We start from the raw sequence: 57,671 nt of genomic DNA on the forward strand, positions 1-57,671 counted from the left end.
CATGAAGCCGCAGCATAATATGGACTAAATCCAACAAACCAAATATCCGCCTGATCTGTTGTTGTACCTGTTTTACCGCCCACTGCCATATTGGACAGCTTGGCTCTTCCAGCAATACCATTTGATACAGTAGTTCTCAAGATATCTGACATTATATATGCTACTTGAGGAGATACTACTATGGTTTCTTTTGGAGTATTATCAATTAATATATTACCATTCTTATCTTCTATTTTAGTGAAAGCTCTAGGCTCTATATATATACCACTATTTGCTATAGCACCATATGCAGCAGTTAATTCTAGAGGTGTTATACCTTTTGTCATACCACCTAGTCCAAGTGCTGATAAGTTTTCATCATTGCTAGTCTTATTTTCTTTAGCTGTAACAAAGCTATCGTTTTCAGGGTCAGTTTTGCTGATAATTCCTAACTTTTCTAAGTATGACATAGATGTTTGAATTCCAATGGATTCTACAACTTTAACAGCATTTACGTTGACAGATTGTTCCACTGAGCGTCTTAGAGTATGAATCCCTCTATATCTGTCTCTATACCAGTTTTTTGGCCATAGTTGTCCATTTACATAAAATGGAATATCGTCTATTGGCGTGGCAGCTGTATATCCATTATCCAATGCTGGTAAATAAGCAGCTATAGGTTTCATAGCGGAACCAGGTTGCCTTCGAGATGCAGTTGCTCTATTTAATATCCTAGCACCTTCAATATCTCTACCTCCGACTAAAGCTTTAATCTGACCTGTTCTATAATCTAGTATGACTGTAGCCGATTGAGGTTGTACAACACCGTCCTTAGATCTAAAGAAATATTTTTCGTTGACTAATAGATTTCCCTTTTCGTCAACTCTATAAAAATCTTTATTATTATTTAGATAACCACTATCTATTTTAATTTCTTTATTATCAGAGACATTATAATTTTCTTCTGGTATTACTATTGAACCAACACTATGACCTACTAAATTTTTTCTATCATCTATTGTATAATAGTCTCCCACATCTATATGCTTTTTATATGGTATGAGTTTTTTGTTTTTAATAAATAAATTACTATCTTTAAATTCATAAGTTCCTTTTTCCAATATTAACTCAAAATTATCATTAAATAAATTATTTTGATTATAATAAATAATATTTCCTTTTTCGTCAATAACATCTTTGGATTTATTTAATCTCCAGTCTACTAATATAGGTCCTTTTATCTTTGACGAATTACCCACTAGTATTTCAGTAAAATTACTATATACATTTTCCAATTCTCTTTGAAGTTTTACATCCATAGTAGAGTAGATTTTCAACCCGCCTGTGAATAACTCGTCTTGTGCTTGCTCCTTTGTATAACCAAGTCTTTCCATCAATGCCTTAACTGATTGGGTTTTAACATAGTCTGTGAAATAAGAGGAGATACCTTCTAGTTTCTTTTGTCCAGGTTTTAGATTTTCTTTAATATCTTCATTAATTGCTTCTTGATATTGCGACTTTGTTATTTTGCCTAATTCTAACATCTTTTTTAATATGATCTTTTGTCTTTTTACAGCCTCTTCATTATATACTGCTATATATTTTTCACCTAAAATTTCTAAACGTCCAACCTCATAATGTTTTTCAGCATTGAAATTCTCAGGGCTTACAGTATGATAAGGTGCGTATTTAGTAGGTGATTTGACTATACCTGCAAACAATGCAGATTCTGCAAGAGTAAGGTCTTCTACATTTTTTGAAAAATAAGTTTGTGCTGCTTCTTGTACACCATATGCACCTTGACCTAGATTAACCCTATTTAAATAAGCCTCTAGTACTTGATCCTTTGTAAGGGTTTTTTCTATTTGGATGGCCAAATAAGCCTCTTTAATCTTTCTATCCCAACTCTTTTCTCTGTTTAAATAGACATTTCTTGCTAATTGCTGGGTTATTGTACTGGCACCTCTGACAGCAGAGCCAGCCTTTATATTGTCTATTGCAGCAGAAACTATACCCTTAGGGTCTACTCCAATATGTTTTTCAAATCTTTCATCTTCTATGGCAATATATGCATCTCTAAGATGCTTTGGCATTTGATTTAATTTTACCATAGTCCTAAACTCTGGTGCCTGAATTTTTTCAATAAGCTCTCCGTCAGCATCGTATATAGTTGACGTTAAATCTAGAGAAGAATTGACTTTTGAAGGATCTATATTAGGAACATCCTTTAAAATAGATAGAACTGCACCAATTAATATGCCTCCTGCTACAACAGATAACATTAAAAATATAACTAAAAATATCTTTACAGATTTAAATACGATATTTCCAGTGGAACCTTTCTTTTTTTTCTTTTTCTTATTATTATCATTGCTATTATCCATAAAACTACCTCCTTAATTGAGAAAAGGCTTAATTAGTTAATTATACCATAGAAATATTATAATGTTAATATTAGAAGATTAAATGATTATTACAATATAGTTACGAAAAAATAAATATAATTACAGTTTAATCAATGGTGTTTTGTGTATATTGTTAGATAAATTATTTAAATGGTGATATAATAAAAGAAGGATATAAATTTAATGATTCTTTGGGAGTTGATAAATTGAACCAAGAAATGAAAGGTATGGAAAGGGTTCTTATAATTGGTGTAGAACTTGATACAGATACAATAGATATTGAAAATTCCTTAGATGAATTGGAAGAATTGGTAAAAGCAGCAGGTGGCATGGTAATTTCTAGGGTAATACAAAAAAAAGAAAGTATAAACCCAGCATACTTTATAGGCAAGGGAAAAGCAGAGGAGATAAAAAATTATTGTGAGGAGCTAGATATTACAACTGTAGTATTTAATGACGAATTGTCTGGAGCACAATTGAGAAATTTAGAAAAGATTATTGATAAAAAAATAGTTGATAGAACGAATCTAATTTTAGATATTTTTGCTAATAGGGCAAATTCAAAAGAAGGAAAATTACAAGTAAAGTTGGCTCAGCTTAAATATCGACTTCCAAGGTTAATTGGATTTAGAGATTATTTGTCTAGAACGGGTGGTGGTATAGGAACAAGGGGACCAGGAGAGCAAAAGTTAGAAACTGACAGAAGACATATATTGAGAGAAGTAGATAATATAGAAAAACAATTAAAAGAAGTAGAACAAAATAGAGATGTGAAAAGAAAGAAAAGAGAGGATTCAAATTTACCTATTGTAGCATTAGTAGGTTATACTAATGCTGGTAAATCAACATTATTAAATAAAATAATTGAATTAAATGATGAATATGAAGAGTCAAAACAAGTTTTTGTAAAGGATATGTTATTTGCAACATTAGATACATCATTAAGGCGGGCTAAACTTCATAATGGTCAAGCATTTTTATTAACTGATACAGTAGGATTTGTATCTAAACTTCCTACAAAGTTAATAGAAGCATTTAAAGGAACTTTAGAAGAAGTGAAATATGCAGATTTGTTACTTCATATTGTAGATGCCTCTAATAAAGATTTAGATATACAAATTCAAACTACCTATAATATATTAAAAGATTTAGATGTCTTAGACAAGCCCATACTTACAGTTTTTAATAAGATGGATAAAGTAGATATTCATAATTTGTTTTATGACAATAGATATGTAGATAATAAACTGTTTATATCGGCTAAAAATGGGGAAAATATAGAAAGATTATTGGAAAGTATTGAAGATTTATTACCTCAGCAATATAGAATGGTTACTATAAAAATACCTTATCAAAAGCAGAATATAGTAAATTATTTTTGTGATAACTATCAAGTTAATAATTTGGAATATCTAGAAGATGGTACGATGCTAAAACTAACTATTAATAAAGTGGATTTAGAGAGATATAAAGAATATATAATTTAAGATTAAAGAAATATATTGAAAAATCATTAAGAAATTAATATCATATAAATAAAAAAGGAGTTGGAGCCAATGATAATAAGAAATTGTGCTGGTGGAGTTGTATTTAGAGATAATAAGGTTTTTATTTTAAAAAATGATAAAAATGAATGGGTATTACCAAAGGGAAAGATAAGAGGAGAACAATTACCACCAGAAATAGCTATTAATAGAGTAGAATATGAAACAGGGGTTAATGCTCCTAAAATTGTATCATCTGCTGGAGAAACTGCATATGAATTTTATTCGTTTTCAAGAAATCAGGCAGTTTGCAATAAAATCATATGGTATATAATGGAATCACAAGATGAAGAGTATAAAGTTAATCTTGAAGAAGGTTTTAAAGAGGGAGGATTTTATCCAGTAGAGGAAGCTGTTGACATGATTACCTACAGTCAAGATAAATCACTTGTAAGTTTAGCTTATAAAAGATATCTAGAGTTTAAAGATTATCAAGAAAAGTTAAACTATGCTTAAAAAGTAGGAGATTATATCTCCTTATTTTTTTGGTGAGAGGAAGATTTTATGGATAAGAGCTATAGAACTATATATTCTTATGGTGAAGCAGAAATCATTATAAATAAATCTCGATTTATCGGCTATGCTATGCCTATAGAAACAGAGAAAGATGCCTTAGAGTTTATAGATAAGATAAAGACTAAACATAGAGATGCTACACATAATGTTCATGCCTATGTCCTTGGTAAAGATAGTAATATTCAAAGATTTAGCGATGATGGGGAGCCTTCAGGTACTGCTGGTATTCCAATGTTGGAAGTTATTAAAAAAGAAAATCTGAGAAATGCAGTAGTTGTTGTAACTAGATATTTTGGTGGCATTAAGCTAGGGGCAGGCGGACTTATTAGAGCATATACAAAAGGTGCAAAGATTGGATTGGATGCAGGTATAATTGTGGATATGGTTCTGCATATTAAAATAAAAATTAGAATTGATTATACTTTATATGGGAAAATAGAAAATTATCTTATGAATGAAGAATATATAGTAATTGAGTCTATATTTGATGATGCTGTCAATATATTTGTTTATGTGGAAAATGAAAAGATAGATGATTTTCATAATATAATAACAGATTTAACTAATGGGAGTGCTATAATTGAGCATTTAGATGAAGAATATATTCCTATAAAAGATGGTAAAAGATTAACTTAGTTAGGTTAACAAAAGATAAACAGGGTATAATTTTATACGAGGTGATGAGATGGAAGATATGGTAAAGATAAAGGAAGAAATGCTTAATAAAAAGATATGGGTAGTGGCAGGTGTAACAGCAAATAAAGATAAATTTGGTTATAAAATATGGAAAACATTAAAGGAATATAATTATGAAGCCTATGGTGTAAATCCAAACTATGATGATATTGAAGGAGATAAAATTTATCATTCGGTTAAAGAACTACCAATGAAAGTTGATGTTCTTGATATGGTTGTACCACCAAGAATTGCAATTAATACTTTAGATGAAGCCAAGGAAGCAGGAATAGAATATATATGGTTTCAACCAGGCACATATAATGATGAAGTTTTAGCAAAGGCAAAAGATCTAGATTTTAAGATACTATATGATGACTGTGTCTATGCTACTTTAAGAAAGAGCCACTAGGAAAGAAAGAATAGGCCTTAAAAGCCCTATTCTTTCTTTTTAAATAGCTCAATACCTCCTACTATCAGCAAAAAAAATCCAAAGTATTTTTTTAGTTTTAAAGGATCAATTTTAAGAGCTAAAATAGAGCCGATAATAGCACCGCCAATGCCTCCCAGTATAATTAATTTAGCGAAGGAAAAGTCAATATTACCTTTTTTATAATGGGTGATTAAAGCTATGGTTGCTACAGGGATAAATACTATTAGATTCACCCCTTGAGCATGTTGTTGTTTTATGTTGTTGAATATAACTAAGGATGGTATTAAAATTGTTCCCCCACCTATACCCATTCCACTAATTATCCCTGATAAAAATCCAATTAAAATTAAAATCATTTCCATATCATCCTTATAGCAGTATAAATAATTACACCACCAAATATTTTCCTCAATATAGTAATGGGAATTTTATTTAAAGTTTTTGCACCAATATAGGAGCCTACCATACCTCCTATTGTTACTGGGAGGACTACTTTAAAAGGTATGGAATTATTAGCAAAATATATTATAGTAGAAATAATGGATAGCGGCAGAATAATAGATATAGCAGTAGCGTGAGCTTTATAGTCATTAACGTTGAGTAAAAAAACTAATGCAGGCACTACAATAGTTCCGCCTCCAGAGCCAAATAAGCCATTAATTAGACCAGTTACTAAACCTATAGATAGTAATTTCATCTTTTTTTTGTCCATAAATTTCTCCTTTATGTTATAATCATTATGATTAACTTTACCAATTCTAGAGAAGATATACATAGGATAAAAATTTACTGATTATTTGGAGGATGGATATGGAGAATATAGATTTAACTATTGATAATTTAGTAAAATGGTTGCAAGAAAAGGTAGAAGAAGCTGGAGCAAAGGGATTAGTATTTGGATTAAGTGGAGGTATAGATTCTGCTGTTGTAGCTGGACTTGCCAAAAAGGCATTTCCAAATAATTCTTTAGGTATTATAATGCCTTGTCATAGTGACCCAATAGATGAAGAACATGGAATCTTAGTAGCTGAAAAGTTAAATTTAGAGGTTGCAAAAGTAAACTTATCTAATTCTTTTGATGTATTACTTGAATCTATGAAAGTAGAGAATAAGAATAAGATGGCTATATCTAATTTAAAACCAAGGCTTAGAATGACTACTTTATATTATTTTGCTCAGAATAACAACTATCTAGTAGCAGGCTCAAGTAATAAATCTGAATTTACTGTAGGATATTTTACTAAACATGGTGATAGTGGAGTTGACTTATTACCTTTGGCTTCCTTTGTAAAATCTGAAATTAGGGAATTAGCAAGATATTTAAATATACCTAATATTATAATAGAGAAGCCACCTACAGCAGGGCTATGGGCTAATCAAACAGATGAAAAGGAAATGGGCTTTTCATATGATGTATTAGATAATTACATTAAAACTGGGGATGGATCAGAAGAATTAGTAAATAAAATAAAGAGGATGAACTTAGTTAGCCAACATAAGAGAGTTTATCCTCCAATTTTTGAAGAATAAAAATTTAATAAATCTAATGCAATAAGCATAATATTATGCTAGAATAGAAAAGGCAATATTATAAAGGGAGTGAAATTTTATGGCAGGACATTCCAAATGGAATAACATTAAGAATAAAAAAGGTAAAGAAGATGCCAAGAAAGCTAAGGTCTTTACAAAACTAGGTAGATATATTATGGTGGCAGCAAAGGAAGGCGGAGCGGATCCAGATTATAACCCAGCACTAAAGGCAGCTATAGATAAAGCAAAGGCAGAAAATATGCCAAATGATAATATAGACAGAGCAATCAAAAAAGGGTCAGGAGAATTAGGTGCGGATAATTTCGAAGAAATTATCTATGAAGGTTATGGACCAGCAGGAATAGCTGTGTTTGTACAATGTTTAACAGATAATAGAAATAGAACGGCTCCAGATGTTAGACACGCTTTTGATAAATGTGGAGGCAATATGGGGCAATCAGGCTGTGTTACTTTTATGTTTGATAAAAAGGGTATGTTGGCAATAGAAAGAACTGATTCCATAGATGAAGATGAATTAACTATGCTAGCAATTGACTTAGGTGCTGAAGATTTTGTAGCAGAGGATGAAGGTTTTGAAATAATCACCTCTGTAGAAGATTTCAACTCAGTTAAGGATGGTCTAGCTGCAGCGAGTTATGAATTTGCCATGGCAGAACTTACTTATATTCCACAAAATACAGTAGAATTAACTAATCCAGATGATATTAAAAATATGGAGAAACTAATAGATATGCTTGAAGATAATGACGATGTTCAAGAAGTATACCATAACTGGGAGATGGATGAAATGGATTAATATCAACACTTGTGGGTTGGAAAAGTCGGAAAAATGGCTTGAACGATGATATACATCCGACATTAATAATCCTGTAATAGTGATAATCACAAACACTCCTATTCTATATGAAAAATAAACATATAGAATAGGAGTGTTTTTTATGTTATTAGAAGATGTATTAAAAGAATTTATTTATGATTGTGAAACTAGGAGTTTATCTCCTAGAACCATCAAAGGTTATAGAAACAATAATCTAAGATTTTTTAAGTTTCTTAAAGATGAATTAGATATTACTGAATTAGAAAAAGTTAATTCTAAGCAAATTAAAATGTATTTATCTTTATTAAGGGAGCAAAAATTAACTGAAACATATGCGAATAGTATATTGAAGAATGTTAGAAGCTTCTTTAATTATTGTGTAGATGAAGAATATATTACAGATAATCCTGCTAAAAAAGTTTCTTGGGTTAAAGAGCCAAAGGTTCTGATTAATGCTTTTACTGATGATGAAGTTGTTAAAATGTTAAATATACGACCAACTACCACTTATCTAACGGCTAGAGATAAATGTATATTAGCAATGTTTTTAGACACAGGTATCAGAAACTTAGAATTGTGTTCCATTAGTGACTATGATATTAAAGGAAGATATATATTAATAAGGGGCAAAGGAAATAAAGAAAGGCAAGTTCCTGTTACACCTTTCTTGAAAAAATACATGATTAAATATGAAAGGATGAAAGAGGGTTATTTTAAATATAAATTTAATGTTGAAGATTACTATTTTTTGAGTAGGACAGGTAGACAATTAACAGTAGAAGCAACACTAAACATAATGAAAAAGATAGGCAAAGAATCAGGGGTTGATAGAGAAGGGTTAAGGGTATCGCCTCATACTTGTAGACATTACTATGCACAAAGTCAATTAAAAAATGGTTTAGATGTTTATTCATTATCCCGATTACTTGGGCATGAAGATATTACAATTACTAAGAGGTATTTGCAATCAATTAAAGATGATGAAATATTAGATATTGCTATATCATCAAGTCCGTTGATGAATCTGAGAGGAGTGAGGGGATAATGTACGAGGTTAAAGTTCCATATGAAATATTAGAAAAATTAGATATAAAAGAAATAGGTGTGTATGTTGCATTAAAAAAATATATGGACTGGAATAAATATACTTGTTATCCATCCATCTCAACACTTGCAGAAGATTTGAATTGTAGTCAAAATACAGTTAGAAAATATTTAAGACAGTTGGAAAAAAGAGGGGTTATTAGCATTGAATATAGAATATTAAAAAAGCAAGATAAAAAAGGAAAAGAAAAAACATGGAATAATACAAATTTATATACTTTTATTTTAGAAAAGGTTTTTAAGAATAAGGGGGTACTTCAAGATAAAAAAAGGATAGTTCACAGGTTGAAGACGAACAAGAATTAAAGAACTATATTGGTATGAATGACTCACAAGAGCCTCAAATAATTAAAGTAGAATTAGAAGAAAAGTTTGGACAAGCTATTGTATATAAAGCATTGCAACAATTAAATGTAGTTATGAATAAAGGAACAGTAGTAAATAACTTAAAAAACTATTTGGAAGCCATATGCACTCGTTTAAAGGCACAAATAGATATGATTAATGGAATAAGTCAAGTAATAGACAATAAGCCCCAAAAAACCAAAAACAACGGGGTACGATCCGTTGCGAATGGTTGGAAATCTTCCAATATAACTTTTGATGGTCGCTCCTCTAATTACTCAAATGAAGAATTAGAAGAAATAATGCTTAGAAAACGAAATAATTACATCGTTTCTAAATAATTTGTATCAACTTAATAAACAGTTTTAGCCATGTGATTATTAATTTTTTAAAATTAGTAGTTAGATGGCTATTAGTGTTTGTATTACTATTATATACATTAAAATTAAAAATGACAAGGATAAGTTGCTTGTCATTTATTTTTATTATTATTCTTTATTTTTTTCAATCCATTCGATATTATAACCACAAATATCGGCTATTTCTAAAACTTCATTATATCTTATCGTTCCTCTAGTTAATTTATTAGATAGATTCTGAACTGTATCAGTTTTATTATATTTCTTGTTCACCATCTCAATTATTTCTGTCATAGTATATCCACTTTTTACAATGTAAGATTTAATTTCATTTTTAATATCCATTTGTACACCTCCACTACTTATATTATACTATATAGTTATAAATATTCAATAAGTAAAATATAAAACCTCATGGTGTAAAATTATTTAATAAAATTAATAAATATACTTGACGGTTTAAAATATGTGTGATATTCTATATGCAGAAGGTGAGAAAAGGGAGGCAATAAAAATGTTTATAGATGAATTTTTACACATCATGAAAAAAGTTAAAAGGTTTCAAGAAAGGCTTAGTGAAGAAGGCATCAGCGGACAACAAGTTGAAGTTATTTTAAAAGTTTACATTCAAGATTTGACAGATCGTATCAATACAAACTTTCTAAAAAAGGTGGTGTAGATATGTTATACAGTATAAAAATAAAAGGTGAATATGATAAGAAGCAGATTGAAAGAATACAAAGGGAACATTATGAAAATGCAAGTGGAATATATGAACTCTATAACAGTTTATATATGAATGGATATTGTAGAAGCTACAACCAAGATAGAATACTTTATGTAGGATATACACTTGCAAAAGAGAGAATAGAAATTAGATATGATGAAATAGAGGGATAAATTTTAACAGAACGTTCCCCAGTCTGGGGAATTAAAAAAATAAAAAAATTAAGGGGGAAGTATTGATGAAAAACTTTAATGAAAAATGGATTAATTTATTAACTGATGGTAGAGTGGACAAGCAAAGGGAATTTGAGGAAATATTGGCAAACAGTAAATGTGAAACATTAGCAATTATGAAAATGAGAAGGTTACAGATGCAAGAAGGAAGGGGACAAGATATTACTGTAACAGAACTGCTAGATGGTAATATAAGAGAAGTAGAGTATTTACAAGAAGTATTACAAGAATTATTCTTAGAACCAATTTCACTTTCACATATAGAATATTTTTATAAAACTGCATCTAAGAAATATGATAATATAATAGATGCTTTAGAAGAATTATATTTGAGACATAGAAAAGATACTAGAACAAGATTTTTATCAATTGCTTTAACAATATAAAAAGTAAATAAAAGGCTAGTTTTATTGGGCTATGGTATTTAAAAATTAAAGAAAAATGAAGGAAAACAGAAGAGATAAAAGATGTTAATATTCAAGCAATATAGATTTACCCCTAAAAAATATAGAGTATTGTATTATTTGAAAGTTATCCACAGTACATATATTGAAAGCAGCTAAAATATATGATACTCTATTAATAGGGGATAGATAAAAAACACTAAAGTTTCATTCAATTAGTGCCAATAATATTAATATAGAGATAAATATATAGATACAACAAAAACACTTGACAAGCTTTGTGAAGTGTGATATTCTATAAGAGTAGGGGTAATAGCGGGATTTTTATGCCCATTTTTAAAACCATCTTATATTTCCATAACTTTTTAAGTTCTGGTTTATTTAATTATTGTTTTTTTGCATTTATGCATATTTCTACATTTCTATCTATGAGTATTATATCAAATAATAGGTATATGTCAAGTAGTATTATGTGAAGTATTCCAAAAACAAATGGCTATTTTAAGCCGTTTCAAAAATTGGCAAAAATATTATATGCAGTATTTTTGAATTAAATATAGAACCTATATGGTTTTGTAAATATAAATAAAAAATATCAAGGAGGAATTGTTTATGGCGAGAAAAAGAAAACAGTATCAGATTAACACTTATAAATTAGGTGATTTTGATAAGTATGGATCACTTAAATTATTCAAAGAAGGAACACAAACTGGATTAGCAGAAAATCAAGTAACAGAGTTGATTCAAGCAATAAAGAGAAGAAAATATATAAAAAATGACTTCAACTACATACCAGAATTAATATTTTTAAATGTAAAGAAGGTAAAAACGGATGAGCAGAAGGTAAAGTTATCGAGCTTAATATCAAGTGGTCTACAGATAAATGGTAGAAAGTATCAAAGATTTGTAAGGTCTACATCTATGGCAAGAACAGGTAAGATTGCATTTATAGATGAAGAAGTAATTGAACAACTAGAATTATTAATTAGCTTAGGTCAATTTAATAAGTTTGAAGATGTTATAGTTAGTAAATTTGAGGGGTATATGGGACTGTCATTTTCAACTACATTGTTTGTAGATGCGGTACCTAAGAATATTTGTATAGTGGATGATAGTATGTTTAATGTAATTATTAACGATAAAGTAAAAGGAATTAGAGATGGTGAGTTAATAGAAGGTAATTATGATGTTGCGGTTAATCTATTTGATGGAATGGGTTTACATAGCCTTGAATACGGGAAACAAGTTGCAGAAGCATTAGGGTTAAAAGATATCCCACCTGCATACCAAGTAAGATTACTGCCGGGATTCAAAGGAATGTCTTATGAGATAGATTTTAAACAATTTTATAAGGAAAAAGGAATTACACATATAAAAGATAAATGGAATAAAGATTGGGACATTGAAAAATTAGATTGCATTTGGTCAACTTCAATGTTTAAACTACATAATTATTTTAAGAACTGGAAAGAGTACATTGATTTAAGAGATAAATATTATACCCCATTAGGTCAAAATGTAATTGGTATTAGCAGCTATTCAGATTTGGAAGTCAATCCTAATGAAAAAACTAAAATGACATATCAGTATTTGCAAGTATTAAGCCTTTCAAGGGATGAAATTATTGAGTTAAGTAATTACACTAAGGAAACCATCGAAAGAGTGTATAAGGGCGATACAAAGGTTACAATGGTATATCTTAATCTAATAGCTAAACAAGATTACATAGACGACGAATTTGAGGAGATGGAAGATGAAATATTAGAAAAAAATATGATGGCTACTAAGGTTTCAACTGCAATATCATGCAATCCTGATATGATAAATGACCCCTATGTTACTCAATTCTTAGAGAGACAATTGAAAAAATCAATTGACGACGCAAAATTAGGGCGTATTTGGGTTGATGGTAGATATAGTTATATAGCACAAGACCCAATAATGATGTTGGAAATGATAGCAGGATTAGAGCCTAAAGGTTGTTTAGATAAAGGAGAATTTCATTCAACTGGAGAAATTGGACTAAGAGCCTTTTTTAGAAGCCCACTTACTCATTCAAGCGAAGTACATAAAGCCAATTTAATAGAAAATGATTTAACTAATAAATGGCTAAGTAGATATAAAAACATAATTGTAATGAATGGTAAGGATATTACTGCACAAAAAATATCGGGATCTGATTTTGATGGTGATAAATATTTTATTACCAAGAATCCATTAATAATTGATAGAGTTATAACTCATTTAAAAATTGTAGACGAGGACTTAAATGTCACTTATAAAGAAAATCTTCCAGTAATTGATATTGATGAACAAAGAAACAGAGATTTAGTAAAGAAAGAAAAGAGAAATATTGAAAGTTTAATACAATTTGACTTGAGAAGTTTAGATAATCTAATAGGAAGAATAACTAATATATCTACATATTTAACTACAAATGCAATGACACATAATAAATTGGCTAAATTAGATTATGAATTGGTATATCTAAGATTACTTCAAGGGCAAGAGATAGATTATAGCAAACATGGTGTAAGAACTTTAGAAATACCTTCAAAGTATGATTATATGAAACAATACAAGCCTTATTTTTTACAGAAATATAAGTATGGCAGAAATGACTTCTTTCAAAATAATGTTAATACTGCACCTATGAATATGTTGTGTAAGCATATAGAAAGTTGGGAAAACAAAACCTTTAAATGGGAAGATTGGACTAAAAGAACCATTGATACTTCAGATTTCTTAATGGATGCAGATGTATTAAATGCAGATAAAGAAGAAACAAAGAGAGTTAAAGCTGAACTGGAAAAGGTATATGCAGATTATAGAACTGATTTCGCAGAGTTAAAGATGACAAGCTTTGCAAGTGATGATGATATTAAAAATGCTTATGGTCAATTTTATGATAAGTATTATTATCTCACTAATCAAATTACTGATGATCAAGTTTTATTATCAAGCATGGCGGTATATTTAGCTTATATCGAATACAAGAGGGACAAGCAAACAAAATCCTATCAGTTCCCATGGGTGGCAACATGGGAAGGACTGATAATTACGTTAGCAAAGAAACAAGAAGATGTGAAACAATTACCGACACTGGTTAATTTTGATTCGTTATTCCCTAAAGAAATATTAGATACATTTGAATTTCTAGGAAAGTATTATCGTATGCAGGGCGTATCGACCCAAGTTAATGCAAATAAATTCATAGAGGAAGAATATGAAAGAATCGTTGAAAGAGAATTGAAGAAGCAAGTTGAGGATTTTGAACTTGAATTGGTTTTAGTAGGATTTAATGAAAAGTCGGTTGAGGAAGTAGAGCATGGAATATTAAAGAAAAAATTAAAATTAGGTACAAAAGAATTTAAATGCGAAAATTATGCAACTATAGAAAATCAGGATGGATATTTAGCAAGTGTTAGAAAAAATGATAAAAAGCATTACAAGGATGGTTATATTGATTTGACGAATTACAAAGGTAGTAAGGTTAAGGTTAAGATACTTGATAAAACTAATAGGTCTATGACAATTAAATTAAAAATGGTTGGATAAGGAAGGATAGGGGTCTAGCGACCCCTTAGATGAAGGGTAGATAGCATTAATAAAATATAAATTAAAATTTTAGGAGGAATTGTTAATGAAAACTGAAAAAATGTCAAATGAAATCAGAGAGGTATTAGAAGCAAGAGGTTATAAAGTAGAGATAGCTTATTCAACGGACAATATGTTTATATCTATTTATCAAGATGATTACGATTATTCAGAGGTATCCTTAAAAGTTGTTGAAGGTGCAACGGCAGAAGAATATGTAAACACTGTATTATCTATAATTAGAGATGAAGAAAACAAGGAGAAGTATGTAAGAGAATACAAAGCGTCTCCAACAAAGAGATTTTTAATAGATTTAATTAAGCATTATAATTGTGAAGATTTTATATTTGTACATAGTGATAGTTTGCATTGTGATGTTGAAAATGGCTATATACAAATAGATGATATAGTAGATTTTAATTATAGTCCATTTAGTGATGTACTAAAACTACAAGAAGATCAGGGCGGAGATGAATATTTTTATACTATAGATTTTGAACATAAAACAATAGAAACTAGGGTAGAGTTGTTGGAAGATATGGATTTCTCCAATGAAAGTGAGGTCGGTTGCTAATGTATGATGTAATATTACATGAATTTGACAGTGAGCCAACACGATTAGCGTGGTTTGAAACATTAGAAGAAGCTATTAACAAATACATTAAAAATAGAATGAATTTAATAGCAGATGTTGAGTATGAAATATATGTTGAAAAGAATTAAAGGGTCTGGGGTTTTAAGCCCCACCCTTGTTATAAACCTAGACGGAACAATTTTGTACCGACTTAGAGAGTTAGTGTCCCCAAAATTGGGGAGTGATTTGAAAATCTCGTTTTGTCCAAATGGGCAGAACGATAGTAGCATTATCAAAAATCATCGAAGGGGGTAATCGTATGTATTGGGGAAAAAGTAAAGGTAAAAGTTTCTATGTAATCAGGGGTATAGGGATGGTTAATTATTTAGTAAGACAAGGTTTTGACTTAATCAAGGTCGAAGATGACAAGGACAAGCCAGAATTCAAAGTATTTCTATTTAATAATACACCAGAGTTAAGGGAAGCGATGGGAGGATATAAAAGTAGATAAGCGAAAACAATAATCGAAAGGGGTTTTATTATATGAATCAAACGCAAGAAAAAGTTTATAATCTTACACTAGATTATTTCAAGGAAGTTATACCAAATTATACAGATGAGCAATTAGAGTTTGCCAAAGATATAACTGAAAGATTAATATTAGATAAAGATACAAGTAAAGTAAATGCAGTTCCTGCACCCTGCGGTTTTGGTAAAAGCGTAATAATAAGATGTTATTTAAAAGCAAATATAATATCAAGAACAGTAGGAGGATTTGGCGCATCTCTAACTACATATGAAGGAAGTGGATTTGTTGTAATTACAGATTTATTGGAAAGGTTTAATGAATTTGAGGAAGAAAAAGAACTAGAGGGATATTATTATCAGATGGATCATAAGAATAACCCCGATGATTTTCCAACTCAAATAGTGAAACAAGATAACTATCCAATATTACTTATGACAACTCAAAAATATTTCAAACTAAAAGAAAATGAAAGAGGATTTATATTCAAATGGAAACATGGAGAAAGAAAAACAATTATATTTGATGAGCAGCCTTTGTTTTATTCAATAACCGATATAGATAAAGAATTTATCAATGATATAGATGAAAACATTGACAGGATGCTTGAAACTGAAGATAAGGATTTTCTTACAAATGAAGTAAAATATCTAAGAGATTACCTTGATAATGAGAGAAATAGATTATCTAGCTTATCAGAAAAAGATATTTATTGTTATTGGAAAGGCAGTAGATTAAATATTAGCACTGATAACGAAAGATTTTTAAAACTAACTGATGAATACTTGACAATAGAAAATAAAGATAGGATTAAAATACTACAAGATATATTAAAAAATGGTGCTATATTTGTAAATAAAAAGGGTAAAATGGCTTCAGATAGTAGAAGGTTTTTCTTTACAATTAAGGATAATAAAGATGAGTTTTATCTAAGCAAGGATAGGGCTAAATTTTGGATATTTGATGCAACGGCAGATATAGATGTTGAATATAAAAGGGATTACATAGATATAATTAAAGTAGTAAATACAAAAAAACATAATATTAAATTAAGAAATTTTGACATAGGAACAAGTAGGGGAAATATGAAGAAGAAAGCATTTGTAAATATGTTGAACAATTATCTTCTTGAAAATTATAGTGAAAATACATTAATTGTAAGCTATATGAATAATATTAAAAATGATTTTAATAGATTTAAATTTAAAAATTATCCTGGAGGAATGAAGGGTTTAAATGATTATTCAAAACTTACAAATTATGTACAAGTTGGATTAAATAGGTTCAGTGATATAGTATACTTACAAATATTTTTATCGTTGCATCCAGAAGTTTTAGACTACATAAAGAAAAATCCTAACAAATCAGAAGAGGAGTTTAATGATTTATTAGAATTAGAAGGTGGTAACTTTGTTAACGATAAAATGAATGAGATTATGTATTCTAAAATATTAGTTGATACTGAACAGAATATATTTAGGGTGAAATTAAGAGATTACTCTAACACTGATACTATATTTATTGATTTAATATATAATGCTACTACATATGAAAAATTAAATGAACTTCTTGAAGAGAGATTAGGTGAAAAGGCATTTGTGGGATTACCAGAACAAATATTAGAATATAACATATTAAGCAGGGAAAATGAAACTGAAAGTATAGCACAGAAAATTGTCAGATGGTTTAGTGAAAATAGAGGCTATGGAGAGATTAGAACAAGAGATTTATTAAAAGTAAATAATATATCAGATGAACAATTTAAAAATGCAAAGAAAGATAGTAAGAGCTTAGTGCAATTCATGGACTCTAAAAGAATTAAAAAGGGTATATATTCAGTTTAATTTATGTCATGGGGTGGGGTTTCCTAAATAGTATCTATTAGAGAATACCCCCCCATCATTACTATATATTATATATTGTATATGTAAAAGTTTTAAAAATAAATATAAATAAATTTCATTGGACTTGCGTAGCAAGGACAATGCCCCTCGGGAGAGACCGTCGGTAGACATATCAACAGTTAAATAAATATATTAAACAAATTAGGACTAGGAAATTAACTCTTAGTCCTTTTTATATGTAAAAAATAATAAATAAGGAAGGTGAAAAGATATTGAAGTTGAATACAGAATAATCCCTTGCAAAACTTTTCAATTTGTAGGGGGCAATCAAAAATAATATATAGATTTACTTGCGATAGATAGAGAGAGTGCAAGAGTAGTAAAATATTTTATACATAAAGGGAATTAGAGTATTAGTAGTAGACATCATAAGTTATGAGAAAAGATTATTTAGAAAGAATTAGAAAAGAAAATGGTTGGTTTTGGGACAGTGATAAGAAATATTATTTAGCAATAACGGATGATTTAGATTCGTTATTATCTGCATTGCTAATATTAAAATATAGACCTAATTGGGAAATTGGATTTTACGTGGATTTCCGTGAGGGAATATATAAGAAATTATCACTAGATGAGGACATATCTATCCATGATGATAATGTTATTGGTGTAGATTGGTCAGTACCTAAATCTAGATTCAAGTGTATAAGCAATCATTTAACGCAAGTAAAAACTGAAAATATTAATAGTAGCGATATAAATCTTAATATTATTGATGGTGTGAATATGTCTAATAGTAGATTTGATTATCACAAAAAGTATAATCTGTCTACTATTTTATTAGTTGCATCGTTACTAAATCATAAATTTACATCTGATGAAGCTAGAGTTTTATCCTTGTTGCCAGATAGTTCATTTTTAGGTTATTTTGCTAATAGAAATTATCAAGATTATGATATTCAAAAGAAATATCTTTGTAATGTATTAGAGTATAACGATATTTGGGAATGTCAAAGTCAATATTCATTGGATGAATTTAGAAGATTTCAATTAGAATGGAGCATGGCTAGTAAGGTAACTGTTGGAGATGAAGGTATTACAACAGTTCAAGATGTAGATTTAGAATTGATATGTAAAGTATTAGACATAGATGTGGAGTTGTCAGTGTTAGAAGGATTTTATGGGCTTATAATTAGAACGGCTAGTAATGGCAATAACACTTATAAACCGATTGATAAACAGAGTTGTTGGAGCTTTGCAGTAACTAGCAAAGATTGGTATGTATATAGTGTAGAAGTTGATTAATAGAAGTTAATATTTGTTAATTGTTAGAGTTAAGAAAAGATATAGACGCCCCCGATTGGGGGCTTAAATGATAGGAGTAGAAAGAAATTTCTATACCTATTAATTGACTTTTCTGCAAGAATTAAGTCACAGAGTTGGGGTTTAGCCGACCCCTTCTCACCTTCGGATATATCGCCAGAAGTGGCTTTATATAAAACGTCTTTGATGCTAAGTTTTACAATATCAAGGTTTTAGCTATCATTGGTAGACCCAGGGTGCAGTTCGAATCTGCCTTCCTCCAAAACAAATGACACTGGGTATCCGCATCAGGTGAAATTCCTGCCCCGCAACTTCTCGGAGAAATAATAAGATGTTGCATAGATATTGTGTGACTTTTACAGTTGCATAACTATCTGTCCTTTCCTCATGAGTTTAAGGGATTACTTAATGTAGTCCTTTTTATTTGTGAGGTCAATAGTTAAAAAGAAAATTAAATTTAGGGGGTTAAGTAATATGAGTTTAGAGAAATTAGAAAAGAAAGTAGAGGAAAGAGTAGTTAAGATTGATTTAAAAGATTATGTTAAAACGGCAACCATTGATACAGATAAAATTATAGAAGAAATACAGAGAAATTATCGGCTTATAAGCAATACAAATAAGAGAATTGAAAAGCAAAATCAATATATCGAAGATAAGATTAATATTATTTTGAATTTATTAAAGTATAAAGAAGTAGATACAGATGAATTAAAACGATTACAAGAGATAGAAGAACTAGAAAATAGACTAAAACAATTGAAAAGAGAGGTGTAAAAGGTGGCACAACAAGATAATATGCAAGTGTATCAAGATATTATGAATGACATTGTTTCAAGAACTGGCGGAAACTATGAAGATATGTCTTATTTAGATAAAGTCATGACAATAACGATAATGAAAGAAATAAAGCAACAGATGGATAGATTTATGTGTGAGAAATATCCTGCCGTAAAAGCGTGGGCGAGTTTGGATATATCTGATATAGCTTTAAATGAAACAGAGCCAGACTTGACAAGATTTAAAGAAGATAGTTTTCAAGAACAATTTGAAAAATTAATGAGGGGGAATTTATAATGATAAAAACATTTGAGGAAGCACTTGATATTTGTGACTATGACATAAAAGAAAGGTTTTATTATTTAGATGATTTACTATGTGAATTAGATGATGAAATCATGGAAACAAGTGCAGAGGTTATATATGCAGATGTCGATGAAGAAATCTGTAAGAGATTAATAGAGTCCGATTTTGAAGATGAAAGAGAAAGATTATTTAAAACCAATCAAAGACAAAGGAAGTTAGCGGAAGAGTTAGACTATCTTCAGGTCAAATATGATATTACAGAAGATTTATATGAAGAAATGTTATTTAATATATTGAAAAATATAGACTAGGGGGCTGAAGCATGGAAGAAAAGAGAGAAAAGGCAGAATTATACTTTGTTACAAGTTTATATTTAAATGCGTGGTTGCTTAGCCAAGGTTTTGAGATGATTAAAACGGCTAAATTGGATAATAACAAGGTAGCACTATTTTATGTGAATACTGATGAATTAAATAATGCAATTAAAGAGTATAGACAAAATAATGAATTAAAGGAATTTGTATCACAATTGAAAAATGTACAGGAAATTGTCAGGATGCATATACAGAGAGAAAAGGTTAGTGAAACATTAGAAATACCATTTGATTAGGAGTTGATGATATTGAGTAATGAAGAATTATTTGAGGGTTTGAGAGATGTGTTTGAAGTTGTAATAGAAAATATTGATGAGAATAATAAAAAGCAGCTACATCGCCTAGAAGATAAGATAGATAAAACTAATAAAAATTTGGACAAGTTAATTGATTTGTTAGAGAAATTATTATAAAAAAAAGGGGCTGGAGTTTATGAAAGATAAATTAAATGTATTTATATCTGTAAAGTTAGAAGAGATTAAAGCTACTGTTAAAGATAATAGCAGAAATATTGCAGATGTAAATTTAAGATTAATGAAATTAGATGAAGATGTTGCAGATGTAAAAGAATTGTTAAAATCTTTAATTAATGCAGGTGAAAAGTAATGATAGTCTATGAATTTGTAGAAGATGATTTATATTATATAAGATATTATGCATTAGGTCGGGAATATAAAGGTACAAACTTAAAGTTGAGAAAAAATGAATATGAAGAATTTAAAAATAGTAATGTGGAAATTTAAAACATAATATTGGAGGGATTGATTTGTTGAAATTATATAATATTATATCTGTTTTAGGTGTTGCTACTATATTATTTATTATATTGAAATTCATATATTCTTATATTATTAAAGATTGGACTATTACTCTATATATGTTTACTGTAGATACTGATGAAAAATATAGAGTAATAGTATCGAAAGAGGGAAGGAAAATGACTAAAGTTAAGAAGGTAGGATGGGAGTAAATATATATTGGAGGTATAGGTTCATGAATAATATTATTAATAATAAAGAGTTGATGAGAGCAGTAAGAGAAGTTAATTGGGAAGATGTAGTAAATAAGGCTAATGCAAGACCTGTTGTTAATGTTAAGTCAGTTGATTTAAGTAATTATGTGACTAAAATAAATGATAGCACTATACATAAGAAATTAGATGATTTAAGTAATTTAAAAAAGATTCAAGGTTCAATATGTACAATTGACAAAGGCGATTATATGTTAGGTTTGTATAATGGGTTGGAATTGGCTTTGAGTGTAATGGAAGATAGAGAACCAGAATATAAAGATATATAATAGGGGGAATAGTTGATGATGGAAAATAATCAAATGGAAATAAATAATTCTTTACAATTGGTTGATAGATTGATATACATATTTGAGAATTTAGATAATACAAACGATGCAAAAGCAGTATATGTTGATACTTTAGTTCTAACTTTGCTAAATATAAAAAGGTTGTTGCCTCTAGATGGGTATGAAGGAAATGTTAAGGCAGATATACAAGAATTAAAAAGAAGATGGGGTTTATAATTAATATTTAGAGATATTCCCCTTTTATCGAAGGTATGGTATGATTTGGTAAAGGGGGAATGAGAGATGGTAAACTATAAGCAAAAAGATTATTTCATTACCTGTAAAGATAATGAATATTTTCAAGTATTAGATACTATTGATTATTTATTGGAAAAGGCAATTACTGAGGGAAGGTATGGTATGTGGGAAGAAACATTAGAAATGTTAAAAAATCAATTACTTGATAATAAAGGGGAAAACATTACCCCGTGGCAATTTAATATGATAATAACAATACTTTTAGATTTTGTTCCAGATAACATAAAATATAAACCTTAATTGAGCCGATAATGGCTCTTTTTTGTTGGATAAAATGTAGCTAATTTGATACACATTTTGTATAATGTAGAGTAATAAAATAAGGTAGGTGAAAGCAATGATTGATGAAAGACAAAGGAAAGCAATCGAATTGATAGTGTCGGGAGAGTACCAAATTACACAGGTTGCAGAGTTGGTTGGAGTACATAGAACGACTATATATAATTGGATGGATAATGATGAATTTAAGGCAGAAATGGACAAGCGACTACAGGACATTAAAACCAGAGCAGAGAAAGAATTAAACAGTAAACTACTAAAGGCAATCGATTTATATTGGGAATTAGCCGTTGATCCAAAAACAGATAAGCGTACTAAGCAGATTGCATTAAGTTATATAATAGATAGAAACTTAGGAAAGCCAACATCTAAGATGGAGATGGCAGATAATCGAACTGATACCAACGTATCAGAAGAGGATATACTTGCAGATATAGATGCATTAGAAGATGAAGGCAACGATAATGTAATAAGATTAGCTAAATAAGATAATAGAATAATCATTTTAATATTATATAATTTCACATAATGATATATTATATGAAGTTATTATTAAGTCCTAATTGATAATGCAATATTATGTAAACTAATTACAGTTGAATTGTGTGTAAATATATTGCGTGATTATTATAAGCATTGAAATTACTACAAAGAATTGTCAGAATTGTACATTAGTCACAAAATTATAGTTTTATTACTAAAACGAGGTGTAATGTGCGAGGTATTAAATAGAACGGATTGATTGAAATTAGGGAGAGTGAGCAGGGTAGGGGGGGTATTCTAAATAGGATTAGGCAATATCCCCGTTAGTAACCTCTATAAATTTTTTACCAATTTTTCAACCCTTTTTTAAGTATAAAATATTTTTTGTAAAATTTTTTATAACCTAATATTGTCGAAACTTGCGATAAATAATTAAAGGGTTTTAGTCCTCTTTTGTCTAATGTTATATATAGAAGTAAAATATTAGATGAAGGGGTGGAGGGTGTTATGGATTGGAAAAGAAATTATATAATGGGGGTTACATTTGGTAAATTTGAGGAAAAGACTATAGTTGATAATATTTCTAAGATAGTAGAAGAATTAAATGCTATTGGTAAGGAATTCAATTTAAGCGAAAGTATAACACATAGTAATAATAGAATATTTTTACCAGATCGTGATATTGAATATAGTGTTAGTGATAATAGGATAGATTTTGTAAGATACAAAAAAGATTCTAGCAGTATGGAAGAAAGTGCAAATATAATTAATAATGGAAGGCATATAACAATTAGTACAGAAAAAAACAAGATGGGAAGAGAAATCAAATTTATTGATTTTAATTTAAACCAAGTTATAGATGAAGTATTAGAGTATTTGGTAGTTAAATAGAAAGAATCCTTTCTGAACCTATTTTATAGGTTCTTTTTTTATCCATATATATTATAATTAATCTTATCATAAATGATAATAATGAGGTGATGAATTGAAAATATTTCTAACAATAATATTTAGTTTATTTGCATTTATTTCTCTGGGTGGCTCTCTTAATCAAGAAGAGTGTACCGACACTAGAAGTCATTACATAATGGCAACGTGCGTGTTTTGCGTGTTGCTATTTTTAATGCATTTTAAAAATTTTTAATGAGGTGAAAAATTGAATACAGTTGAAAAAATAAACAGTCTACTTGAAATAGATGATTCTTATAAAGCTCCTAATAAGCTAATGAAAATTTTATTTGATAAGGAAAAAAGAGAAGAATTATTTAGAAAGTTTTTAGATGAGTTTGATTATGATGTTGCCTATGATTGGTTTAATGAATATTTTCAAGAAGAACATGCAGATAGAAAGAAATTAAAACAAGACTTTACACCTGCAAGTGTAGGAAAATTAATGAGTAAATTAATTGAAGATGATGGTTTTGATTATTATGAGGTTTGTTGTGGGACAGGTTCAATACTGATTCAACATTGGAATAATCAAAGACTAAAAACTAATTCGTTTGATTATTTACCTTCTGATTATTTTCATACTGTTGAAGAATTAAGTGATAGAGCAATTCCATTTTTAATATTTAATATAGCAATTCGTGGAATGAATGGTGTTGTTGTTCATTGTGATAGTTTAAGTAGAAAATCTAAGGGTGCTTTTTTCATACAGAATTTTAATGATAATCATTTAGGTTTTTCTGATATTAATGTATTACCTTATTATGAATATGTTGAAAGAGAATTATCAGTTAAATTTACAGAAAAGAAGTATCCTGAACACATTGAAAGGGCAAGAACACCTGAAGAAATAATAGAAACTAGAAATAAAATGCGAAGTTAAGCGTTTAGCGTGAAAGCAGGTGATATATGAGATGAGCGAATTAACAGATATACAATTATTATATACATATTTAGCAGAGATGTATGGCGATGAACAAGCCAAAGAATTAATGTTAAAACATAAAAATAACCTTTGGGGTTATCATGGCTTAGCATGGGCAACTGGTAAGAGAAGTTTGGAATATTTTTCTTTGCACTTCTTATCTAATGTTTATCTTGCAGAAGGAAATGCAGATATAGCCCCTATACATTTTGAAATGTGGAATGAAGTCAATGATATGATTTTAGATAAATTTCACGATAAGCAAGTTTATATATTACCTAGAGGTACAGGAAAATCTGTATTTGGCTCAATGGCAACTGCAATATGGGTAAGTTTATATAAACATAAAACATATACAGTTATTGCCAGTGCTATTGGAGATACGGCGGAAACGTTTATAAGAAATATTAAAATGGCAGTAGATGGTAACAAACGTATAGAAGAAGCGTTTGGTGAAATGTATGATACTAGAAAATATATAAACAATAGTGAAAAGGTCGAGTTTGCTAATAGAACAATGATACAAAGTATAAGTGCAGCTTCAACATTAAGGGGTAAGTCATATAATAACAAAAGAATTGAGTTATTGCTATTGGATGATTATCAGAAGGATGATGAAGTTATGACAGATGAGCAGAGAGAAAAGAAATGGAAAAGATTTAGTGATGATGTCAACTATGCAATGCAGAAAGATAATAGCACTATGATTGCGGTTGGTACAATCCAACATAAAGAATGTTTCTATAGTAGATTAACTAAATCTCCAACATGGAAAACTAGACAGGAAAAAGGAATATTAGTTGATGATGTAGATGAATTATTTAATAGTGGTCACTGGGAAGAATTTAAAAGGCTATTAACTGATAAAGATAATGAAAATAGGCTTGATTATGCTAAAGAGTATTATCTACAGAACAAAGAAGAAATGCAATATCCTTTGTTATGGCAATCTTATTGGGATTGTTTAGATATTGCCCTACAATATTATGAAAATCCTATTTCATTTAAACAAGAGATGCAAGGCGATGTAGATAGTATAGGGGAAAAGAGATTTAAAACTATTATTACAGAGTCGGCAGAAGTAATTGAAAGCCATAATTTCAAGAAAACTATGCTAGTGGTAGACCCTGCAGGAAGTGGAACGAAAGGTAAAAGGGATTATTATGCCTTTGTGGTTGGATCAATTGCAGATAATAAAGTTAAGTACATAAGAAAAGGTGAAATATATAGATTTGATTTTGATGAGTATCTGAATAAGATATTTTTTTATTTGCGTACATATAAAGATATTACTCATGTATTTATAGAGAAACAAACATATAGCGGTGGAGATGTCATTAGATTGAAAGAATTATTAAAAGAAGATAGTGAGTTAATGGCAAGAAATATAACAATAATCAATGACCATCAAAGGATGAATAAAGATGCAAAGATAAATTTAATAGTTCCAGATGTTAATATGGGAAGGATTATCTTTAATGAAGATGATACTGAAGCACTTGAACAATTAGCAGATTTTGCAGGTGTCGACTATTCATTACATGATGACTTTCCAGATGTTGTGGCTCAATTTAGTTTAGAGATAGACAAGCTTAATAAACAAGCGGGAAAAATACAATTCCTTAATGTACAATTTTAGAAAGTAGGTGTATATATTGAAAGTAGATAAAGAATTAATATTACGATGTTTGAAGGAATTAAGAAAAAATCAAGTTAAATATAAAGTTTATAAGAATTATTTTGATGGGAATATGGATATTTTAAGGAATTATGCCATGAATGAGAGTAGGAGTAATCAGAAAGTAGTTGTCAATTTCTTTAAGAAGTTTATCAATGATGAAATTGCTTATGCTATAGGTAATCCAATTAGTTATATTTCAACCGTTGGTGATAATGATTTAATTAGCACAATAGATTTAAATTTTGGTTATTGGTCTAAGGTGCATGACCAAGAATTACTAAAACAAGCTAATATTTTTGGCGAATCATATGAATTACACTACATATCAGAAAGTGGAGATTTTAAAGCAACAGTTTATAATCCTTTACAAATGTTTGTCTTAGAAAGTGGCAATGCAGAAAAAGAAGTTGAACTTGCGATTCAAATATACAAAGAAAACATCTTTTCTGAAAATGAAATGATAGATGTCTATTATGGAAATGTTATAGAACATTATCAGATAATAGATGATGAAACTATCAAATTAACAGGAAGAAATACCCATATATTTGATAAACCACCAATTGTGGTTTGTAGTGCTAATACTGAAAGAAAATCAATGTTAGATAATATAAAATCAGAGAATGATGCATTTAATACTGTTTTAAGTGATTATGTAAATGAAATATCAGATTTCAGAAATGCACTATTGAAGATTACTGGTGCAGAGTTATTAGATGAAAATGAATTAAAAGAAATGAAAAGAGTAGGGGCAATTCAAGTTCCTGCAAGTGCAGAAGTTTCATATTTAATTAAGAATATGGAAGATAGCTTCATTCAAAATTCATTAACTACATTAGAAGATAAAATATACAAGTTAGCATCTCATATAGATACTAATGAAAAGCTACAATCTAATCTTTCAGGTACTGCATTAAGGTCAAGAATGATAGCATTAGAAAATAAATGTCTATTAATGCAATCAATGATTGAGTTAGTAATCAAGAAGAGATTAAAGAATTTCTTTGAATATTTGAGAATTACAAAAGGACAAGAATATGACTATAGGACAATTAAATTAAAATTAACTATGAATATTCCAAGTGATGTTAATTTAATTGCAGATACAATATCTAAATTAAGAGGTCTTGCATCTGATGAAACTTTATTATCACTTCTTCCATTTGTTGAGAATCCTCAAATTGAATTAGAGAAGAGAAGAAAAGAAGAGTTAAAAATAGATTTAGATGATGTTGATTATATTGCTAATAAAAATAACTTAGGTGATTAAGATGCTAAAAGAATTAGAAAAAGAAATTCTTAAAATTAGAATTGAATTAGAAAAAACATCTAATAAGGAAGTAAGAAAGATATTAATAGAGCAAAAGAAATACCTTGAAAGATTAAGGCGTGAAATCGGTTCTATGTACATGGAATATGGTGAAGAATTACATATGTCTAGTATAGAAAAATTTAATACTAGAAGGAAATTTGAGAATGAATTAAAAGATATGTATAAAGGGCTATCGCCTTTGGAAGTTGGAATAGTAGGTTCTATTTTATATGGTGCATATAAAGAAAGTTATTATAAAACTTCATATACAATAGATAAAGGTCTTAGTATAGGTATTAATTATAAAATACTTAGAAAAGAATTTATTGATACAGTTGTCAATGCAGATTTTCAAGGTCAAAATTTCAGTTCTAGAATATGGAAGAATAAAGAATGGTTAGTAAATAAATTATATGGCACTATAGGTAAAGGTATCTATGAAGGTTATTCAGTAGATAAAATGAGTAAGGAAATTAAAGATATATTTGGGTCTAGTGCATATCAGAGTAAAAGATTGGTAAATTCAGAACTAGCTCGTGTGGTGACCAATGCAAGTGAAGAAATTTACAGAAATAGTGAAGTTGTACAAAAGGTAATTTGGATAGCAACACTTGATAAAAAGACTAATCCAGAGGATGGGGCATTGGATGGTGGTATATGGGATTTAGAAGATATATCAAGACCAAAACCACCTTTACATCCTAATTGTAGGTGTGCAATAGCTCCTTATTTACCAGATTGGAGTCCTACAACAAGACGAGATAATATTACAAAAGAAAATATACCTTATCAGAATTATTCTGATTGGGCTAAAAGTAAAGGAATAAGTTAATTAAGCTACTTCAACAATCTTTGTTAAAGTAGCTTAATTATATTAAAAAAAACAATACATTGCACTATATGGCTTAATTGACATAGAGGGCGAAAGGAGAGATTAGATAATGGATATTAATGAAGTAAAACAATTTATTGAAAGTAACAAAGATAATGAAGAGGTAAAGAACTATATCGGAGGTTTTATAACATCTGATAGAGTTGAATCATTTTTAGGTAATGATGATGGTAAGAAACTATTACAACCTAAGTTGGATAGTTATTTTACTAAAGGTCTTGAAACATGGAAATCAAATAATCTTGAAAAACTCATTGATGAGGAAATAAAGAAAAGATTTCCCGCGAAAGATGTGAAGGATATTGAACTAGAAAAGGTTAAAGCAGAATTAGAGAAAATTAAAGTCGATGCATTGAGAAAAGAACTTACAAATAAGGCTTTATTGGTTGCAGATGAAAAGAAACTTCCAAAAGATTTAGTTGAATATTTCATTGGAAACGATGAAGAAACAACAAATAAAAACCTTGAGGCACTTGAATCTGTATTCTCTAAGCATATTGAAGCTTTAGTTCAAGAAAGATTAAAAGGTAGTGGTTATACACCACCAAAAGGCGGAGAAGAAGGTAAAATTTCTATGGAAGATTTATCTAATATGAGCATAGATGAAATTAATAAATTGTGGGACAAGGTAGCAAAATAGACTTTCGGGCTAGTCTTTAAAGAAGTACTAAAATAAAAGAAAGAGAGTGATGTTATAATGGCAATTACAACATTTAGAAAAAATATATGGGAAGCAAGATTAATAGCGAATTTTCACAGTGTATCAATAGCGGATGTTATTACTACTAAACCAACAGATACACAAGGTGCAAAGATTATATTTAACAGAGTAGGTGCAGGTAGTGTTAAAGATTATACAGGTGAAATTGATTGGGCGGAAATAACAACTACTCCAGTAGAAATGTTAATGGCTCAAAAGAAATACTTTGCTTTTGCGGTTGAAGATGTAGACAAAATAGGGTTAGCAGGAGAATTAATTGATGCAACTGTTAAAGAACATTCAGATGTTTTAGCAGAAATAATTGACGGTTATGTATTAGGAAAGGCAGTTGCAGGAGTTAAGGCAGCTAATAAAATAGGTAATGCTACAACTAAGAAAACTATTGCTAAGGTAACTGAAGCATATGACTATATAGTTGATTTAGGTACTTTACTAGGAAAATCTAAAGTTCCTACAACTGATAGATTTGTTGTAATAAACAATGATTACTTAAACTTACTTCAAAAGGATGATAGATTTACTAGAAATCCAGAAGTTTTAGCAAATGGCATTGTTGCTAATGCTAAGATAAATGGATTTACTGTAATAGTATCTGAAGAAGTTGCAGCAGGTAAGGTTGTTGCATTACATAAATCTGCATTAGGATATGGTAAAGCAATAGATAATCTTGAAGCTATGAGATTACAAAATGCTTTCGCAGATGGAGTTAGAGGTCTTTGTGTATATGATAGTGTTGTATTAAGAGATGACGCTATTGCAGTGTTATTCTATGATGTAACATTAGCATAGTTAAATTAGAGGGGCTTTATGTCCCTCTTTTTACTACTAAAAAGTAGGTGATTAAATGTTAGAGTTATTAAAAAGTTTATTAAATATTACTGATGATAGTAAAGATACTGTATTAAATCATCATTTATCTAAAGCTAAAAAATCTATTCAATCTCATCTATGTTGGTCAGATGAAGAGTTTGCAAAAAGTGAAGCTAAATTTCAAACTCAAATTGTAGATTTGGCAGTTTACTATTATCAGAACAGAAACAATGCGGGAGTAATCCAACAGAGCCAAGGTAGCAGATCTCAAACTTTTGAGAGGGGTATTCCTAAAGAGATATTACAATCACTACCCTTGAGTCGTGTTAGGGCGGTGGGTTAAATGTTCTACGATAAAGAAATATCTATACTAAACGATACTGGTTATGTAGATGAAGGCGGTCTTTGGGTTGAAGGTGAAATAACTACAATTAAAACCATTCAATGTGATGTTCAACCACATACTCAAAAAATGAATTATAGGGACTTTAGTTATGATAAAGATGCTAAATATAAAGTATTTTGCGACCCTGATGAATTATTAAAGCTAGGTACTCAAGTCAGATACAAAGATAATATATACTATCTTGTTGAGATTAAAGATTGGGATGATTATCTAATTCTATTACTTGACGATAAGAAGGTGGCATAATGACTAAAGGAATAACAATCGAGGAAGCTAAAAAACAAATGCATGATAAAGTTTTAAGAGCTATGAAAGAAGTGGGCATGGAATTAGAAGCAGAAATTAAATTAGTAACTCCAGTTGATACTGGTGCGTTGCGTAGGTCAATCACCAATAAAACAGAGGATAAAGGTGACACAATAGAAACGGAAGTCGGTTCTTATGGAATTGAATATGCTTATATTGTAGACCAAAGAGTCCCATATCTTGAATCTACAGTTGATTCTAATTTAGAAAATATCCGTAGAAAAATGGGGGAGGTGTTGTCAAAATGATTAAACTATTAAGGCAACATCTATTTAAAAATGTAAATCTAATATCTATGTTAGATAAAAATGACAGTATATTTTATATAGATAAACCTGAAAAAAGAGATGATAAAACTTATATAGTTATAAAAGACAAACTATTATCAGGTCAATATATTGAAGAATATCAATTAACATTTCACATAGTAAGTCCTACTCCTCAAAAGGTTAAGGATACAGAAAGAGAAGTAATTGATTATTTGAATGACCCTAGAGGGGAAAAGATTATTAAAAATGATGATACATTTATAAGAAATATTCAGGTTCTAAATGGTGGCGGTACAATAAGAACACCAGAAAATGACTATCTTAGTGTAGTCTATTTTATTGTAAGAAAATAAATTAAAGAAAGCGAGTGGTTATAATGACATTACATAGACAAGAAAGTGATCCTATAGTATTAGGTTCAGGAGAATTATATTTGGGGAAGGTTGCTAATGTTGAAAGTGCAACAGAGGTTGAAATTGAAGCAGCTTTAAAAAATGTGGGTGCAATTGAAAGTGGTGCTACGTTACAATATAGTCCAACTATCAAAGAAATAAAGAGTGCTAACAGAGGGACAATAATGACATTTGTATCAGAAGAATCTGTCAAGTTTAATTGTGGAATAATGACATGGTTAATTGATAACCTTGCAAATTTAGCACCTGCAACAGTAACTGAAGATACTGTAAAAGGTACCAAAACGATTAAAATCGGTGGTAAAGGATGAATTCCGATAAATTACCTGAGATTTGTTCACAGAAAGAAAGATGGTTCAGGAACTTTAACAGTAAATATCTATAAGGCTCAAGCTACTAACGGATTCCAATTTACATTTGATAATGAAAATCCATTAGTGTTGAATTATGAGTTTACTGCATTGTCAGATAGTGAAGGAAATCTAGTTGAGATAATTGAATCATTTCCAGTAGAAACAGGTGAATAATATGGGCTATTAATTAGCCCTTTTTAGTTTAGTCGACTACATTAAAAATAATGAAATAATAGGAGAGTGTTTATAGAATGGCAAAAATAATAGATTTAAGTGTATTGGTTCAAGAACCTTTAGTGTTTACATTACCAAACAAAGATGAATTTAATATCCCTGGGGAAGTAAATACTGATTTTGTTTTAAAGATATATAAACAACAAGCAGAATTACAAAAGGCAGATGGCTTTGAATCTCAGTTAAAGGGATTACAGAGTATAGTTTTAACTATATTGCAATTAGATAAGTCTAAGACAATTAACTTAAAATATATTCAAGAAAATTTAACGGACATTAGATATTTAAAAATCATAATGGAAGAGATGATGAAACATATAAACGAGGTGCAGAATAACCCAAACTAGTAATCCCCGACATTCAATTAAGAAGTAATAATAGTAATGTTGGGGATAGCCAATATAAAGAACCAGAAATTGAATATATGAGAAATATTGCATTTCTTACTAAAGAATATGGTATGTCTTATAAAGAAATAATGGAGTTACCATATGCAGTATTCTTAAGTTATTTAAAATGGGCAAGAATATTCCAACTTGAACAAACTCAAGAGGGTAGAGATGCATTATATAAAGAAAGTGCAATTCACCAAACGGAACCAGATTTTGGGAAATTAAGACAATTAAACGGTTACGAAACAAGGGCTATTGAGTAGTTATTACTCTTTAGCCTTTTTTTTATGATTTTTTCAGAAGTGAAAGGATGTGAGAAAATGGCAAAGATAGATTTAGCGGCATATGTCGCCAAGATAGAAGCCGATACATCTGGATTGAATACTGGACTTGACCAAGCAGATGGGCTAATCAAAGGTAAAATTGATGGTATGGTCAACTGGTCTAAAGTTGCAATAACTGGTCTTGTTGCAGGTGTAGTTGCAGGTATTGGTGTAACTATCAAGAAAGGTATAGATAGTTTTATTGAATTTGAAAATCAGATGAATTCAGTATATACATTATTACCTGATATAACAGAGGAAGCAATGGGCAAAATGGAACAACAAGTAAAAGATTTGTCTAAGGAGATGGGTGTATTACCTAACGAGTTAATTCCTGCACTTTATGAGTCATTATCTGCGGGTGTAAGTGATGAAAATGTGTTTAATTTCTTGGAGGTAGCACAAAAAGGTGCTATTGCAGGTGTAACTGAAACATCAACTATGGTAGATGGTCTAACATCAATCCTCAACACTTATCAACTTGAAGCTACTGAAGCAGGTAAAATATCAGATATAATGTTCCAAACAATAAAGTTTGGTAAAACAAGTGCAGATGAATTAGCTAATTCTCTATATAATGTAATACCTACTGCATCAAGTTTAGGAGTGTCATTTGAAGAGGTTGGAGCAGGACTTGCAACTATAACTGCCCAAGGTACACCAACAAGTGTTGCAACTACTCAAATGCGACAAATGTTCGTTGAGTTATCAAAGGAATCTGCAAAGACTTCTCAATTATTTAGAGAATTAAGTGGGCAATCCTTCAAAGAATTTATTGCATGTGGTGGAAGTGTTCAAGATGCTTTAAAGATGTTAGAAGGATATGCAAAAGATAACAATATAGCCATTAATGATTTATTCGGTAGTGTGGAGGCTGGTAATGCAGCTCTTCAATTAACAGGTGGTTCAACAGAACTATTCGCTAGAAATCTAGGTGAGATGGCTAATAGTGCGGGTGCTACAGAAATGGCATTTGAAACTATGGATGGCGGTATCGGTAGAAGTATAGAAAAAATAAAAGTCGGTATGTCGGGAATGATACTAGATTTAGGTGAAAAGTTATCTCCTGCAATATCAAATGCAGTTGATTATGTATTAGATGCTATGCCAACTATTGAAGTAGTTGTAGAAACTACATTTAATGTAATGGGTGAAGTAATTAAAGTATTTATTGGTGTTATAGATTGGTTAGTAGAGAATCTAGTTCAGTTTTACAAGGATAATGAAGAGATTTTCAATGATGTAGCTGAAACTATAAAAACTATATTTGATTTAATTATCGAAGTAGTAAAAATGTTCATATTCTTGTTTCGATCTATTTGGGATAGATATGGTGAATACATAATAAATTATACGAAAACTGTATGGGAAATTATCAGTACAATATTTCAAAGTACATTAGAGATAATTAAAGGAATATTAGACTTTTTTATCGGATTATTCACTGGAGATTGGGAGAGGATGGGGCATGGATTAGTTAGTATTGCTAGTAACTTTTGGGATTTGATTAAAAATGTATTTAATCTATCATTAGAAGCTATAAAAACTTACTTAACACTTGCAATAACTGCATTTACTGATTTAGCAATATCTATTATGATGGGTTTATGGGAAGGATTTAGATCAGTATGGGAATCTATAATAGAATGGTTTAGTGATATATTTAGTGCATTATTTGAATGGTTAAGGAGTACAGTGTCGGATTTTTTCCATATTGGATATGATATGTTTGGAAATATGTGGGATGGTATGAAGGATATCTGGACAAGTATGAAGAAGTGGGTTGAAGATAAAGTTAGTTGGTTAAAAAGCAAGCTAAGATTTTGGGAAGAGACTGAAAGAAAAATGAGCAAAGGTGGGGGAGGTAGTTTCTCTGCACCTATGCCGGGTGGTAGTGCTAAGGCTGCATCTTATGATGTTGGTACTAACTTTGTTCCAATGGATGGATTAGCCTTTTTACATCGTGGCGAACAAGTTATACCTGCATCTATGCAAGGCAAACCATATAACCCAGAGCCAACTACAGAAATAACAGAAAATCACTATCATATCTCTAAATTAGAATTTCCAAACGTAAAAGATGCTAGAGAAATAGAAAGTGCAATAAGCACTTTATCAACATATGCAAAACTATGGGCTAATAAAATATAAAAAGTAGGTGATAATATGACGAGATGGCAAATACGAGACGAAATACTTAAATCTATAGATACACTTGTTGATTATAAATTAAAATATCTTAAATTTAATAATATGATTTATGGATTAATAACAGAAATTGTTGATGATAATACATATAGGGTGAAAATGTTTGGTAGAGAAGAGATGCTTAAATCAATTAATAATGAGAGATATGAGGTTGGGGATGTTGTATTTGTTGTAGTTTGGAATAATGATTATTCAAATAAGACAATTGTATGTAAATCTACAAGATAGGGTTGCTTTTATAGTAGCCCCTTTTTTATTTTGGATGTGATAATGTGAATATACAGTGGAAGGACAGCCAAAATGTAAAGATAAATAGCACTAATGCATCTGCAATAATAGAAGATTAAAGTGAACTTTTACATAAAACTATCAAAAAAAGAAGGACTTTTCAAGTGCTATGTGGTATATATAAGGTGTAGAAAAAGTAAAAGGGATAAGGGGGATAATGATATGAGTACAGATAAAGGGAGATTTAAAAAAAATGATATTCTTTATAAATATGAGCAATTAAATAGATTTCAAAAGTTAGTAGTAAATATTCTTTTAATAGTAATAATTATAACACCAATTATTTTTAGAGCAAGATTACATTCAATAAAGACACTTGAAAAATCTATAATATCCAAGGTGGAAAACTTGGCAAAAGAAGAAAGTTATAATTTAACGGATGCCGTACCTACTATAACATACAACGGTATTTGGGACAGTGGATATGGAAAATATAGAAGATATAAATTAACTGTTTTTAGTTCGGATTTTGAAAAACTTAACAATGATAGTAAATATAGTTTTATTGATGCATTAGATGGAATAAAAGGTAAGACAATTGTTTCTGGAGAAGTTATTTCAGATGATAATGTTTATAAGGTATCTAGTGGTATATTAGAAAAAAATGATGAAGAACACTATGTTACTGTTGCCAAAGCAAAAGAAAGAAAAGAACAGGAAAAACAAAAAGAAATAGAGGATAATAGAAAAAATCCATTTGAATTTGAGGGTGTAAAAATGACTGTAAGTGGCAATTATATTTACTATACAGGATATGTAAAAAATATTAGTGATTTAAAATTTTTTTATATAAAAGTTAAAGCAACCTATTATGATGAAAATAAAGATGTAATTGATACTGATTGGACTTATGCAGTAGGTAGTGAAGGACTTTCACCTAATGATAGAAAAAGTTTTGAAATAATGACAAAATATAATGAAAGTGTCACACAAGGTAGCTTGAGTGTATTAGATTATGAATAATATAAAAGAGGATTAAATATATGATTGATTTAGTTAAAGCAGTAATTGATTTTAGTGAAAATTAACTTAAATAAACTATAAAAAAGGATATAACTGGGAGGAGATTTTATGAAAAACAATAGAATATTACTTTTATTGTTGATTTTGGCACTAGCATTAGGGATTTCAAATGGATGTGTTGGCAATAATAAAGTTCAATTTGAAGGAGTAGAAAATAAAAAACTAACTAAAGACTTAATTGAATTAAGAGATTTAATAATTAGTAGTATAAAACATAAAAAATACATGGAAGACGACATTGATAAAATACTAGAGAAAATCAGTGACAAAAAATATCAAGAAAAATTAAATGATATAGAAATTCAACTAATAAATAACATTAACAATGTCAAAGAGCACTTAAAATATGACTTAACCAATGGTGAAAAAATAATAACCAGTTCAACATATGAAAAGATAAACTGGTTATTACAAGCCACAACCGAAAAACCATAATCTTATAAACTTATTTAGAGCCAATTTAGGCTCTATTTTTAGATAAAATGTAGAAAGGGTGTGATGAAGATATATGAAATAATAGATAAACAAGGAGTAGAGTGTCTATTTTGTGAAAAATCAACCTCTGTAACCATTGGAAACACTACATCACAGAAAGGCATTTCTCCACAGGATGCCCTATTTCGTTTTAGCCATACGATAGCATTAGATGAAAATAATCATGCCTTAAATCGCCTTCTACAGAGAATACATATTTTTAGTAGATTGGGATGTTGTACATGGTAATTTACTATGATATACTTTAAATATAAACTAATATTATGTAGTATTGGACTATGATAAACATATAGAATATAGAGTGTTCGTTAAGGATGGTCTAGCTGCAGCGAGTTATGAATTTGCCATGGCAGAACTTACTTATATTCCACAAAATACAGTAGAATTAACTAATCCAGATGATATTAAAAATATGGAGAAACTAATAGATATGCTTGAAGATAATGACGATGTTCAAGAAGTATACCATAACTGGGAGATGCCGGAGGAAGAGTAATTTTATAAAGTCCTAATGAATACAAAGAGTATAAAAAAGATGTAATAGGAGCTGAAACTATTGCATCTTTTTTATACAAATTAAAAAATAAGTCATAAAAAGGAAGGACAAACTATATAAATATAATGAATACTGATATGAAGGAGCAAAACAAGAAGAAAAGGGGGAGGGAAATGAACTGGTATAAGTTAGGAAAAGAAGAGGTAGTAAAAAACCTAGGGACAAGTATAGAAAAAGGTTTGACTGATACAGATGTTCAGAAAAGGCTAGAGAAATATGGGACTAATCAATTAAAGGAAAAACCTAAAGAAGGCCTTGTTTCAAAGATAGTAGAACAGTTTTCAGATTTTTTAGTGCTAATTTTGATTGCTGCAGCATTGGTCTCTATTATTATTGGTGAAACTAGAGATTCTATTGTAATATTGTCTATTGTAGTAGTTAATGCATTTTTAGGGATTTATCAAGAAGGACGAGCCGAAAAGGCATTGGAAGCACTTCAAAACATGACATCTCCAACTGCCAAAGTTATCAGAAATGGATATTTAGATGTAGTTCCAGCTGCTAATTTAGTACCTGGTGATTTAGTAGTGCTTGATGCAGGGGACATAGTTCCAGCTGATATCAGATTAGTTGAAAGCTCTAATCTAAAAATTGATGAGGCATCATTAACAGGGGAGTCCGTACCTGTAGAAAAGAAAAGTAATAAGGTCTATGAAGATGATATTCCCTTAGGAGATAGAGAAAATATGGTTTTTATGAGTACTATCGCAACTTACGGAAGAGGAAAGGGAATAATAGTAGAGACTGGTCATAATACGGAGATTGGCAGGATAGCAACACAGATTCAATCCATTGATGAGGAATTAACCCCATTACAGAAAAAGCTAAATGAGTTAGGAAAGTATTTAGGTATAATCACCATAGTAGTATGTGTAATTGTATTTGGCGTTGGTATATTACAGGGAAGAAAAGTAATGGATATGTTTATGGTGGCAATTAGTTTAGCTGTTGCTGCTATTCCTGAAGGTCTGCCTGCTATTGTAACTATTGTATTAGCCTTAGGTATGAATAAAATGGTGGCAAGACATGCCATAGTTAAAAAGCTTCTTGCTGTTGAGACCCTTGGGAGTATAACAGTTATATGTTCAGATAAGACTGGAACTCTAACTCAAAACGAAATGACAGCAGTAAGACTTTTTACAGGTAATAAAATTTATAACGTAACTGGTGTAGGATATAATCCTACAGGAGATTTTAAAATAGAAGAAAAAAAGGTTAATCCTAAAGAAGTAATTGATCTAAAGAATTTATTATCTATAGGGGTACTGGCAAATGATGCAGATATTAATAGTGCCAATGAAGCATTTAAAGTAGTTGGAGATCCAACAGAAGGAGCATTGGTTACATTAGCTCATAAGGGGAATATAACTAAATATACTATGAATAAGGAATGTCCTAGAATTGAAGAAATGCCATTTGATTCCGATAGAAAGATGATGACAACATTTCATAAAAATTATATACCAGGAAAAATCGTATCTTTTACAAAAGGGGCTCCGGATATAGTTATAAAAAGGTGTAAATATATTAGTGTCAATGGAGAAATAGAGGTCTTTGATGATAGCCTAAGAAAAAAGGTATTAGATGTTAATAATTTCTTTGCTAAGGATGCTTTAAGGGTGTTGGCCTTGTCTTACAAAGAATATGATAATCTTCCAGATAATATTTCTTCTGATAGTATTGAAATGGAAATGATATTCGTTGGATTAGTAGGGATGATAGACCCATCACGCCCTGAAGCGAAAGATGCTATTGTTAAATGTAAGGAAGCAGGTATTAAGCCTATTATGATAACTGGGGATTATAGAGAGACTGCCTATGCAATTGCCAAAGAACTAGATATTGCTAAGTCTATTAATGAGGTCATGGTAGGTGAAGAATTAGATGGCATCTCAGACAGAACTTTTAAGGATATAGTAAAGAATACAACTGTTTACGCTAGAGTATCTCCAGAACATAAGGTTAGGATAGTTTCTGCACTTAAAGCCAATGGAGAAATTGTTGCAATGACAGGAGATGGTGTTAATGATTCCATGGCTTTAAAGAAAGCAGATATTGGAATTTCCATGGGTATAACTGGTACAGATGTAGCTAAGAGTACAGCTGAAGTAATTCTTACTGACGATAACTTTGCAAGTATCGTAGCTGCTGTGGAAGAGGGTAGAGTAATTTACAGCAATATTAGGAAATTTGTATTTTTCCTTTTATCCTGTAATATTGGGGAAATTATAATAGTTTTTACTAGTATATTATTTAATCTACCTATACCACTCTTACCAATACAATTGTTGTGGCTAAATTTAGTAACAGATAGTTTTCCCGCCTTAGCTTTAGGAATGGAAAAGGGGGAGGAGGATATAATGAAGCTAAAACCTAGGAACCCAGATTCCCCAATAATAGATAGGCATATGATGGTAGATATAATAGTCCAAAGTATAACTATTGGTGCTACATCATTTTTGGCTTATATTTGGGGACTTAAGGTTTTTCCAGATAGCCTAATGAAAGCTAGAACTATAGCTTTTTCAACATTGATTTTGGCGGAACTTTTAAGAGCATATTCAAGTAGATCGGAAAGGCATATTCTATTTGAAATAGGAATTTTTTCAAATCCAACTATGATATATGCAACTACACTATCATTTTTCCTTTTATTAGGAGTTATATATGTTCCGGCTCTACAGCCAATATTCCATACTGTTCCACTGAGGTTAGTTGATTGGGGAATTATTGCAAGTTTTGCATTTCTCCCCTTAATAATATCTGAGCTTTATAAAGCATTATTTAATAGAAGTAAAGAAGATAAAGAAACATCCATGAAATTATATAAAGAAAGATTTTAATGTAAATAGTCAATCTCTGTATAGAGTAGAGGTTGACTATTTTATATCATTATAAAACATAATCATTGCTCCTGCTGTAGTTCTTTCTGCTAAGGGAAGACCACATCTGGTAATACGATAAAAACGATTTTTATCATCTGAGATTACTTTAAATCTGTTATATATTTTAATGGCTACTCTTGAATTAAATCTTATATAGTCCTGAATAGAATCTAGCAAATAAGTTCCTTTTTCGGCTTGAAACTCCTTTATATATTCATAGGTATGTTTAACATATGATTCATATTGATGATGATTATCTAATAATCTAATATTAGCATGCTGTGGTATAGTCATATCCTGAATAATATGTAAAGTAGCCCCTAGATAGAACATAGATTTATTAAATTCTTCTTTATCCCATAGTTTAAGAGCTTCTTCATAATAATCTGTTCCTAAATCCATAGCAGATTTTCTTCCATATAAACCCCTCTTTTTGTAAGGATTATAGAAATGATTTGAGCTTTTGAAATCTTGGTCTGCCCATACAGCACCTTCATTTATATCTAGAATAAAACTATGGAATAATCTATATTCATTTAGATATTTATCGTTTTTAATGATATTTAAGGCGTGAAAATTAATGAATTTATGAACCTTACAATGGGTTTTCATTATAGACTTTTTTATAGGATTTGCAACACCAAAAATTGTTTTTAAAATATAATCATATGTTGTTTCGATAATATCCATTTTATTCACCTACTATAAGTTAATTAATTTTATCTTTTAATATTGATTTTATAGCATCTTCAATTTCGGCATATCCTGTACATCTACATAAGTTGGATTGAAGCCATTCCTGTATTATATTATCATCTGCATTTGGGTGGATTTGAGATAGTGCATGACAGACTATTAAAAAGCCTGATGTACAGTAGCCACATTGGAAGGCAAAACTTTCAACAAATGCTTTTTGAATTGGAGCATTATTCAACCCTTCTATAGTTATTATTTCTTTTCCAATTGCTTCAACAGTAAGCATTAAACAAGATTTTATTGGCCACCCATTTACCAAAACCGTACATGCTCCACAATCTCCATTTTCACAACCAGGTTTTGCCCCAGTAAGCCCAAGTTCATTTCTCAAAGTAAATAATAATATATCTGAGGGTTTAGCAATTACATCTTTATCTTTTCCATTTATATTTAAGGTTAATACCGTAGGCTTTAATATTTCTAGCATTCAATTGACCCCCTCAAATTTATTAAGTAATTCATATAACATGTTATATAGCATGAACTTTCTATATTCAGAAGAACCACTAATATCATGGAGTATTTCATAGGGTATATTATCAATAGCTTTTCTAATTCTCTTATCTTTGGAAACAGAATTGTCGTTTAGAATTTTTTCTATATCAATAGATCTAAGGGGATGTTCACATAAACCACTAAAAGCAACAGAAATTCTACCATTATCCTTTAATGCAGCCATTGTAATTAGAGGATAATCTATTTTTTCATTTTTTGTTCTTTTCACATGGCTATAGGGTAATTGGAGAAATTTTTTATCTATTATTACTTGGATTATAATCTCATCATCTGTAAGTTGCAGCTTTTTATCATATAAATCTATTATCTTTAGAGTTTTTTTGCAGATATCACCTTGAACTACTATTTCACTATTAGATAGGAGGAGGGGGAGCATAGCTTCTTTATATATAATGGTTCCCATCAAATTACCACCTAATGTAATTTTATCTTGTATTGTATGGTCTGCTATTCTTTTAACTGTTAGGCTAAGAAGTGGAAAATGATTTTCTTCGGCAATTTTTGTCAAAGTTATAGCTGAACCTATTGTCAAATTGTCATTTTTAAATTCGAGTACATTGCATTCAGGAATACCTTTGATATCTATTACTGCACCTGTATATCTATTGTACATTCTTGCCATAGAGATAAATTCTGTTCCTCCGCCATAATAAATGGGCTTTTTTCCATCTAGTTTAAGTTTATTAAATAATTGAATGGCATCTTCAATTGTATTTGGCTTATAATATTCAAAATCAAAGGGTATCATATTTACCTCCTGTCTTGGTTTTCCATATTAATTCAGGTGAAATAGGTACCTTATCAAAATCGGCTTCTGCTGCCAAGGATAATGCATTGGCAAAAGCAGAAGGCATTCCAAGAATACCATGCTCCGCTATACCTCTAGTACCAAAAGGAGCATCTATGTCAGGGGTCTCTATAAAATCTACTAGATATTCTGGATTTTCTCCAAATCGTAAAAGCTTATAGGTTCTTAAGGATGTATTTTCTAATATGGCATTTTCATCATATAAAAACTCTTCTCTAGTTGCTAAACCAATCCCCATACTCATACCACCCATTATGACTCCTTTTGCAGCCTTAGGGTTAATTGCCCTACCTAGATCTATAACGGTGGCAGCTTTCAGTAGTCTATAGGAATAGTTCTTAGGGGTATATTCTATTTCAACAGCCTGAGCACCTACAGTCCATGAAACAGATGGTTTACCCTTTCCCGTTTCTTTCTCTAATTTAGTTAAATTTTTCATAATATAATTTCCTCTACCAATCATTTGTCCATATATGGCTTCACCATTAGCATATTTATATCCATGAACTAAATCTTTAAAGTCAATAAATTTAGTAGGATTATCTTTTAAATATACTCTTTGTTCACCAATATCTAAATCATTAGGAGGGCATTTTAGAGCAATACCACCTAATTCCTTTAATTGTCCTATTAAATCATCAGCAGCCTTTATAACAGCATTTCCCACCATAAATGTTGTCATACTTGCAACAGTTTTCCAATGCTTCGGGCTTATTCGTGTATCTACATCCATAAATACATAAATTTCATCAACATCTATCTTCATCTTTTCTGCTAGTATTTGAGCTAAAGTAGTTTTCATACCTGGACCAATTTCCGTAGCACCTACATTTAAATTAATGCTACCATCAGCATTTAAAGTGAGTACAGCTCCCGAAGTGGCATTAGTAGGGGAATCTGCAGATTTCCAAAAGCAAGAAATCCCTTTAGCTTTAATTGTGCCTTTATTTGTTTTAATTATTCGTCCTTCCTCCCAATTAATAGCTTCTTTTAATTTATAAAGACAAGATGTTAGATTTCCAGTATTATTAAATGTTATTTTGGTTTGTGTTGGAGAAGTATTTCCTTCTACTATAGCGTTTTTTAGCCTTATATCCAAGGGATCCATACATAGTGCTAATGCCAGCTTATCAATCATTCTTTCAATAGCAAAGGTAAGCTCTACATGACCAAATCCCCTATAAGAAGTAACATAGCAATGATTAGTATAAATACTATAGGAATCACAATGAATGTTTTCAATATTATAGGGGCCAGAACAGTTAATGGATATGGACTTTGCCATACGTGGACCAGTACCAGTATAGGCGCCACAATCTACATAATAAGTACATTCTAAAGCTTTTATAAATCCATCTGATGTGGCACCTATTTTAAGCTTTGCATTTACACCTATGTTAGATGGCCAAGTAGAGATATCTTCTTCCCTAGGACTTGCCATTATAACCATTTTACCTTCAACTGCAGAGGAGGCTAGGTATGCAAGAAATTCCATCTGAACTCCAGCCTTTCCACCAAAGGCACCACCTACTAATGGTGTGCGAACAATAACATTCCCTTCGGAGTTTTTATATTGTGTACTTATTTCTTCTCTAACTGCAAAGGGTGATTGAGTTGATGTATGTACAATTGTATCCTTGCTCGGCAATATTTGAACTTTAGAATTTCTAGTTTCCATTGCTAGATGATCTGACTGAGGCAAAGAGAATTCGCCCTCAAGAACTATATCAGATTCTCGCCACCCAATATCCATATTTCCTTTTCTAATTTTTACATGGTCTGCTATATTAGTATGACCTACAGGATATACACGAGTATCAGGACAATAATAATGTCCCAGATTTTCATGTATAAGATAGGCATCGGGTTTTATGGCATCAAATACGGAATTAACTATAGGAAGTGTTTCATATTCTACTTTAATAAGTTTTAATGCTTTCATAGCTTCTTGCTCACTATTTGCTACAACCACAGCTACAGGTTCACCGAAATATCTAACTTTATCTCTTGCTATAGGTGGCCTATCGTTGATGATGGAACCTACTAATATGGGCATATATTTTCCAGTGATTATGGCTTGAACACCTTTGGATTTTAAAGCTTCTTTTGTATCAATTGATTTTATAATTGCGTGTGCATAAGGGCTTGGTAATATTCTTCCATGTAATGCATTAGGAGTTAAGAGATCACCATTATATTTTGCAGCACCTGTGACCTTATCCCAAGCTTCTTTTCTAATAGTATTGACCCCGATTCTTGGTGTATTATTCATAGGCTTTTCTCCTTTTTAAAAATTATTATAAAAATTATTATTTCCATATAAATATTTAGTATTCATCATATGAGGATATGTAAAACTTAGAAGTTATAATTAAAAGATTTAAGTTCAACTGTATAAAAGAATAAGTATTTAACATAATAAGTATAAGGTTATAAGAAGGAGGAAAAATCATGGAGACAAATGATACTTTTCAAGAAATAAAAGAGAGGTTTATAGCTGCAGATCTAGATACAAAGATTCAAATATATACTACTGTTCAAGGATTATCAGTAGAGCAATATAAGGAATTACTTAGGGTTTTTCCAATTAAATATTTAGATAAATTAGAGAGAGCAATGGCATAGTTTTAAAAGGATTGGAGAATTATATTTCTTCAATCCTTTTAAATTAAGAAAAAAACAATTATTGAGGTGGCTTATTTTGAAGAAAGTAATTTTAGTCTTATCATTATCTTTATTTTGTCTTCTAACAGCAGTAGAAAAAAATGCTTTTAACTTTCAGCAATATATTGATACATATTCCAATTATAATGTAATGGAGATAACAGGGAAGAGTTTGAATGAATTAGGAAATATAACAAAAGATTTATTAGATTATTTAAAAGGGAAGGTAGGTATTCAAGTTTTAGAATCAAATTTCAATATAAAAGAAATATGGCATATGAAAGATGTAAGAGAGTTATTTAGAAAAGGATTTATATTACAATATATATGCATTGTACTATCCATTTCTATAATAATTTTATTTGTTGTTAGAGGGGAAAAAAATATATTGGGAATGTTTTTATATAAAAGTTTGTTTATCAATTGGATATTAATTGGAGTTATTGTAATTATGATATATTTTGATTTTAGCAAATACTTCACTTATTTTCATTATGTCTTTTTTAAGAATAATCTTTGGCAATTAGACCCACAAAGGGATTTATTGATACAGCTTTTTCCAGAAGAGTTTTTTATTAATATAACAATAAATATTATATTATCTTTTCTTAGTTTTGTGGCAATAATACAGAGTATAGGATATTTTATTGCTAGGGAAAGGTGGCGAGAGAATGAAAAAAGTTTTAAATTATTTAAAAGAAAATCGTAGGGAAAGAGAAAAACAAAGAGTATTGGATAATTTTTATACCAAACAAATGAAAAATGGTAAGACTGTTAGGGCGGATATTTTAGATAAAATAGCTATGGGAATAATTATCTTAATTTTTTTTACCTTAATATTGAATAGGTTAATAGATAGTTTTATTATCTCTTTAAGTATTTCCCTTGTTATAGCTATAGTTATGAGTATATATATAAAAAAGGTCATTCTAAAAAATAGGGATAAAAGAATAGAATCGATTAAAAATGAATATAGAATAAAGCTTGAAGAGGAAAAGGTGATATCTTCCAATGAAGATATAGAGGATTATATTATAGATAGATATTATGAAAAAAAGTCAGAATTAAAGAATAGTTTTAATTTTTTAAGCAAGGATAAGATATTTAAATTATATACTCTGTCAATTATATTTTATATGGTTTCTTATTTCTCTACCTATCCATTATATTATAGAGTAATGTCTATAATTTCTTTTATTATGGCCTCTATTATTGGTTCATATAACTTAACCGAATATATTAGAAAAAGGGGCAATAATGATTTACTTAATAAGGATATTGATGTATAATGATATTGTTAGTAAGACAGAGTAGGTAAAGAGCGTCAAGTGTTAAGGGATGGGAAGTTGCCCTTAAACGAAGGATATATTCTGCGATTCTTTACCGCGTCCGCTGGATCATTAAAGAAACCTCTTATCTTTGATGTGACAGTTGCCTGTCACTAACAAAAGAAAGGAGGATAAAAATGAATAAAGGTAAGGTAATGAACACGAGGACACTAGTATATGCTGGTTTTTTGACAGCTATATCTATAGTTCTTACAAGATTTTTAGCTATTATGGTACCATTGGCAGGCTTACCTACTTTAAGGATAAGCTTTGGAGAGATTCCCCTAATGATAAGTGGATTGTTATTTGGACCAGTAGTTGGAGGTATAAGCGGATTAGCTGCTGATTTAATTGGTGTTATGGTAAATCTTCAAGGGCCATCTATTCATCCTGGTTTTACATTAAGTTCTATATTGTGGGGTGTAATACCAGGTATTTTAGGAATCTATTTTAAAACTAAAGTAAAAGGTGGAAATCCATTTTCATTGAGAAATGTAACTATTATAGTTAGTGTTTGCATTTTATTTATATCATTAGGACTAAACACTTACTGGTTATCAAATTTATTTGGAAAAGGATTTATGGTATTACTTCCAGGTAGAGCCTTATCTGCTTTAGTTAATATACCAATTCAAAGCTTTATTACTACGACTTTAATAAAGCATCTTAGAGGAATGGTAACAGTATAGGAGGTCTAAATGAAAAAAGTATTAGCTTTAATGGGTAGCCCTAGAAAAGGAAAAAATACAGATAAATTAATAGAATATTTATTAGATGGAATTAAAGAGAATGATTATGAGATTAATAAAATATATTTAATGGATAAAAAGATAAATCCATGTACAGGATGCGATTATTGCGGAAAAGTAGAGGCTTGCGCAAATAAAGATGATATGGAAACTATTTATAAAGGTTTTGATAGTAGTGATATAATAATACTTGCAGCGCCCATATATTTTAATTCTATAAATGGACTAACTAAAAATATGATTGATAGATGTCAAAAATATTGGTCATTAAAATATTCTATAGGTAAAAAATATAAACAAACTGAAGATAGAGTAGGTGTATTTTTAGCTACAGGAGGGGCACCTTTTTCTAATAATCAATTTGATGGAGCTATTCCAGTTATGGACTACTTTTTTAGATCTATAAATGCAAAATATAAAGGGAATTACTTTATATCTAATACAGATAAAGAACCTATAGACAAAAGATTAGATGTTAAAGATGAATTATATAAAATAGGTAAAAACATTTGGAGCATAAAAGACTTCTACCTTCACAGGTAGAAGTCTTTTACATAATAGGAGGGATAAAAATGATAAGATTTTTAACAGGCGGGGAATCCCATGGGCAATCCCTTACAGGTATAATAGATGGGATGCCTGCAAATTTATATCTGGATACAAACTACATAAATGACCAGCTAAAAAGAAGACAAAAGGGATTTGGCAGATCAGTTAGAATGGAATTAGAAAGTGATGAAATAATTATATTATCTGGTATAAGTCAGGGTTTTACTACAGGCAGTCCAATTACCATATCTATTAAAAATAAAGGTACAAATATTGAATTAGTAGAAGTTACTAAACCAAGACCAGGTCATGGAGATTTAGTAGGAGCACTTAAATATAATCAAAAAGGTGGACGAAATATACTTGAAAGAGCATCCGCAAGAGAAACAGCTATGAGGGTGGCATTGGGAAGTATTTGTAAACTTTTACTGAAGGAATTCCATATAAATATCTATAGTCATGTTATAAATATTGGTGGGATAAATTCAGATATAAACTATTATAATGGATTAAAACATGAAGAGTTAATTAGGGCTGATGAATCAAGTATTAGGGTAGTAGATAAAGAGTCAGAGGAAAAAATCATAAAAAGAATCCAAAAAGCAAAGGATGAAGGAGATACTTTAGGAGGGATTATAGAGGTTATAGTTAAAAATCCTCCTATAGGATTAGGAAGTCATACAAATTGGGATGCAAAGCTTGATGGAAGACTTGCAGCAGCCTGTATTAGCATACAGGGAATCAAAGGAGTAGAATTCGGACTTGGAAGTATTGCAGCATCAACTCTAGGATCAAATTTTCATGATGGAATTTTCTATGATAATAAATATAGGAGAAGGACAAATAATGCAGGAGGCATAGAAGCAGGTATATCAAATGGAGAAGATATAGTTATAAGAGCTACTATGAAACCAATACCTACTCTTAAAAAACCCTTAGAAACTGTAGACATAGTAACTAAGGAGAAAAAAACGGCACAATTTGAAAGATCGGATGTATGTGCAGTTCCATCAGCTAGTATAGTTGCTGAATCTATGATAGCATATATATTAGCAGATGAACTAATTAAAAAGTTTGGAGGAGATTTTTTAGATGAGACTAAGATAAATTATTATAATTATCTTAAGTATTTAGAAAGAAGGTAATAACATGGTTTTCAAGATGGTAGATAATATCTGGGAGGAACTACACCAATATATAATTAGTGATAATTTTATTTTGGTGACTGACAGAAATGTATATAATTTATACAAAGATGAAATAGATGAGGTACTAAATAGGAGAGAAAACATATATATAATTCCTTCAGGAGAAACAAATAAAAATTTAGGAGAATTATCTAATATATATAAAATTTTAATCAAAAAAAATATTGATAGAAATGGAAAAATACTTTGTCTAGGCGGAGGAGTAGTTGGAGACTTAGCTGGTTTTGCTGCAGCAACATATAAAAGAGGGATTGAATATATTCAGATCCCAACTACTTTATTATCTCAGGTAGATAGTAGCATAGGAGGTAAGACGGGCATTGATTTTTTAGGTCATAAAAACATTATAGGCTCTTTTCATTTTCCTTTGGTAACTTTAATTGATACTTCATTTATTCATACTTTACCTGAAAAAGAAATTACTTGTGGTCTTGGGGAAATAATAAAATATGGTTTAATTGAAGATTATAATTTTTTAAAAAATATAGAGAAAAATATTAAAAAGATTTATAATAGAGACATGAGAATACTTCCAACCATAGTAGAAAAATCAGTTGATATAAAATTTACTATAGTAGATAAAGATAAATTAGATCTAGGTCTCCGACAAAAATTAAACCTTGGACATACTATAGGACATAGCATTGAATCCTTTTTTAAATATGAAAAATATAATCATGGTGAGGCAGTTATACTTGGTATGATGTATGAGAGTAATATTGCATATCAAAAAAAACTTATAGACAAAGAATACTATAATGAAATTATAGGAGTATTGAATACCTTAGTGGAACAACCAATATTTAATAGTTTTGAAATAAAAATTTTAATAGAATATATGAAAAATGATAAAAAGAATAGAGATGGAAAGATTTCATTTATTCTGCCTACAGGAAGAGGTACAGTTGATTTGTTTTATGATGTAGAGGAAAAGCTCATAGAAGAGGCTATATTAAATGATTATAAAATATAGATATATATTAAGGGAGTGTATAGTTTGAAGATTGAAGGAAAAAAAACTCTAAAAGGTGAGATTAAAACACCTGGAGATAAATCTATTTCCCATAGAGCTGTAATGCTTGGTTCTATTTCTAAAGGAGAAACAATTATAAAAAATATTTTATTATCTGAAGATACACTAAGAACAATTGAATGTTTTAGGGAAATGGGAGTAGATATAGTTATAGATGATAAGGAGAATATTCTCAAGATAAATGGCAATGGAATTCACGGCTTAAAAAAACCCTTTAAGCCTCTTGATTGTGGTAACTCAGGTACTACAATGAGGTTGTTGGCTGGGATATTAGTTGGACAAAACTTTTCTTCAACTCTCATAGGAGATATTTCTTTGAGTAAAAGACCCATGGATAGAATTATTATACCTTTAACTAAAATGGGTGCAAATATTAAAGGATATAATGACAAATACCCTCCTATTAGTATTGAGCCCTCAAATGAATTGCAAGGAATTAAATATGAATTGCCTATGGCAAGTGCTCAAGTTAAGTCAGCCATTTTACTAGCTTCTATTTATAGTAAAGGCGAAACTAAAGTTATAGAGAAAAAGATTACTAGGGATCATACTGAAAGAATGCTTGAATACTTCGGCAAAGATAAATTTATGGGAAAAGAAATTTATGTTCCAGGAGATATTTCTTCTGCTGCATTTTTTATTGTAGCAGCTACTATTATGGAAGGTTCTTCTGTTACAATAAAAGATGTTGGTATTAATCCTACAAGAACTGGAATTGTTGATGTAATAAAAGCCATGGGTGGCAATATTAAAATAGATAATGTAAGAAGTATCAATAATGAGCCTATTGGAGATATATATGTTTCTTCTGCTCCAATTAAAGGAATTGAATTAGATAAAAATATTATAGGAAGATTAATTGATGAAATTCCTATAATAGCTGTAGCAGCTGCCTTTGCAGAAGGAACAACAGTAATTAAAAATGCAGAAGAACTTAAATATAAAGAAACAGATAGAATACAAGCTATGGTTAATGAGCTGAAAAAAATGGGAGCTGATATAGAGGCTTTGCCAGATGGATTGATTGTACGTGGAAAAAAGGAGTTAAGTCCAGCTATTGTAAATACTTATGGTGATCATAGGATTGCAATGGCTTTATCAATAGCCTCGTTAAATACAAAAGGTATATCAAAAATTGAAAATAGCCAATGTATAAATATTTCATATCCAGGATTTTATCAAACAATTTCTAGATTATTGGAATAAACTTTGATTTTTCATATACAAAGATTTATAATGGTTATATAATATTGAACTTATATATGGGAGGAATACAAATGAAAACACAATTACCAATAGCGTTATCAAATCGTCATATACATTTAAGCCAAAAGGACTTAGATATTTTATTTGGTGAAGGATATCAATTAACAAAGATGAAGGATTTATCTCAACCAGGGCAATATGCTTGTGAAGAAAAGGTAGATGTAGTAGGACCAAAGGGTACAATAAAAGGTGTAAGAATATTAGGACCTGTTAGACCAAGTACTCAATTTGAATTATCAGTTTCAGATGCCTTTTCATTAGGAGTAAAGCCAATGGTTAGAAATTCAGGTGATATAAAAGGTACTCCAGGGGCAAAACTTATTGGACCAAAGGGAGAAGTTGAGATAACAGAGGGGATAATAGTAGCTGCAAGACATATTCATATGCATACTAAAGATGGAGAAGAATTTGGAGTAGTTGATAAAGACATTGTAAATATAAAAGTAGGTGGAGAAAGAGGCTTGGTATTCAATAATGTATTAGTTAGAGTATCTGAATCCTTTGCTCTTGAAATGCATGTTGATATAGAAGAAGGTAATGCGGCAGGAGTAAAAAATGGAGATTTAGTTGAATTAATTAAATGATTCGGAGGGGAAATTAATGTCTAATATATTGGGAATGATAGACCATACTATGTTAAAGCCAGATGCTACAAAGGATATAATAGAAGAATTATGTAAAGAAGCTATGGAAAATAAATTTGCAGCTGTATGTGTAAATCCTTGTTATGTAAAATTATGTAAGGATATGTTAAAGAATTCTGACGTTAAGGTAGCAACTGTTATAGGATTCCCACTAGGTGCAAATACTAAAGAAGTTAAGGCCTTTGAAACTATAGATGCAATAAAAAATGGTGCTGATGAAGTGGATATGGTGATTAATATCGGTGCTTTAAAAATAAAGAATTATGAACTTGTTAAAGAAGATATAGAAGAAGTAGTAAAAGCAGCTAAAGACAAGGCGGTAGTTAAGGTAATTATAGAAACTTGTTTACTTACTGATGAAGAAAAGATTAAAGCTTGTGAAATTTCCATGATCGCTGGAGCTGACTTCGTGAAAACCTCAACAGGATTTTCTACTGGTGGAGCAACTATAGGGGATGTAAAGCTTATGAAATCTATAGTGGGAGATAAATTAGAAGTTAAGGCATCTGGAGGAGTTAGAGATATAGATTCTGCAAAGAAAATGATAGAAGCAGGAGCTACTAGATTAGGAACTAGTTCAGGGGTAAAAATAGCAAAAGAAATACAATAATAAATATTTTCCTTTTCTTGTTATAAAATTTTCATATTATGAAAAACTATAATAAGAGGAGGGATAAATTGAAAAGATATTTATTATTCGTATTAGTTTTAAGTTTGATTTTTCAAATAGGTTGTAAAACTACTAAAAATAATGAAATGGTTAAGGAGCCAGATGATACAGTAGTAGAAGTATCCATGGAAGATAAGGTAATAATTGATAGGTCAGAGAACTTGGCTGATTATGTTGTTGAACTCTTTGGTATAGATGATGCAGCAACGATTATCTTCAATGATACGGCACTAGTTTCTGTTGTTATGGCTTATGATACATCCTTTACGACAGATACAAAAGATCTCATCAGCGGCTTAGTTATGGAGAAGGATACAGGAATAAAACAAGTACTTGTATCTAATGATGAAAAGACTTTTTTTCAGATTGTAGAGATTATAAGTAGTTTGATGAATGGCTCATCATACGATAATCATGTAGGTGAAATTAGTAGGATGATTGAAAAGAATAAATAAAATACAAAAACCCAATTTTAAAGATTGGGTTTTTGTATTTTTTAATTAAATTCGTAATATTAATGTAAGTAACAAATTTAATTTTGGGTATAGTAAAAATAATATATTTAAGAAGGAGGAAACAATTTGACATTAAAATCAGAAAGAATCAAAATCGGGAATGGAATATATTTAAATTTAATTAGGACAGATAAGTTTAAATCAAATTTACTCAGTTACTATTTTTTGAGACCTTTATCTAAGGATGAAGTTACAAAAAATGCTCTATTACCCTTGGTTTTAAAAAGAGGTACAGATGAATATACTACGAATCTTGAGATACAAAAAAAATTAGAGGAAACCTATGGAGCAAATTTAAGCATATCAATTAATAAAAGGGGAGAAAAACATGTTCTTAGATTTACCATTGAAACTGTGAACGGGGATTATGTTGGGGATAAGAATTATATTTATGAAGTAGTTAATTTATTAAAATCTATTATTTATAATCCGGTTTTGGAAAAGGGATATTTTAAAAGAGATTATGTAGAACAAGAAAAGGAAAATTTAAGAAATAGAATTGAGAGCAGAATAAACGATAAGAGGTCCTATGCATTAGATAGATGTATAGAAGAAATGTGTAAAAATGAAAAATTTAGTATTTACCCATTAGGAAATATAGAAGATTTAAAAGATATTGATGAAAATATACTATATACACATTATCAAAAGGTAATAAATACATCACCAATAGAGATATTTTATGCTGGAGAGTATGATGAAAAATTAATTGAATGTATAAAAGATATAGAAAAAACAGATAGAAAAGAAGTCCTAACTATACCAAGAGAGCAAATTATATCTAGGGTTCAGACCAAAAACATGGTATACGAGGATTTAGACGTAACCCAGGGGAAATTAGTACTTGGATATAGAACGGGAATTCCTTATGAAGATAGATTATATAATGGACTTATAGTTGGCAGTGATATTTTAGGCGGAGGGCCAAATTCCAAATTATTTAGGAATGTAAGAGAAAAAGAAAGTCTAGCTTATTACATTACTTCTACTGTTTTTAAATATAAGTCTATTATGTTAATAGATGGTGGAATTGAATTTAATAATTTTGAAAAAACCATAGATATTGTAAAAGAACAATTGGAAGAAATTAAAAATGGAAATTTCACTGATGAAGACATAGAAATATCAAAAAAATCTATAAAATCTTCAACAGAATCCATTAAGGATAGTATTTTCCTTATATCAGAATATTTCTTTAGTCAAATACTATCGGAAGATAATAGAGATTTTGAAGAAATATTAAGAGATATAGATAGAGTTACTAGAGAAGAAATAATGGAAGCTATGTCAAAGATTGCCCTTGATACTATATATTTTATGAAGAATTCAAAGGCTTAAAAATGATATAGATAAATACAGGGAGGAATATAATTGGATATCAAAATATACGAAAATGAAAAAATAAAAGAAAAACTCTTTTATAAAGAGATGGAATCTGGATTAAAAGTTTATTTTATGCCAAAAGAAGGATATACAAAGCAATATGCAATATTTGCTACTGATTATGGTAGTATCGATAATAAATTTATTCCAATAGGTGAAAAAGAAACAATAGAAGTACCTGAAGGAATTGCACATTTTTTAGAGCATAAACTTTTTGAAGAGCCTGAAGAAAATATTTTTGATAAATTCTCTAAACTAGGGGCAAATGTTAATGCTTATACTAATTTTACTCAAACTGCATATTTATTTTCATCCACTGAAAATTTTTATGAAAGTTTAGCATTATTGATAGAATTCGTGCAGCACCCATATTTTACTGATGAAAATGTTGAAAAAGAGAAGGGCATTATTGCCCAAGAAATAAATATGTATAGAGACAATCCGAATTGGAGAGTGTTTTTCAATTGTTTAAGTGCAATGTATAATGAGCATCCAGTTAAAATTGATATAGCAGGTACTGTAGAAAGTATACAAAATATAGATAAAGAATTGCTTTATAAATGTTATAATACTTTCTATAACCCAACTAATATGGTTATATTTATTGTAGGAGATTTATCCTTTGATGAGATACTTAAGGTAGTAGATAGGTCGGAGAGAAAGGATCATAAGGACGTAGAAAAGATCAATAGATTTTTCTTAGAGGAATCTGAGAAAGTAAAAGAAAAGTTTATTGAGGAAAGTATGATGACATCTGCACCATTATTTTATATTGGATTTAAAGATATTGACTGTAAGTTAGAAAATAAAGAGAGAATAAAAAAGGATTTTATTACAAATTTCATACTTGATATGTTATTTGGTTCAAGCTCTATATTTTATAATAGCTTGTATGAAGAAGGTCTTGTGGATAATAGTTTTGGTGCATATTATACAGGAAAAAAATCTTATGGACATTCTTTAATTACGGGTGAGTCTAAGGCTCCCAAAGAAGTATATAATAGGATAATCTCATTCTTTGAAAAGAAAGGAACCTCTATTTTATTAGAAGAGGATTTTAATCGTATCAAGAAAAAAAGCATGGGAGAGTTTTTAATAGGGCTTAACTCTGTTGAATTCATTGCAAACACCTTTGTTTCATTTTATTTTGATGGATTACTGTTAATAGATTATTTAGATATTTTGGACTCCATTACTTATGATGATATAATTGAAAGATTCAATAATCACTTTACAAAAGATAATGTTGTTCTATCTATAATAAGTCCCTTAAGATAATAGAAATGAATCTTCATTTGTGATATACTAATCCAATGAAGTATTTAGAAAGGTGGTTTTATTATGGATCCAGTTGCATTTCAGCTATTTGGCCTTGAAATTAGATGGTATGGTATTTTAATAGCAACAGGGGTATTAATAGGTACTATACTTGCTCTTAGACAAGCCAAAAGAGTTGGACTTGATGAAGAAACTTTAATGGATTTTCTTATATGGGAGATTCCTTTGTGTTTAGTAGGTGCAAGACTATATTATGTTATTTTTAGTTGGGATTTCTATAAAGATAATCCTATAGAAGCGTTAAATATTAGAAATGGTGGATTGGCTATTCATGGAGGCATAATTACAGCCATCATTGTAGCTATTATCTTTACTAAAATTAGAAAGATAGAATTTTGGACAATTGCAGATATATGTGCACCAAGTTTAATTTTAGCTCAATCAATAGGTAGATGGGGAAACTTTATTAACCAAGAGGCTTATGGAGGACCTACAAATTTACCTTGGGGTATTATGGTAAATGGGATAAAAGTACATCCTACTTTTCTTTATGAGTCAATTTGGAACTTTTTAGTGTTTTTATTTCTTCTTTGGTATAGAAAGAAGAAGCAAAAAAATAAAGGGGAAGTATTTTTATTATATTTATCCCTATACTCCTTCATTAGATTTTTTATTGAAGGACTTAGAACTGATAGTTTAATGATAGGATCAATTAGGGTGGCACAGCTTGTTAGCATAGTAGGTTTTGTTATTCCAATATATATTTTTTATAGAATAAGAAAAAAAAGTGAAGATATTAAATTTTAGCTGTTGGCATAAAAAGCCAACGGTTTTTTTATGTCAATCTAAGTTAATCAAATGTCGATATATAGAAGATTGTGACTAAAGTACTAGATAAATTTTTTACAAAAAAAGGTGGAAGGATTTTTTAATTTAGTGTAGAATAGTATATAGTGGTACAAAGTGGTGGAAAGTGGTAGGAAATATATATTAAGTGAGTGATTAGTATGTTTATTGGTGAATATCAGCATACTTTAGATACTAAGGGAAGAATAATCATACCTTCTAAATTCAGAGAAGAATTGGGGGAGGAGTTTGTTATGACTAAAGGACTTGATAATTGTCTTTTTGTATACCCCAAAGAGGAATGGATTATCTTAGAGGAAAAGCTTAAAACATTACCACTTACTAACCGTGATGCAAGAGCATTTATTAGATTTTTCTTTGCAGGAGCCAGTGAAGGTTCTTTGGATAAGCAAGGCAGAGTTCTTATACCTGCTAATCTTAGGGAACATTCCAAATTAGATAAAGAGGCTGTAGTCATTGGAGTGTCCACTAGAATGGAGATTTGGAGCAAAGAGGAATGGGATGCTTATAATAATGATGATAACTTGTCTTACGATAGTATAGCAGAAAAAATGGCAGAGTTGGGGATATAATTGGGGGAGAGTATATGAATTTTGAACATGTATCTGTTTTATTAGATGAAGTGTTAGAAGGATTAAATATAAAAGATAATGGAATTTATGTAGATGGAACTTTAGGTGGTGCTGGACATTCATCTGAAATAGTTAAAAGATTGACTACAGGGAAATTAATAGGAATTGATCAAGATTTAAATGCATTAAATAAAGCTGGTGAAGTCCTGAAAGAATATAAAGATAAAGTAATATTAGTCCATAACAACTATGAAAATATAGATGAGGTATTAAATGGATTAGGGGTTGAAAAAGTAGATGGGATACTTTTGGATTTAGGAGTATCATCACATCAATTAGATGAAGAAAGCAGAGGGTTTTCACATAATAAAGATGCATCCCTTGATATGAGAATGGATGAGACAAGCTCTTTTTCAGCTTGGGATGTAGTAAATAAGTATTCTGAGAAGGAACTTGAGAGAATTATTTGGGATTATGGTGAAGAAAGATGGGCTAGAAGGATAGCAAAATTTATTGTTGAAGATAGAAAAATAGATCCTATAGATACCACATTTCAATTGGTATCAGTTATTAAAAAAGCAATACCAAAAGAAGTAAGAAAGGATGGACATCATCCAGCAAAAAAGACATTTC

Annotated in this window: 74 protein-coding genes and 1 riboswitch (1 of these 75 running past the window's edge); of the genes, 66 read left to right on the forward strand and 8 right to left on the reverse strand. The window is 29.9% G+C overall.

The features are described 5' to 3' along the window. Positions 1 to 2,363 (reverse strand): transglycosylase domain-containing protein (locus tag RT714_RS08495; RefSeq protein WP_313757144.1); only part of this gene is annotated, 2,363 nt, incomplete at its 3' end. 239 nt (positions 2,364 to 2,602) lie between these two features. Between RT714_RS08495 and hflX the strand changes: the two genes are divergently transcribed. From hflX to RT714_RS08515, 4 genes are all read left to right on the forward strand, one after another. Beyond that, positions 2,603 to 3,871, forward strand: coding sequence for a GTPase HflX (hflX, locus tag RT714_RS08500; RefSeq protein WP_399326480.1), 1,269 nt, complete (start codon positions 2,603 to 2,605; stop codon positions 3,869 to 3,871). Positions 3,872 to 3,940: 69 nt separating this feature from the next. After that, complete coding sequence (locus tag RT714_RS08505) at positions 3,941 to 4,384, forward strand: NUDIX hydrolase (RefSeq protein ID WP_313757146.1); 444 nt, start codon at positions 3,941 to 3,943, stop codon at positions 4,382 to 4,384. Between the two features lie 48 nt (positions 4,385 to 4,432). Next, the gene (locus RT714_RS08510) at positions 4,433 to 5,080 is read left to right on the forward strand and encodes a YigZ family protein (protein WP_313757147.1); all 648 of its coding nucleotides are present in this window, start codon (positions 4,433 to 4,435) and stop codon (positions 5,078 to 5,080) included. Between the two features lie 49 nt (positions 5,081 to 5,129). Then, a complete protein-coding gene (locus RT714_RS08515) occupies positions 5,130 to 5,531 on the forward strand; it encodes a CoA-binding protein (protein WP_313757148.1) in 402 nt (133 codons plus the stop codon). Positions 5,532 to 5,557: 26 nt separating this feature from the next. Here RT714_RS08515 and RT714_RS08520 read toward each other — a convergent pair whose 3' ends face one another. Together RT714_RS08520 and RT714_RS08525 are read right to left on the reverse strand one after the other, a co-directional pair. After that, the gene (locus RT714_RS08520) at positions 5,558 to 5,914 is read right to left on the reverse strand and encodes a TSUP family transporter (RefSeq protein WP_313757149.1); all 357 of its coding nucleotides are present in this window, start codon (positions 5,912 to 5,914) and stop codon (positions 5,558 to 5,560) included. Then, a complete protein-coding gene (locus RT714_RS08525) occupies positions 5,905 to 6,264 on the reverse strand; it encodes a sulfite exporter TauE/SafE family protein (RefSeq protein WP_313757150.1) in 360 nt (119 codons plus the stop codon). Before RT714_RS08525 ends, RT714_RS08520 begins: the two co-directional genes overlap by 10 nt. A 98-nt stretch (positions 6,265 to 6,362) precedes the next feature. Between RT714_RS08525 and nadE the strand changes: the two genes are divergently transcribed. The 5 genes from nadE (at position 6,363) to RT714_RS08550 (ending at position 9,710) form a co-directional block, all read left to right on the forward strand. Further along, positions 6,363 to 7,082: an NAD(+) synthase gene (nadE, locus tag RT714_RS08530; protein ID WP_313757151.1), complete on the forward strand. Its 720-nt coding sequence runs from the start codon at positions 6,363 to 6,365 to the stop codon at positions 7,080 to 7,082. 79 nt (positions 7,083 to 7,161) lie between these two features. Beyond that, positions 7,162 to 7,899 (forward strand): YebC/PmpR family DNA-binding transcriptional regulator, encoded by a 738-nt coding sequence (locus tag RT714_RS08535; protein WP_313757152.1) that lies wholly within the window; start codon positions 7,162 to 7,164, stop codon positions 7,897 to 7,899. A 142-nt stretch (positions 7,900 to 8,041) separates the two neighbouring features. Beyond that, positions 8,042 to 8,965: a tyrosine-type recombinase/integrase gene (locus tag RT714_RS08540; RefSeq protein WP_313757153.1), complete on the forward strand. Its 924-nt coding sequence runs from the start codon at positions 8,042 to 8,044 to the stop codon at positions 8,963 to 8,965. Beyond that, entirely contained in the window at positions 8,965 to 9,330 is a 366-nt protein-coding gene (locus tag RT714_RS08545) for a helix-turn-helix domain-containing protein (RefSeq protein ID WP_313757154.1), read from the forward strand. The genes RT714_RS08540 and RT714_RS08545 overlap by 1 nt, the downstream gene beginning before the upstream one ends. Positions 9,331 to 9,344: 14 nt before the next feature. Next, positions 9,345 to 9,710, forward strand: coding sequence for a hypothetical protein (locus RT714_RS08550; protein ID WP_313757155.1), 366 nt, complete (start codon positions 9,345 to 9,347; stop codon positions 9,708 to 9,710). A gap of 147 nt (positions 9,711 to 9,857) precedes the next feature. Here RT714_RS08550 and RT714_RS08555 read toward each other — a convergent pair whose 3' ends face one another. Next, positions 9,858 to 10,073, reverse strand: coding sequence for an LLM class flavin-dependent oxidoreductase (locus RT714_RS08555; RefSeq protein ID WP_313757156.1), 216 nt, complete (start codon positions 10,071 to 10,073; stop codon positions 9,858 to 9,860). Between the two features lie 169 nt (positions 10,074 to 10,242). On the opposite strand from RT714_RS08555, the gene RT714_RS08560 reads away from it, so the two are divergent. The 41 genes from RT714_RS08560 (at position 10,243) to RT714_RS08760 (ending at position 40,190) form a co-directional block, all read left to right on the forward strand. After that, the gene (locus RT714_RS08560; RefSeq protein ID WP_313757157.1) at positions 10,243 to 10,407 is read left to right on the forward strand and encodes a hypothetical protein; all 165 of its coding nucleotides are present in this window, start codon (positions 10,243 to 10,245) and stop codon (positions 10,405 to 10,407) included. Between the two features lie 2 nt (positions 10,408 to 10,409). After that, the gene (locus RT714_RS08565) at positions 10,410 to 10,628 is read left to right on the forward strand and encodes a hypothetical protein (protein WP_313757158.1); all 219 of its coding nucleotides are present in this window, start codon (positions 10,410 to 10,412) and stop codon (positions 10,626 to 10,628) included. A gap of 65 nt (positions 10,629 to 10,693) precedes the next feature. Beyond that, positions 10,694 to 11,074: a hypothetical protein gene (locus RT714_RS08570; RefSeq protein WP_313757159.1), complete on the forward strand. Its 381-nt coding sequence runs from the start codon at positions 10,694 to 10,696 to the stop codon at positions 11,072 to 11,074. A gap of 630 nt (positions 11,075 to 11,704) precedes the next feature. Then, complete coding sequence (locus RT714_RS08575) at positions 11,705 to 14,650, forward strand: RNA dependent RNA polymerase (RefSeq protein ID WP_313757160.1); 2,946 nt, start codon at positions 11,705 to 11,707, stop codon at positions 14,648 to 14,650. An 85-nt stretch (positions 14,651 to 14,735) separates the two neighbouring features. Then, entirely contained in the window at positions 14,736 to 15,263 is a 528-nt protein-coding gene (locus tag RT714_RS08580) for a hypothetical protein (protein WP_313757161.1), read from the forward strand. Further along, positions 15,263 to 15,412 carry a hypothetical protein gene (locus RT714_RS08585; RefSeq protein WP_313757162.1) on the forward strand — a complete coding sequence of 50 codons (150 nt, stop codon included), beginning with the start codon at positions 15,263 to 15,265 and terminating at the stop codon, positions 15,410 to 15,412. Before RT714_RS08580 ends, RT714_RS08585 begins: the two co-directional genes overlap by 1 nt. 170 nt (positions 15,413 to 15,582) lie before the next feature. Then, the gene (locus RT714_RS08590) at positions 15,583 to 15,774 is read left to right on the forward strand and encodes a DUF5659 domain-containing protein (RefSeq protein ID WP_313757163.1); all 192 of its coding nucleotides are present in this window, start codon (positions 15,583 to 15,585) and stop codon (positions 15,772 to 15,774) included. A 32-nt stretch (positions 15,775 to 15,806) separates the two neighbouring features. Next, the gene (locus tag RT714_RS08595) at positions 15,807 to 17,633 is read left to right on the forward strand and encodes a hypothetical protein (RefSeq protein ID WP_313757164.1); all 1,827 of its coding nucleotides are present in this window, start codon (positions 15,807 to 15,809) and stop codon (positions 17,631 to 17,633) included. 435 nt (positions 17,634 to 18,068) lie between these two features. Then, positions 18,069 to 18,938 (forward strand): hypothetical protein, encoded by an 870-nt coding sequence (locus RT714_RS08600; RefSeq protein WP_313757165.1) that lies wholly within the window; start codon positions 18,069 to 18,071, stop codon positions 18,936 to 18,938. A 492-nt stretch (positions 18,939 to 19,430) separates the two neighbouring features. Next, a complete protein-coding gene (locus RT714_RS08605) occupies positions 19,431 to 19,730 on the forward strand; it encodes a hypothetical protein (protein ID WP_313757166.1) in 300 nt (99 codons plus the stop codon). 3 nt (positions 19,731 to 19,733) lie between these two features. Continuing rightward, on the forward strand, positions 19,734 to 20,030 hold the full coding sequence (locus tag RT714_RS08610; protein ID WP_313757167.1) for a hypothetical protein: 297 nt from the start codon (positions 19,734 to 19,736) through the stop codon (positions 20,028 to 20,030). Continuing rightward, positions 20,030 to 20,350 (forward strand): hypothetical protein, encoded by a 321-nt coding sequence (locus tag RT714_RS08615; protein ID WP_313757168.1) that lies wholly within the window; start codon positions 20,030 to 20,032, stop codon positions 20,348 to 20,350. The genes RT714_RS08610 and RT714_RS08615 overlap by 1 nt, the downstream gene beginning before the upstream one ends. 11 nt (positions 20,351 to 20,361) lie before the next feature. Next, complete coding sequence (locus RT714_RS08620; RefSeq protein WP_313757169.1) at positions 20,362 to 20,649, forward strand: DUF5659 domain-containing protein; 288 nt, start codon at positions 20,362 to 20,364, stop codon at positions 20,647 to 20,649. Between the two features lie 12 nt (positions 20,650 to 20,661). After that, positions 20,662 to 20,826: a hypothetical protein gene (locus RT714_RS08625; protein ID WP_313757170.1), complete on the forward strand. Its 165-nt coding sequence runs from the start codon at positions 20,662 to 20,664 to the stop codon at positions 20,824 to 20,826. Positions 20,827 to 20,845: 19 nt separating this feature from the next. Next, positions 20,846 to 21,019: a hypothetical protein gene (locus tag RT714_RS08630; protein WP_313757171.1), complete on the forward strand. Its 174-nt coding sequence runs from the start codon at positions 20,846 to 20,848 to the stop codon at positions 21,017 to 21,019. Further along, a complete protein-coding gene (locus RT714_RS08635; protein ID WP_313757172.1) occupies positions 21,019 to 21,156 on the forward strand; it encodes a hypothetical protein in 138 nt (45 codons plus the stop codon). Before RT714_RS08630 ends, RT714_RS08635 begins: the two co-directional genes overlap by 1 nt. 23 nt (positions 21,157 to 21,179) lie before the next feature. Next, a complete protein-coding gene (locus tag RT714_RS08640; RefSeq protein WP_313757173.1) occupies positions 21,180 to 21,383 on the forward strand; it encodes a hypothetical protein in 204 nt (67 codons plus the stop codon). 23 nt (positions 21,384 to 21,406) lie between these two features. Continuing rightward, positions 21,407 to 21,712 (forward strand): hypothetical protein, encoded by a 306-nt coding sequence (locus RT714_RS08645; protein ID WP_313757174.1) that lies wholly within the window; start codon positions 21,407 to 21,409, stop codon positions 21,710 to 21,712. A gap of 15 nt (positions 21,713 to 21,727) precedes the next feature. After that, positions 21,728 to 21,949, forward strand: a complete 222-nt coding sequence (locus RT714_RS08650) for a hypothetical protein (RefSeq protein WP_313757175.1) — start codon at positions 21,728 to 21,730, stop codon at positions 21,947 to 21,949. A gap of 66 nt (positions 21,950 to 22,015) precedes the next feature. After that, positions 22,016 to 22,270, forward strand: coding sequence for a hypothetical protein (locus tag RT714_RS08655; RefSeq protein ID WP_313757176.1), 255 nt, complete (start codon positions 22,016 to 22,018; stop codon positions 22,268 to 22,270). Between the two features lie 97 nt (positions 22,271 to 22,367). Next, entirely contained in the window at positions 22,368 to 22,796 is a 429-nt protein-coding gene (locus RT714_RS08660) for a phBC6A51 family helix-turn-helix protein (RefSeq protein ID WP_313757177.1), read from the forward strand. A gap of 503 nt (positions 22,797 to 23,299) precedes the next feature. Then, positions 23,300 to 23,683 (forward strand): hypothetical protein, encoded by a 384-nt coding sequence (locus tag RT714_RS08665; RefSeq protein WP_313757178.1) that lies wholly within the window; start codon positions 23,300 to 23,302, stop codon positions 23,681 to 23,683. 265 nt (positions 23,684 to 23,948) lie between these two features. After that, the gene (locus RT714_RS08670; protein ID WP_313757179.1) at positions 23,949 to 24,623 is read left to right on the forward strand and encodes an N-6 DNA methylase; all 675 of its coding nucleotides are present in this window, start codon (positions 23,949 to 23,951) and stop codon (positions 24,621 to 24,623) included. Between the two features lie 31 nt (positions 24,624 to 24,654). After that, entirely contained in the window at positions 24,655 to 26,304 is a 1,650-nt protein-coding gene (locus RT714_RS08675; protein WP_313757180.1) for a hypothetical protein, read from the forward strand. 16 nt (positions 26,305 to 26,320) lie between these two features. Next, positions 26,321 to 27,616, forward strand: coding sequence for a phage portal protein (locus tag RT714_RS08680; RefSeq protein ID WP_313757181.1), 1,296 nt, complete (start codon positions 26,321 to 26,323; stop codon positions 27,614 to 27,616). A 1-nt stretch (position 27,617) separates the two neighbouring features. Continuing rightward, positions 27,618 to 28,490, forward strand: coding sequence for a minor capsid protein (locus RT714_RS08685; protein WP_313757272.1), 873 nt, complete (start codon positions 27,618 to 27,620; stop codon positions 28,488 to 28,490). Between the two features lie 109 nt (positions 28,491 to 28,599). Continuing rightward, positions 28,600 to 29,190 carry a DUF4355 domain-containing protein gene (locus RT714_RS08690; protein WP_313757182.1) on the forward strand — a complete coding sequence of 197 codons (591 nt, stop codon included), beginning with the start codon at positions 28,600 to 28,602 and terminating at the stop codon, positions 29,188 to 29,190. Between the two features lie 57 nt (positions 29,191 to 29,247). Then, positions 29,248 to 30,060 carry a hypothetical protein gene (locus RT714_RS08695; RefSeq protein WP_313757183.1) on the forward strand — a complete coding sequence of 271 codons (813 nt, stop codon included), beginning with the start codon at positions 29,248 to 29,250 and terminating at the stop codon, positions 30,058 to 30,060. 55 nt (positions 30,061 to 30,115) lie between these two features. Beyond that, positions 30,116 to 30,424 (forward strand): head-tail connector protein, encoded by a 309-nt coding sequence (locus tag RT714_RS08700; protein ID WP_313757184.1) that lies wholly within the window; start codon positions 30,116 to 30,118, stop codon positions 30,422 to 30,424. Continuing rightward, a complete protein-coding gene (locus RT714_RS08705; RefSeq protein WP_313757185.1) occupies positions 30,425 to 30,733 on the forward strand; it encodes a hypothetical protein in 309 nt (102 codons plus the stop codon). Beyond that, on the forward strand, positions 30,733 to 31,041 hold the full coding sequence (locus RT714_RS08710) for an HK97 gp10 family phage protein (RefSeq protein WP_313757186.1): 309 nt from the start codon (positions 30,733 to 30,735) through the stop codon (positions 31,039 to 31,041). The genes RT714_RS08705 and RT714_RS08710 overlap by 1 nt, the downstream gene beginning before the upstream one ends. Continuing rightward, positions 31,038 to 31,415, forward strand: a complete 378-nt coding sequence (locus RT714_RS08715) for a hypothetical protein (protein WP_313757187.1) — start codon at positions 31,038 to 31,040, stop codon at positions 31,413 to 31,415. The genes RT714_RS08710 and RT714_RS08715 overlap by 4 nt, the downstream gene beginning before the upstream one ends. A 23-nt stretch (positions 31,416 to 31,438) precedes the next feature. Further along, positions 31,439 to 31,786 (forward strand): hypothetical protein, encoded by a 348-nt coding sequence (locus tag RT714_RS08720; protein ID WP_313757188.1) that lies wholly within the window; start codon positions 31,439 to 31,441, stop codon positions 31,784 to 31,786. A gap of 293 nt (positions 31,787 to 32,079) precedes the next feature. Beyond that, entirely contained in the window at positions 32,080 to 32,409 is a 330-nt protein-coding gene (locus tag RT714_RS08725) for a hypothetical protein (protein ID WP_313757189.1), read from the forward strand. Positions 32,410 to 32,486: 77 nt separating this feature from the next. Further along, positions 32,487 to 32,717, forward strand: coding sequence for a hypothetical protein (locus RT714_RS08730; protein ID WP_313757190.1), 231 nt, complete (start codon positions 32,487 to 32,489; stop codon positions 32,715 to 32,717). A 57-nt stretch (positions 32,718 to 32,774) separates the two neighbouring features. Beyond that, complete coding sequence (locus tag RT714_RS08735; protein ID WP_313757191.1) at positions 32,775 to 34,928, forward strand: phage tail tape measure protein; 2,154 nt, start codon at positions 32,775 to 32,777, stop codon at positions 34,926 to 34,928. 15 nt (positions 34,929 to 34,943) lie between these two features. Further along, the gene (locus RT714_RS08740; RefSeq protein WP_313757192.1) at positions 34,944 to 35,213 is read left to right on the forward strand and encodes a hypothetical protein; all 270 of its coding nucleotides are present in this window, start codon (positions 34,944 to 34,946) and stop codon (positions 35,211 to 35,213) included. A 222-nt stretch (positions 35,214 to 35,435) separates the two neighbouring features. Further along, positions 35,436 to 36,236, forward strand: a complete 801-nt coding sequence (locus RT714_RS08745; protein WP_313757193.1) for an FxLYD domain-containing protein — start codon at positions 35,436 to 35,438, stop codon at positions 36,234 to 36,236. A 108-nt stretch (positions 36,237 to 36,344) separates the two neighbouring features. After that, complete coding sequence (locus tag RT714_RS08750; RefSeq protein ID WP_313757194.1) at positions 36,345 to 36,731, forward strand: hypothetical protein; 387 nt, start codon at positions 36,345 to 36,347, stop codon at positions 36,729 to 36,731. A 361-nt stretch (positions 36,732 to 37,092) separates the two neighbouring features. Continuing rightward, positions 37,093 to 37,287, forward strand: a complete 195-nt coding sequence (locus RT714_RS08755) for a YebC/PmpR family DNA-binding transcriptional regulator (protein WP_313757195.1) — start codon at positions 37,093 to 37,095, stop codon at positions 37,285 to 37,287. 173 nt (positions 37,288 to 37,460) lie between these two features. Next, the gene (locus RT714_RS08760; protein ID WP_313757196.1) at positions 37,461 to 40,190 is read left to right on the forward strand and encodes a calcium-translocating P-type ATPase, SERCA-type; all 2,730 of its coding nucleotides are present in this window, start codon (positions 37,461 to 37,463) and stop codon (positions 40,188 to 40,190) included. A 36-nt stretch (positions 40,191 to 40,226) separates the two neighbouring features. On the opposite strand, the gene RT714_RS08765 is transcribed toward RT714_RS08760, so the two are convergent. Genes RT714_RS08765 through RT714_RS08780 form a run of 4 tightly spaced genes read right to left on the reverse strand, consistent with a single transcriptional unit; the run spans position 40,227 to position 44,584 of the window. After that, positions 40,227 to 40,922 (reverse strand): zinc dependent phospholipase C family protein, encoded by a 696-nt coding sequence (locus RT714_RS08765; RefSeq protein ID WP_313757197.1) that lies wholly within the window; start codon positions 40,920 to 40,922, stop codon positions 40,227 to 40,229. Positions 40,923 to 40,941: 19 nt separating this feature from the next. Further along, positions 40,942 to 41,415, reverse strand: a complete 474-nt coding sequence (locus RT714_RS08770; RefSeq protein ID WP_313757198.1) for a 2Fe-2S iron-sulfur cluster-binding protein — start codon at positions 41,413 to 41,415, stop codon at positions 40,942 to 40,944. Then, positions 41,416 to 42,252 (reverse strand): FAD binding domain-containing protein, encoded by an 837-nt coding sequence (locus tag RT714_RS08775; protein ID WP_313757199.1) that lies wholly within the window; start codon positions 42,250 to 42,252, stop codon positions 41,416 to 41,418. Continuing rightward, positions 42,239 to 44,584 (reverse strand): xanthine dehydrogenase family protein molybdopterin-binding subunit, encoded by a 2,346-nt coding sequence (locus tag RT714_RS08780; protein WP_313757200.1) that lies wholly within the window; start codon positions 44,582 to 44,584, stop codon positions 42,239 to 42,241. Before RT714_RS08780 ends, RT714_RS08775 begins: the two co-directional genes overlap by 14 nt. A gap of 179 nt (positions 44,585 to 44,763) precedes the next feature. Here RT714_RS08780 and RT714_RS08785 point away from each other — a divergent pair, with 179 nt between their 5' ends. The 16 genes from RT714_RS08785 to rsmH form a co-directional block, all read left to right on the forward strand. Beyond that, entirely contained in the window at positions 44,764 to 44,937 is a 174-nt protein-coding gene (locus tag RT714_RS08785) for a hypothetical protein (protein WP_313757201.1), read from the forward strand. A 10-nt stretch (positions 44,938 to 44,947) separates the two neighbouring features. Then, positions 44,948 to 45,685, forward strand: a complete 738-nt coding sequence (locus tag RT714_RS08790) for a TIGR01906 family membrane protein (protein WP_313757273.1) — start codon at positions 44,948 to 44,950, stop codon at positions 45,683 to 45,685. Beyond that, complete coding sequence (locus RT714_RS08795) at positions 45,648 to 46,265, forward strand: hypothetical protein (protein WP_313757202.1); 618 nt, start codon at positions 45,648 to 45,650, stop codon at positions 46,263 to 46,265. Before RT714_RS08790 ends, RT714_RS08795 begins: the two co-directional genes overlap by 38 nt. 15 nt (positions 46,266 to 46,280) lie before the next feature. Next, positions 46,281 to 46,373, forward strand: a riboswitch (THF riboswitch). 68 nt (positions 46,374 to 46,441) lie between these two features. Continuing rightward, on the forward strand, positions 46,442 to 46,993 hold the full coding sequence (locus RT714_RS08800; RefSeq protein WP_313757203.1) for a folate family ECF transporter S component: 552 nt from the start codon (positions 46,442 to 46,444) through the stop codon (positions 46,991 to 46,993). A 9-nt stretch (positions 46,994 to 47,002) separates the two neighbouring features. Next, positions 47,003 to 47,596 (forward strand): flavodoxin family protein, encoded by a 594-nt coding sequence (locus RT714_RS08805; RefSeq protein WP_313757204.1) that lies wholly within the window; start codon positions 47,003 to 47,005, stop codon positions 47,594 to 47,596. 29 nt (positions 47,597 to 47,625) lie between these two features. Next, on the forward strand, positions 47,626 to 48,747 hold the full coding sequence (aroC, locus tag RT714_RS08810) for a chorismate synthase (RefSeq protein WP_313757205.1): 1,122 nt from the start codon (positions 47,626 to 47,628) through the stop codon (positions 48,745 to 48,747). 16 nt (positions 48,748 to 48,763) lie between these two features. Then, the gene (gene aroB / locus RT714_RS08815) at positions 48,764 to 49,783 is read left to right on the forward strand and encodes a 3-dehydroquinate synthase (protein ID WP_313757274.1); all 1,020 of its coding nucleotides are present in this window, start codon (positions 48,764 to 48,766) and stop codon (positions 49,781 to 49,783) included. Between the two features lie 15 nt (positions 49,784 to 49,798). Continuing rightward, positions 49,799 to 51,049 (forward strand): 3-phosphoshikimate 1-carboxyvinyltransferase, encoded by a 1,251-nt coding sequence (aroA, locus tag RT714_RS08820; RefSeq protein ID WP_399326438.1) that lies wholly within the window; start codon positions 49,799 to 49,801, stop codon positions 51,047 to 51,049. Positions 51,050 to 51,120: 71 nt separating this feature from the next. Continuing rightward, positions 51,121 to 51,693: a phosphate propanoyltransferase gene (gene pduL / locus RT714_RS08825; RefSeq protein ID WP_313757207.1), complete on the forward strand. Its 573-nt coding sequence runs from the start codon at positions 51,121 to 51,123 to the stop codon at positions 51,691 to 51,693. Between the two features lie 16 nt (positions 51,694 to 51,709). After that, the gene (gene deoC / locus RT714_RS08830; protein WP_313757208.1) at positions 51,710 to 52,363 is read left to right on the forward strand and encodes a deoxyribose-phosphate aldolase; all 654 of its coding nucleotides are present in this window, start codon (positions 51,710 to 51,712) and stop codon (positions 52,361 to 52,363) included. A gap of 68 nt (positions 52,364 to 52,431) precedes the next feature. Next, positions 52,432 to 52,878 (forward strand): YhcN/YlaJ family sporulation lipoprotein, encoded by a 447-nt coding sequence (locus tag RT714_RS08835; RefSeq protein ID WP_313757209.1) that lies wholly within the window; start codon positions 52,432 to 52,434, stop codon positions 52,876 to 52,878. A 126-nt stretch (positions 52,879 to 53,004) separates the two neighbouring features. After that, a complete protein-coding gene (gene yfmF, locus RT714_RS08840; protein ID WP_313757210.1) occupies positions 53,005 to 54,276 on the forward strand; it encodes an EF-P 5-aminopentanol modification-associated protein YfmF in 1,272 nt (423 codons plus the stop codon). 33 nt (positions 54,277 to 54,309) lie between these two features. After that, entirely contained in the window at positions 54,310 to 55,599 is a 1,290-nt protein-coding gene (gene yfmH / locus RT714_RS08845) for an EF-P 5-aminopentanol modification-associated protein YfmH (protein ID WP_313757211.1), read from the forward strand. 63 nt (positions 55,600 to 55,662) lie between these two features. Next, positions 55,663 to 56,406 carry a prolipoprotein diacylglyceryl transferase gene (gene lgt, locus RT714_RS08850; protein WP_313757212.1) on the forward strand — a complete coding sequence of 248 codons (744 nt, stop codon included), beginning with the start codon at positions 55,663 to 55,665 and terminating at the stop codon, positions 56,404 to 56,406. Between the two features lie 200 nt (positions 56,407 to 56,606). Then, complete coding sequence (gene mraZ, locus RT714_RS08855) at positions 56,607 to 57,038, forward strand: division/cell wall cluster transcriptional repressor MraZ (protein WP_313757213.1); 432 nt, start codon at positions 56,607 to 56,609, stop codon at positions 57,036 to 57,038. Between the two features lie 14 nt (positions 57,039 to 57,052). Beyond that, positions 57,053 to 57,671, forward strand: the 5' portion of a protein-coding gene (gene rsmH, locus RT714_RS08860) for a 16S rRNA (cytosine(1402)-N(4))-methyltransferase RsmH (protein WP_313757214.1). It continues 341 nt past the right edge of the window; only the first 619 of its 960 coding nucleotides appear in the window; its start codon is at positions 57,053 to 57,055; its stop codon lies off the right edge, out of view.

It is taken from the genome of Tissierella sp. (genome assembly GCF_032104385.1).
GTDB lineage: Bacteria > Bacillota > Clostridia > Tissierellales > Tissierellaceae > Tissierella.

Coding starts and splice junctions, on each gene's coding strand:
- hflX (WP_399326480.1), top strand. CDS start 2,603: ATGAAAGGTATGGAAAGGGTTCTTATAATTGGTGTAGAACTTGATACA.
- RT714_RS08505 (WP_313757146.1), top strand. CDS start 3,941: ATGATAATAAGAAATTGTGCTGGTGGAGTTGTATTTAGAGATAATAAG.
- RT714_RS08510 (WP_313757147.1), top strand. CDS start 4,433: ATGGATAAGAGCTATAGAACTATATATTCTTATGGTGAAGCAGAAATC.
- RT714_RS08515 (WP_313757148.1), top strand. CDS start 5,130: ATGGAAGATATGGTAAAGATAAAGGAAGAAATGCTTAATAAAAAGATA.
- RT714_RS08520 (WP_313757149.1), bottom strand. CDS start 5,914: ATGGAAATGATTTTAATTTTAATTGGATTTTTATCAGGGATAATTAGT.
- RT714_RS08525 (WP_313757150.1), bottom strand. CDS start 6,264: ATGGACAAAAAAAAGATGAAATTACTATCTATAGGTTTAGTAACTGGT.
- nadE (WP_313757151.1), top strand. CDS start 6,363: ATGGAGAATATAGATTTAACTATTGATAATTTAGTAAAATGGTTGCAA.
- RT714_RS08535 (WP_313757152.1), top strand. CDS start 7,162: ATGGCAGGACATTCCAAATGGAATAACATTAAGAATAAAAAAGGTAAA.
- RT714_RS08540 (WP_313757153.1), top strand. CDS start 8,042: ATGTTATTAGAAGATGTATTAAAAGAATTTATTTATGATTGTGAAACT.
- RT714_RS08545 (WP_313757154.1), top strand. CDS start 8,965: ATGTACGAGGTTAAAGTTCCATATGAAATATTAGAAAAATTAGATATA.
- RT714_RS08550 (WP_313757155.1), top strand. CDS start 9,345: ATGAATGACTCACAAGAGCCTCAAATAATTAAAGTAGAATTAGAAGAA.
- RT714_RS08555 (WP_313757156.1), bottom strand. CDS start 10,073: ATGGATATTAAAAATGAAATTAAATCTTACATTGTAAAAAGTGGATAT.
- RT714_RS08560 (WP_313757157.1), top strand. CDS start 10,243: ATGTTTATAGATGAATTTTTACACATCATGAAAAAAGTTAAAAGGTTT.
- RT714_RS08565 (WP_313757158.1), top strand. CDS start 10,410: ATGTTATACAGTATAAAAATAAAAGGTGAATATGATAAGAAGCAGATT.
- RT714_RS08570 (WP_313757159.1), top strand. CDS start 10,694: ATGAAAAACTTTAATGAAAAATGGATTAATTTATTAACTGATGGTAGA.
- RT714_RS08575 (WP_313757160.1), top strand. CDS start 11,705: ATGGCGAGAAAAAGAAAACAGTATCAGATTAACACTTATAAATTAGGT.
- RT714_RS08580 (WP_313757161.1), top strand. CDS start 14,736: ATGAAAACTGAAAAAATGTCAAATGAAATCAGAGAGGTATTAGAAGCA.
- RT714_RS08585 (WP_313757162.1), top strand. CDS start 15,263: ATGTATGATGTAATATTACATGAATTTGACAGTGAGCCAACACGATTA.
- RT714_RS08590 (WP_313757163.1), top strand. CDS start 15,583: ATGTATTGGGGAAAAAGTAAAGGTAAAAGTTTCTATGTAATCAGGGGT.
- RT714_RS08595 (WP_313757164.1), top strand. CDS start 15,807: ATGAATCAAACGCAAGAAAAAGTTTATAATCTTACACTAGATTATTTC.
- RT714_RS08600 (WP_313757165.1), top strand. CDS start 18,069: ATGAGAAAAGATTATTTAGAAAGAATTAGAAAAGAAAATGGTTGGTTT.
- RT714_RS08605 (WP_313757166.1), top strand. CDS start 19,431: ATGAGTTTAGAGAAATTAGAAAAGAAAGTAGAGGAAAGAGTAGTTAAG.
- RT714_RS08615 (WP_313757168.1), top strand. CDS start 20,030: ATGATAAAAACATTTGAGGAAGCACTTGATATTTGTGACTATGACATA.
- RT714_RS08620 (WP_313757169.1), top strand. CDS start 20,362: ATGGAAGAAAAGAGAGAAAAGGCAGAATTATACTTTGTTACAAGTTTA.
- RT714_RS08630 (WP_313757171.1), top strand. CDS start 20,846: ATGAAAGATAAATTAAATGTATTTATATCTGTAAAGTTAGAAGAGATT.
- RT714_RS08635 (WP_313757172.1), top strand. CDS start 21,019: ATGATAGTCTATGAATTTGTAGAAGATGATTTATATTATATAAGATAT.
- RT714_RS08645 (WP_313757174.1), top strand. CDS start 21,407: ATGAATAATATTATTAATAATAAAGAGTTGATGAGAGCAGTAAGAGAA.
- RT714_RS08650 (WP_313757175.1), top strand. CDS start 21,728: ATGATGGAAAATAATCAAATGGAAATAAATAATTCTTTACAATTGGTT.
- RT714_RS08655 (WP_313757176.1), top strand. CDS start 22,016: ATGGTAAACTATAAGCAAAAAGATTATTTCATTACCTGTAAAGATAAT.
- RT714_RS08660 (WP_313757177.1), top strand. CDS start 22,368: ATGATTGATGAAAGACAAAGGAAAGCAATCGAATTGATAGTGTCGGGA.
- RT714_RS08665 (WP_313757178.1), top strand. CDS start 23,300: ATGGATTGGAAAAGAAATTATATAATGGGGGTTACATTTGGTAAATTT.
- RT714_RS08675 (WP_313757180.1), top strand. CDS start 24,655: ATGAGCGAATTAACAGATATACAATTATTATATACATATTTAGCAGAG.
- RT714_RS08685 (WP_313757272.1), top strand. CDS start 27,618: ATGCTAAAAGAATTAGAAAAAGAAATTCTTAAAATTAGAATTGAATTA.
- RT714_RS08690 (WP_313757182.1), top strand. CDS start 28,600: ATGGATATTAATGAAGTAAAACAATTTATTGAAAGTAACAAAGATAAT.
- RT714_RS08695 (WP_313757183.1), top strand. CDS start 29,248: ATGGCAATTACAACATTTAGAAAAAATATATGGGAAGCAAGATTAATA.
- RT714_RS08700 (WP_313757184.1), top strand. CDS start 30,116: ATGTTAGAGTTATTAAAAAGTTTATTAAATATTACTGATGATAGTAAA.
- RT714_RS08705 (WP_313757185.1), top strand. CDS start 30,425: ATGTTCTACGATAAAGAAATATCTATACTAAACGATACTGGTTATGTA.
- RT714_RS08710 (WP_313757186.1), top strand. CDS start 30,733: ATGACTAAAGGAATAACAATCGAGGAAGCTAAAAAACAAATGCATGAT.
- RT714_RS08715 (WP_313757187.1), top strand. CDS start 31,038: ATGATTAAACTATTAAGGCAACATCTATTTAAAAATGTAAATCTAATA.
- RT714_RS08720 (WP_313757188.1), top strand. CDS start 31,439: ATGACATTACATAGACAAGAAAGTGATCCTATAGTATTAGGTTCAGGA.
- RT714_RS08725 (WP_313757189.1), top strand. CDS start 32,080: ATGGCAAAAATAATAGATTTAAGTGTATTGGTTCAAGAACCTTTAGTG.
- RT714_RS08730 (WP_313757190.1), top strand. CDS start 32,487: ATGAGAAATATTGCATTTCTTACTAAAGAATATGGTATGTCTTATAAA.
- RT714_RS08735 (WP_313757191.1), top strand. CDS start 32,775: ATGGCAAAGATAGATTTAGCGGCATATGTCGCCAAGATAGAAGCCGAT.
- RT714_RS08740 (WP_313757192.1), top strand. CDS start 34,944: ATGACGAGATGGCAAATACGAGACGAAATACTTAAATCTATAGATACA.
- RT714_RS08745 (WP_313757193.1), top strand. CDS start 35,436: ATGAGTACAGATAAAGGGAGATTTAAAAAAAATGATATTCTTTATAAA.
- RT714_RS08750 (WP_313757194.1), top strand. CDS start 36,345: ATGAAAAACAATAGAATATTACTTTTATTGTTGATTTTGGCACTAGCA.
- RT714_RS08760 (WP_313757196.1), top strand. CDS start 37,461: ATGAACTGGTATAAGTTAGGAAAAGAAGAGGTAGTAAAAAACCTAGGG.
- RT714_RS08765 (WP_313757197.1), bottom strand. CDS start 40,922: ATGGATATTATCGAAACAACATATGATTATATTTTAAAAACAATTTTT.
- RT714_RS08770 (WP_313757198.1), bottom strand. CDS start 41,415: ATGCTAGAAATATTAAAGCCTACGGTATTAACCTTAAATATAAATGGA.
- RT714_RS08775 (WP_313757199.1), bottom strand. CDS start 42,252: ATGATACCCTTTGATTTTGAATATTATAAGCCAAATACAATTGAAGAT.
- RT714_RS08780 (WP_313757200.1), bottom strand. CDS start 44,584: ATGAATAATACACCAAGAATCGGGGTCAATACTATTAGAAAAGAAGCT.
- RT714_RS08785 (WP_313757201.1), top strand. CDS start 44,764: ATGGAGACAAATGATACTTTTCAAGAAATAAAAGAGAGGTTTATAGCT.
- RT714_RS08795 (WP_313757202.1), top strand. CDS start 45,648: ATGAAAAAAGTTTTAAATTATTTAAAAGAAAATCGTAGGGAAAGAGAA.
- RT714_RS08800 (WP_313757203.1), top strand. CDS start 46,442: ATGAATAAAGGTAAGGTAATGAACACGAGGACACTAGTATATGCTGGT.
- RT714_RS08805 (WP_313757204.1), top strand. CDS start 47,003: ATGAAAAAAGTATTAGCTTTAATGGGTAGCCCTAGAAAAGGAAAAAAT.
- aroC (WP_313757205.1), top strand. CDS start 47,626: ATGATAAGATTTTTAACAGGCGGGGAATCCCATGGGCAATCCCTTACA.
- aroB (WP_313757274.1), top strand. CDS start 48,764: ATGGTAGATAATATCTGGGAGGAACTACACCAATATATAATTAGTGAT.
- pduL (WP_313757207.1), top strand. CDS start 51,121: ATGAAAACACAATTACCAATAGCGTTATCAAATCGTCATATACATTTA.
- deoC (WP_313757208.1), top strand. CDS start 51,710: ATGTCTAATATATTGGGAATGATAGACCATACTATGTTAAAGCCAGAT.
- lgt (WP_313757212.1), top strand. CDS start 55,663: ATGGATCCAGTTGCATTTCAGCTATTTGGCCTTGAAATTAGATGGTAT.
- mraZ (WP_313757213.1), top strand. CDS start 56,607: ATGTTTATTGGTGAATATCAGCATACTTTAGATACTAAGGGAAGAATA.